This window comes from Butyrivibrio sp. AD3002 (assembly GCF_000420905.1).
Taxonomy (GTDB): Bacteria; Bacillota; Clostridia; order Lachnospirales; family Lachnospiraceae; genus Butyrivibrio.
The window spans coordinates 57,672-115,342 of record NZ_ATVV01000013.1; the positions used below are offsets into that span (position 1 = coordinate 57,672).

48 protein-coding genes (2 of these 48 cut by a window edge) are annotated in these 57,671 nt (G+C 38.5%); 26 read left to right on the forward strand and 22 right to left on the reverse strand.

The window, feature by feature from the left end; all coding sequences use genetic code 11:
• Nucleotides 1-237, forward strand: the end of a protein-coding gene (locus tag G596_RS0110310) for a hypothetical protein (RefSeq protein ID WP_022761766.1). 279 nt of this gene lie to the left of the window's left edge; only the last 237 of its 516 coding nucleotides appear in the window; its start codon lies off the left edge, out of view; its stop codon occupies nucleotides 235-237.
• A gap of 171 nt (nucleotides 238-408) precedes the next feature.
• Here the strand turns inward: G596_RS0110310 and G596_RS0110315 are convergent, their stop codons facing one another.
• From G596_RS0110315 to G596_RS0110330, 4 genes are read right to left on the reverse strand one after another with little or no spacing between them, the layout of a single operon-like run.
• On the reverse strand, nucleotides 409-1,158 hold the full coding sequence (locus G596_RS0110315; RefSeq protein ID WP_022761767.1) for an RluA family pseudouridine synthase: 750 nt from the start codon (nucleotides 1,156-1,158) through the stop codon (nucleotides 409-411).
• The gene (locus G596_RS0110320) at nucleotides 1,155-1,844 is read right to left on the reverse strand and encodes a response regulator transcription factor (protein ID WP_022761768.1); all 690 of its coding nucleotides are present in this window, start codon (nucleotides 1,842-1,844) and stop codon (nucleotides 1,155-1,157) included. Before G596_RS0110320 ends, G596_RS0110315 begins: the two co-directional genes overlap by 4 nt.
• Before the next feature lie 29 nt (nucleotides 1,845-1,873).
• Nucleotides 1,874-3,001, reverse strand: coding sequence for a sensor histidine kinase (locus G596_RS21765; protein ID WP_044928405.1), 1,128 nt, complete (start codon nucleotides 2,999-3,001; stop codon nucleotides 1,874-1,876).
• A gap of 20 nt (nucleotides 3,002-3,021) precedes the next feature.
• A complete protein-coding gene (locus G596_RS0110330; RefSeq protein WP_022761770.1) occupies nucleotides 3,022-4,899 on the reverse strand; it encodes an HD-GYP domain-containing protein in 1,878 nt (625 codons plus the stop codon).
• Between the two features lie 158 nt (nucleotides 4,900-5,057).
• Here G596_RS0110330 and G596_RS21770 point away from each other — a divergent pair, with 158 nt between their 5' ends.
• On the forward strand, nucleotides 5,058-5,981 hold the full coding sequence (locus G596_RS21770) for an alpha/beta hydrolase (protein ID WP_022761771.1): 924 nt from the start codon (nucleotides 5,058-5,060) through the stop codon (nucleotides 5,979-5,981).
• Here the strand turns inward: G596_RS21770 and G596_RS0110340 are convergent.
• Entirely contained in the window at nucleotides 5,978-7,519 is a 1,542-nt protein-coding gene (locus G596_RS0110340; RefSeq protein ID WP_022761772.1) for a glucosyltransferase domain-containing protein, read from the reverse strand. The two genes, G596_RS21770 and G596_RS0110340, sit on opposite strands and share 4 nt — an antisense overlap.
• Nucleotides 7,520-7,625: 106 nt before the next feature.
• Here G596_RS0110340 and G596_RS0110345 point away from each other — a divergent pair, with 106 nt between their 5' ends.
• Nucleotides 7,626-9,299 carry a hypothetical protein gene (locus tag G596_RS0110345; RefSeq protein WP_022761773.1) on the forward strand — a complete coding sequence of 558 codons (1,674 nt, stop codon included), beginning with the start codon at nucleotides 7,626-7,628 and terminating at the stop codon, nucleotides 9,297-9,299.
• A gap of 83 nt (nucleotides 9,300-9,382) precedes the next feature.
• A complete protein-coding gene (locus G596_RS0110350) occupies nucleotides 9,383-10,453 on the forward strand; it encodes an undecaprenyldiphospho-muramoylpentapeptide beta-N-acetylglucosaminyltransferase (protein ID WP_022761774.1) in 1,071 nt (356 codons plus the stop codon).
• A 161-nt stretch (nucleotides 10,454-10,614) separates the two neighbouring features.
• Here G596_RS0110350 and G596_RS0110355 read toward each other — a convergent pair whose 3' ends face one another.
• Nucleotides 10,615-12,195: a glucose-6-phosphate isomerase gene (locus tag G596_RS0110355; RefSeq protein ID WP_022761775.1), complete on the reverse strand. Its 1,581-nt coding sequence runs from the start codon at nucleotides 12,193-12,195 to the stop codon at nucleotides 10,615-10,617.
• Nucleotides 12,196-12,507: 312 nt separating this feature from the next.
• Here G596_RS0110355 and G596_RS25215 point away from each other — a divergent pair, with 312 nt between their 5' ends.
• On the forward strand, nucleotides 12,508-14,823 hold the full coding sequence (locus G596_RS25215) for a glycoside hydrolase family 11 protein (protein WP_022761776.1): 2,316 nt from the start codon (nucleotides 12,508-12,510) through the stop codon (nucleotides 14,821-14,823).
• A gap of 150 nt (nucleotides 14,824-14,973) precedes the next feature.
• On the opposite strand, the gene arfA is transcribed toward G596_RS25215, so the two are convergent.
• The gene (gene arfA, locus G596_RS0110365) at nucleotides 14,974-16,482 is read right to left on the reverse strand and encodes an arabinosylfuranosidase ArfA (RefSeq protein WP_022761777.1); all 1,509 of its coding nucleotides are present in this window, start codon (nucleotides 16,480-16,482) and stop codon (nucleotides 14,974-14,976) included.
• Between the two features lie 176 nt (nucleotides 16,483-16,658).
• On the opposite strand from arfA, the gene G596_RS0110370 reads away from it, so the two are divergent.
• Nucleotides 16,659-17,483 (forward strand): helix-turn-helix transcriptional regulator, encoded by an 825-nt coding sequence (locus G596_RS0110370; protein WP_022761778.1) that lies wholly within the window; start codon nucleotides 16,659-16,661, stop codon nucleotides 17,481-17,483.
• Nucleotides 17,484-17,488: 5 nt separating this feature from the next.
• Here G596_RS0110370 and G596_RS0110375 read toward each other — a convergent pair whose 3' ends face one another.
• Entirely contained in the window at nucleotides 17,489-18,190 is a 702-nt protein-coding gene (locus G596_RS0110375; RefSeq protein WP_022761779.1) for a 5'-methylthioadenosine/adenosylhomocysteine nucleosidase, read from the reverse strand.
• A 179-nt stretch (nucleotides 18,191-18,369) separates the two neighbouring features.
• Nucleotides 18,370-18,909, reverse strand: coding sequence for an NADH peroxidase (locus G596_RS0110380; protein ID WP_022761780.1), 540 nt, complete (start codon nucleotides 18,907-18,909; stop codon nucleotides 18,370-18,372).
• A gap of 246 nt (nucleotides 18,910-19,155) precedes the next feature.
• On the opposite strand from G596_RS0110380, the gene G596_RS0110385 reads away from it, so the two are divergent.
• Nucleotides 19,156-20,013 (forward strand): MurR/RpiR family transcriptional regulator, encoded by an 858-nt coding sequence (locus G596_RS0110385; protein ID WP_022761781.1) that lies wholly within the window; start codon nucleotides 19,156-19,158, stop codon nucleotides 20,011-20,013.
• Here G596_RS0110385 and G596_RS0110390 read toward each other — a convergent pair.
• From G596_RS0110390 to dnaA, 13 genes are all read right to left on the reverse strand, one after another.
• Nucleotides 20,010-22,220: a hypothetical protein gene (locus tag G596_RS0110390; RefSeq protein ID WP_022761782.1), complete on the reverse strand. Its 2,211-nt coding sequence runs from the start codon at nucleotides 22,218-22,220 to the stop codon at nucleotides 20,010-20,012. The two genes, G596_RS0110385 and G596_RS0110390, sit on opposite strands and share 4 nt — an antisense overlap.
• Before the next feature lie 62 nt (nucleotides 22,221-22,282).
• Complete coding sequence (locus tag G596_RS0110395) at nucleotides 22,283-23,371, reverse strand: hypothetical protein (protein ID WP_022761783.1); 1,089 nt, start codon at nucleotides 23,369-23,371, stop codon at nucleotides 22,283-22,285.
• A gap of 28 nt (nucleotides 23,372-23,399) precedes the next feature.
• The gene (locus tag G596_RS0110400; RefSeq protein WP_026671292.1) at nucleotides 23,400-24,935 is read right to left on the reverse strand and encodes an MBOAT family O-acyltransferase; all 1,536 of its coding nucleotides are present in this window, start codon (nucleotides 24,933-24,935) and stop codon (nucleotides 23,400-23,402) included.
• Between the two features lie 67 nt (nucleotides 24,936-25,002).
• On the reverse strand, nucleotides 25,003-25,764 hold the full coding sequence (locus G596_RS0110405; protein WP_022761785.1) for an exodeoxyribonuclease III: 762 nt from the start codon (nucleotides 25,762-25,764) through the stop codon (nucleotides 25,003-25,005).
• A 21-nt stretch (nucleotides 25,765-25,785) separates the two neighbouring features.
• On the reverse strand, nucleotides 25,786-27,057 hold the full coding sequence (locus G596_RS0110410) for a chloride channel protein (RefSeq protein ID WP_022761786.1): 1,272 nt from the start codon (nucleotides 27,055-27,057) through the stop codon (nucleotides 25,786-25,788).
• A 55-nt stretch (nucleotides 27,058-27,112) separates the two neighbouring features.
• Nucleotides 27,113-27,319, reverse strand: a complete 207-nt coding sequence (locus tag G596_RS0110415) for a hypothetical protein (RefSeq protein ID WP_022761787.1) — start codon at nucleotides 27,317-27,319, stop codon at nucleotides 27,113-27,115.
• A gap of 109 nt (nucleotides 27,320-27,428) precedes the next feature.
• Nucleotides 27,429-28,877 (reverse strand): GGDEF domain-containing protein, encoded by a 1,449-nt coding sequence (locus tag G596_RS0110420; RefSeq protein ID WP_022761788.1) that lies wholly within the window; start codon nucleotides 28,875-28,877, stop codon nucleotides 27,429-27,431.
• Nucleotides 28,878-28,882: 5 nt separating this feature from the next.
• Nucleotides 28,883-31,522: a DNA gyrase subunit A gene (gene gyrA / locus G596_RS0110425; RefSeq protein WP_022761789.1), complete on the reverse strand. Its 2,640-nt coding sequence runs from the start codon at nucleotides 31,520-31,522 to the stop codon at nucleotides 28,883-28,885.
• 11 nt (nucleotides 31,523-31,533) lie between these two features.
• Nucleotides 31,534-33,471, reverse strand: coding sequence for a DNA topoisomerase (ATP-hydrolyzing) subunit B (gene gyrB / locus G596_RS0110430; RefSeq protein ID WP_022761790.1), 1,938 nt, complete (start codon nucleotides 33,469-33,471; stop codon nucleotides 31,534-31,536).
• Nucleotides 33,472-33,481: 10 nt separating this feature from the next.
• Nucleotides 33,482-34,582 (reverse strand): DNA replication/repair protein RecF, encoded by a 1,101-nt coding sequence (recF, locus tag G596_RS0110435; protein ID WP_022761791.1) that lies wholly within the window; start codon nucleotides 34,580-34,582, stop codon nucleotides 33,482-33,484.
• Nucleotides 34,579-34,800, reverse strand: a complete 222-nt coding sequence (locus G596_RS0110440; RefSeq protein ID WP_022761792.1) for an RNA-binding S4 domain-containing protein — start codon at nucleotides 34,798-34,800, stop codon at nucleotides 34,579-34,581. The genes recF and G596_RS0110440 overlap by 4 nt, the downstream gene beginning before the upstream one ends.
• Before the next feature lie 4 nt (nucleotides 34,801-34,804).
• A complete protein-coding gene (dnaN, locus tag G596_RS0110445; protein ID WP_022761793.1) occupies nucleotides 34,805-35,914 on the reverse strand; it encodes a DNA polymerase III subunit beta in 1,110 nt (369 codons plus the stop codon).
• Nucleotides 35,915-36,217: 303 nt separating this feature from the next.
• A complete protein-coding gene (dnaA, locus tag G596_RS0110450; RefSeq protein WP_022761794.1) occupies nucleotides 36,218-37,609 on the reverse strand; it encodes a chromosomal replication initiator protein DnaA in 1,392 nt (463 codons plus the stop codon).
• 486 nt (nucleotides 37,610-38,095) lie between these two features.
• Between dnaA and rpmH the strand changes: the two genes are divergently transcribed.
• From rpmH to G596_RS0110545, 19 genes are all read left to right on the forward strand, one after another.
• Nucleotides 38,096-38,230, forward strand: coding sequence for a 50S ribosomal protein L34 (gene rpmH / locus G596_RS0110455; RefSeq protein WP_022761795.1), 135 nt, complete (start codon nucleotides 38,096-38,098; stop codon nucleotides 38,228-38,230).
• A 119-nt stretch (nucleotides 38,231-38,349) separates the two neighbouring features.
• Entirely contained in the window at nucleotides 38,350-38,727 is a 378-nt protein-coding gene (gene rnpA / locus G596_RS0110460) for a ribonuclease P protein component (RefSeq protein ID WP_022761796.1), read from the forward strand.
• Nucleotides 38,699-38,908, forward strand: a complete 210-nt coding sequence (gene yidD, locus G596_RS0110465) for a membrane protein insertion efficiency factor YidD (protein ID WP_022761797.1) — start codon at nucleotides 38,699-38,701, stop codon at nucleotides 38,906-38,908. Before rnpA ends, yidD begins: the two co-directional genes overlap by 29 nt.
• A gap of 17 nt (nucleotides 38,909-38,925) precedes the next feature.
• Nucleotides 38,926-40,218, forward strand: coding sequence for a YidC/Oxa1 family membrane protein insertase (locus G596_RS0110470; RefSeq protein ID WP_022761798.1), 1,293 nt, complete (start codon nucleotides 38,926-38,928; stop codon nucleotides 40,216-40,218).
• A 15-nt stretch (nucleotides 40,219-40,233) separates the two neighbouring features.
• On the forward strand, nucleotides 40,234-41,025 hold the full coding sequence (gene jag / locus G596_RS0110475) for an RNA-binding cell elongation regulator Jag/EloR (RefSeq protein WP_022761799.1): 792 nt from the start codon (nucleotides 40,234-40,236) through the stop codon (nucleotides 41,023-41,025).
• 76 nt (nucleotides 41,026-41,101) lie between these two features.
• Complete coding sequence (gene mnmE / locus G596_RS0110480; RefSeq protein ID WP_022761800.1) at nucleotides 41,102-42,499, forward strand: tRNA uridine-5-carboxymethylaminomethyl(34) synthesis GTPase MnmE; 1,398 nt, start codon at nucleotides 41,102-41,104, stop codon at nucleotides 42,497-42,499.
• Nucleotides 42,500-42,502: 3 nt separating this feature from the next.
• The gene (mnmG, locus tag G596_RS0110485; RefSeq protein ID WP_022761801.1) at nucleotides 42,503-44,425 is read left to right on the forward strand and encodes a tRNA uridine-5-carboxymethylaminomethyl(34) synthesis enzyme MnmG; all 1,923 of its coding nucleotides are present in this window, start codon (nucleotides 42,503-42,505) and stop codon (nucleotides 44,423-44,425) included.
• A gap of 56 nt (nucleotides 44,426-44,481) precedes the next feature.
• Nucleotides 44,482-45,219 (forward strand): 16S rRNA (guanine(527)-N(7))-methyltransferase RsmG, encoded by a 738-nt coding sequence (gene rsmG / locus G596_RS0110490; protein ID WP_022761802.1) that lies wholly within the window; start codon nucleotides 44,482-44,484, stop codon nucleotides 45,217-45,219.
• Nucleotides 45,220-45,513: 294 nt separating this feature from the next.
• Nucleotides 45,514-46,278, forward strand: coding sequence for a ParA family protein (locus G596_RS0110495; RefSeq protein WP_022761803.1), 765 nt, complete (start codon nucleotides 45,514-45,516; stop codon nucleotides 46,276-46,278).
• Between the two features lie 65 nt (nucleotides 46,279-46,343).
• Nucleotides 46,344-47,234, forward strand: a complete 891-nt coding sequence (locus tag G596_RS0110500; RefSeq protein WP_022761804.1) for a ParB/RepB/Spo0J family partition protein — start codon at nucleotides 46,344-46,346, stop codon at nucleotides 47,232-47,234.
• A 10-nt stretch (nucleotides 47,235-47,244) separates the two neighbouring features.
• Complete coding sequence (locus G596_RS0110505; protein ID WP_022761805.1) at nucleotides 47,245-47,757, forward strand: DUF4446 family protein; 513 nt, start codon at nucleotides 47,245-47,247, stop codon at nucleotides 47,755-47,757.
• A 42-nt stretch (nucleotides 47,758-47,799) separates the two neighbouring features.
• Nucleotides 47,800-49,086 (forward strand): serine--tRNA ligase, encoded by a 1,287-nt coding sequence (gene serS / locus G596_RS0110510; protein ID WP_022761806.1) that lies wholly within the window; start codon nucleotides 47,800-47,802, stop codon nucleotides 49,084-49,086.
• 62 nt (nucleotides 49,087-49,148) lie between these two features.
• The gene (locus tag G596_RS0110515) at nucleotides 49,149-50,033 is read left to right on the forward strand and encodes a DUF3881 family protein (protein ID WP_022761807.1); all 885 of its coding nucleotides are present in this window, start codon (nucleotides 49,149-49,151) and stop codon (nucleotides 50,031-50,033) included.
• Between the two features lie 84 nt (nucleotides 50,034-50,117).
• Entirely contained in the window at nucleotides 50,118-51,188 is a 1,071-nt protein-coding gene (locus G596_RS23790) for a sensor domain-containing diguanylate cyclase (RefSeq protein ID WP_022761808.1), read from the forward strand.
• A gap of 9 nt (nucleotides 51,189-51,197) precedes the next feature.
• Nucleotides 51,198-52,013, forward strand: coding sequence for an MBL fold metallo-hydrolase (locus tag G596_RS0110525; protein WP_022761809.1), 816 nt, complete (start codon nucleotides 51,198-51,200; stop codon nucleotides 52,011-52,013).
• Nucleotides 52,014-52,044: 31 nt separating this feature from the next.
• Nucleotides 52,045-54,201, forward strand: coding sequence for an InlB B-repeat-containing protein (locus tag G596_RS0110530; protein WP_022761810.1), 2,157 nt, complete (start codon nucleotides 52,045-52,047; stop codon nucleotides 54,199-54,201).
• Between the two features lie 6 nt (nucleotides 54,202-54,207).
• On the forward strand, nucleotides 54,208-55,314 hold the full coding sequence (locus tag G596_RS0110535; protein WP_022761811.1) for an NHL domain-containing protein: 1,107 nt from the start codon (nucleotides 54,208-54,210) through the stop codon (nucleotides 55,312-55,314).
• Entirely contained in the window at nucleotides 55,283-57,100 is a 1,818-nt protein-coding gene (locus G596_RS21785) for a CHASE2 domain-containing protein (protein ID WP_022761812.1), read from the forward strand. The genes G596_RS0110535 and G596_RS21785 overlap by 32 nt, the downstream gene beginning before the upstream one ends.
• A 44-nt stretch (nucleotides 57,101-57,144) precedes the next feature.
• Nucleotides 57,145-57,671 carry the 5' portion of an FRG domain-containing protein gene (locus G596_RS0110545; RefSeq protein ID WP_022761813.1) on the forward strand. It continues 277 nt past the right edge of the window, so 527 of the gene's 804 nt are visible here — the first part of the coding sequence; its start codon is at nucleotides 57,145-57,147; the stop codon falls past the right edge of the window.

Here is a 57,671-nt window from a genome sequence, read left to right on the forward strand (position 1 = left end):
CTCCGCAGAGAGATCTACAGAAACTACGAGCTGGATAAAAAGTACGTAAGTATCATCCATGCTTATGCCGGTCGTATTTCAATGTATGGCAGGGAAAATATCCCTCAGCAGTTCCTTTATGAGTTCGAAGATGCAAAGCAGGGAATCGTGCAGACACGTTCCTTCTTCCATGACATAGACGAATCCATCAAGGAAGTATCCGTTCCGGATCAAGCCAACGCTCATGTAGAAGTTTAACTGACATAAGGACGCCCCGTGAAATATATAGTTATTTCAATCTCGTTGCAAAATACGCATAATCGATTGAAATCCCTATATATCTCACGGGGCTGTTTTTTGTTTTTAACCCATCTATATCTACAAATCGATAGATAATAGCAAGGATGGTTTTAGGTTAATTCCAATGAACTAGAATTCATTGAAGATGGGGCCTTGGGGTAAGATGTCAAAGTTCATGGTTTCACCGGTGGAAGGATGCTTAAATGAAAGGGCTTTTGCACATAGTGCTACATCTTTTACCCTGAGTCTTGCTGAGACTTCATCACTCTCTTCCGACAGGTACCGCCTGTCACCTAGAAGAGGATGCCCCGCATTTGAAAACTGTGCACGAATCTGATGATATCTACCGGTTCCAAGATGAATTTCAACAAGCGAAATCTTATCATTTCTATGTTCGCTAAAATCCACCACATTATTGGCAGAAATATCATTTATTTCTTTCTCGGATATAACTTTGTAGGACAGGAAACATTCCTTCGCATTCTTATCCGATGAATCAGATATTACCGCACTCCTGCTGGCAGCGTCCCTATACATATAGTCGCGAAGCTCGCCTTCTTTTTCGTCGTCGGCAAATGCTCCGAAGACTACAGCCATATATATCTTATTCATCTCCGCGCCGGCCTGAACCTGAGCACTTAAATCTGCTGCCGCCTTCTTGGTTCTCGCAAATACTATTATTCCCTCCACAGGCTGGTCAAGTCTGTGAACAATATACAGAAGTGTCGATTTATTCTTAAATTTCCCGCTTCTTAATATCTGCGAGCGCAGCATTGTCTCCATATCCGAAGAGGTTACGCTGCTGCTCTGGACCGCTACTCCGGCAGGTTTATGACAGACCAGTATGTCATTGTCTTCATAAAGTACTTCGATGCTCATACCTTAAAGCGATATCCAACACCCCAGATTGTCTCGATGTACTGAGGATTTGAGGTATCAAACTCAATCTTTTCACGGATCTTCTTGATATGTACGGTAACGGTCGCAATATCCCCGATTGAATCCATGTTCCAGATTTTTCTGAAGAGTTCTTCCTTCGTAAATACATGGTTAGGATTCTCCGCAAGGAATGTAAGAAGATCAAACTCCTTGGTGGTGAAGCTCTTTTCTGCGCCGTCAACATAAACTCTTCTGGCTGTCTTGTCGATTCGAAGTCCTCTTATCTCAACAACATCATTAGAGTCATGTCCGCTTCCAACAAGTCTTGAGTAACGTGCCATATGAGCCTTAACTCTGGCAACCAGCTCTGAGGGACTGAAGGGCTTTGTTATATAGTCATCCGCGCCGAGTCCTAAGCCTCTTATCTTATCAATATCATCCTTCTTTGCTGATACCATAAGAACCGGAACATCTTTCTTTTCACGGATTCTCTTGCACACCTCGAATCCATCCATTCCGGGAAGCATAAGATCCAGGATAACCAGATCAAATTCCTCGCTGAGCGCTGTCTGAAGCCCCACATCTCCTGAGTTTTCAATTTTCACTTCAAAATCAGATAATTCCAAGTAGTCCTTCTCGAGGTCAGCAATCGCTTCTTCATCCTCAACAATCAGTATTCTGCTCATACCAATGGCCTCCTGTCTTTTTTATTTTGTCATATACTTTCAAAATCATGTTCAACCACTGCTTCACCTTCCGCCTTTTCATGGTACTCCATGTATTTCCTTAAAACAAAATGCATGCATGTACCCTCTCCCTCATGGCTTGTAGCCCAAATGTAGCCACCGTGGTCTTCTATGATTTTCTTTACAATTGAAAGTCCGATTCCGCTTCCGCCCTGCTTGGAATTTCTGGAGGAATCGGTCCTGTAGAATCTGTCAAAGATGTTCGGAATATCCGAAGCACCTATACCCTTTCCGTTATCCTCTATTTCAACTCTGACAGAGTCCACTTCATCAAGTATCCGGATGTCGATATTTCCCGTACCGTCATCCCTGTCAAGATATTTAACGCTGTTGCTTACTATGTTGTTAACCACTCTCTTTAGCTGCTCGGGATCAGCAACAATCTGGGTGTCGGGTGTGGTTAGATTTGCATAATTTAAATTAATATCCTTACTGTCGAGGTCCATTCCTATCTCTTCAATACAGTCCCCGAAGTAATCCCCAACATTTATTCTTGTAAAATTATACGGTATGCGGTTATTGTCTATGCTCGAATACAGCGTCAGTTCGTTAATAAGATTATTCATATCATTTGCTTTATTAAAAATGGTACGAATATACTTCATCTGCCGCTCCGGAGTATCCGCAACCCCTTCCAGTAGTCCTTGCGAATAGCCCTTAATCGCAGTTATGGGCGTCTTAAGGTCATGGGAGATATTACTTATCAGTTCTTTATTCTGCCCCTCTCTGATGACCTTTTCATCGGCCGACTCCTTTAGTCTTAGCCGCATGTCCTCATAGTTTCTGTATAGTTCTCCTATTTCACCCTTATCGCCAATATCTGTGGGCAGCATATAATCAAAATTGCCGTCCTTGATATGCTGCATCGCCACATTCAGCTCATCCACCGGCTCGAAGAAACCCTTCCTGAGCCATGCGGTCAATATCACACTGGTCACAAGCATTATCAGGAAAAAGGCCACAACCATATATGTAATAAAACTCGTATATGAATAAGCCAGCGAATTCCTTATGATAAGAAACGATGCAAAAACCAGGATAAGCGGTAAAATAACAATGGTCGCTGATGTAATCATCAGCCTGGTTCTAAATCGCATGTATGCTCCTTATATGTGTATCAAATATTGGGAAGTTCTTCCTCGGCGTTCCCCAAAATTTCCTGCATCGCACGGTAATAGATATCATATCTACCCTGTCCCGTGAGATTCCCAAGTTCCTCTCTAAGCTCCTTTGAATCTTCTATAAGCTTTACAATCTTGGGATTATACCTTGTGCCTGCTTCAGCCTTAAGCTCTGACAGCAGCTTCTCAAAATCCTTGTTCTTTGTATAGCTTCTTGTAAGAGTATCTGTTCCTGCCTCAATCGAATCCGCTATGGAAATAAGATCGATTATCACTTTTTCCTTGGATTCACTGTTATCATATCCCAAAGGATATCCGTGAAGTCCGTCGTAATGCTTGTGATGACCTATGATTATATCGGCATAGGGCCTTAATGCGGCATTATTTTGCGCTTCGCGATAACCCACCTCGGAATGTTTTCTTATGGTTGCATATTCTTTTGTATTAAGACTTCTGTTTTGCCTGTTTATCGTATCCGGGATATAGCATTTTCCTATATCATGAACAAGACCGCTCATTGTTATAAAGGATAAAATGTAAGCCTTGCTCTTTTGGATATCTTCTAATGTCTCCATCCCTCTGACACCTATCAGAAGTTCCGGCTCCTTTTCAAGGATAATCTGACCGATCATCGTGGCTATCTTTGCAACCATCTGCGAATGAATATATGTAAACGGCTGACGTCTTACTATCATTTGCATTATGAACTGAACTTTATTAAGCTCACCGGAGAGCATAGGCTCTGCTGCATGATACCACTGCTCACATACAGGCTGCATATCGCCGGTGAAAAATCTGTACGGAACTTTTGAAAGGATTTCCATCGAAGTCGGCATAAATCTGTCGAGATAGGAACTTCTTTCATTATCATCAAGCTCCATTTTTTCCAGCACCATTATTGCCGTGCAGGCGTACTTAAAATGCCTCAATACAATTTCAAAATTAACGGGATCATCATTTGAAAAAGTTGGCTTTGGCAATATCTCATTTATGCTTTTTATAAGTTTCTCCAGAACTTCTTCACTTTTAATATCTCCGCGAAGCCATTTATAGGTTATGCAGGTTCTAAAATCCGGAGTTCCTTCCTTTTCACCGTCTTTTTCTTTTGCTCTCCTATATGACTCACCCAGGAGGCTTAAATACTTTTCCCTGTCAGCTTCAGACAAAACATCTATATTTTTGGATTTTGCCATAAATGCATCATCTATTATCGAAAGGAATCCCTTTATCTGTTCGTTGTCTGAATCCCTTTGCTGTACATTCTCATTATTCCAAAGAGCCCATACCTTGTCATAGAGACGTATACTCTCATCCTTTTCGGTATAAAAACCGGAGAGGTATGTTATAAGCTGTAAATAATCCCGGAAAATAAACTCCCGAACTTCAGGAGCGGAAATCTGTGAATAGCGCTCTGCCTGCGCGATAGATCCTCTGAGATAATCAAGGGCTATACTCATGCCCTTCTTATCGCCGACAGAACGATAAAACTGAGCATACTCAGACCCCAGAACATGATAGATTGCAACCAGAAACTCCGGCTCATCCATCTCCTTAAACACAGGAAGAATGCGCTCGCAAAACTCAGTAAGCACTACAAAATCATGGTGATCGTCAAAGAAAAAACCTATAGCAAGGTCATAAAGAAGCTCTGCCTCCTCCGGAGTAATCTCCTCGGAGCAATTTTCCCACAGTTCAGCCATAAGCTCTTCGTTTTCCGCATATACTTCGCGCATAACATAAGATCTTTCGGACAAAAGCTGTATCCAGTCAAACGGATCCTCAATTAAAAAGAGCTGATCCTCGTAATTTTTCAGCTTCAAAGAGTTCTCAGTGTAAAGCCTTCTGAATTTCTCTGCAAGTTTCCTTTCTAACATGTGTACCCCTCATATACATCACGTAAAAAAATTATGCAAAATATCAGTTTGATTAATCATACCATATTTCGTTAATATGTGCTATTGAATCTCCACCAATTGCACATTTTATTAGTATTTGCTAAAATTTTTATACATTACTTGCAAAGGAGGTTCCCATGAGCAAAAAGCGAAATTTCGTATTATTTGGTCTTTTTACAGCTCTCTTCGGAGGTGGAGCCGCAGCTGCATCGATTTTCTATGATATGGCAGTTGTTCCGAAAAAGAAAACACAGAAAGAAATAGACAATAACCCCATGGATTCAAAGGCAATCAGGTGGGTAAGAAATAATCCTCTCAGAGAAGATGTCTATGTAGATTCCATTGATGAGTTAAAGCTTCACGCACATTACATCAAGGCAGAGGAAGAAAGTCACAAATACGCCATTGTTATTCACGGGGTCAGAAGCGACGGTGAATATATGGGTATCTTTGCCGAACATTACCACAAAATGGGCATAAACGTACTCCTTCCGGACAACAGAGGCTTTGGACAAAGTGAAGGTAACTACACCGGCTACGGATATTTTGACAGACTTGATATTTTAGAGTGGATTTATCACATAATTAAGAATGACAAGGATGCGCATATTCTCATACATGGTGTAAGTATGGGTGCTGCGATAACCCTTATGACCACCGGTGAAAACCTGCCGGATAACGTTATACTTGCAGTTGCAGACAGCAGCTACACCACCGTTTATGAAGAGTTTGCAGACATCTATAAACAGGGCAAGCACCTGATTCCTTTCCCGGTTTCATTTTTCATTATTCGTCTGCTGGTGCTTATCCGCTGTGGTTATGACATAAAAAAGGTGGATGTGCTTTCAGCTGTTGAAAAGTCAAAGACACCCACTCTGTTTATTCACGGCGATGAGGATAAGGTTATAGATCCTCATATGAGCGCACGCCTCTATGAAAAGTGCAGCGCGCCCAAGCAGTATTGCCTGATACTCGGCTCCGACCATGTTGAAGGAGTCGACGTAGATCCCAAGAAATATTGGAACAAAATCGAAGGCCTTATGGAAAAGACCGACTTTTAACCATCGTCCTCATTTAGCTTCACAACCCACACACCATCGATTTGTTTTACACAGCCGTCTTCAGGGTAATTAGACATTTCCTTGAATTCGGCTGTTTTCATGAGCTTTTCTTTTTTCTCAGTGGTAATGTCCCCTGTATCAATTCCAAACCATATCTGAATAAATCTGTCCCTGTGAGTCGGAAGGAATAAGTGCTCTTCGAGTGTAGCACCTTCGAAATCCGCAAGAATAGCCCCGTGCATACTGTGGGCTGCCACCGGAAGAGGATCCGGATAAAAACCTCCAAGGATTGCCATTGGCTCACCGTACTTATATCCTCCATCCTCCAACTTTGAGATTATTCTGTTGTAATACTGCATTACACGGTTCTGGGCAACATAACTTCTGTAATATGAGTTATTTATTACTCTCGCGCCGGCATAGGCTTCGAGAATAAGTCCTATGAAAATGAGTGATGCAAGAAATACCGATACTTTTTTCTTTGTACCTTCTTCCCCTCTCATTATTCTCTCCATTCCAGCTATGAGGAAGAAATAGAACACGCTGTAGGAATATATCATAACTGTGGATGCATGAGAAAGCTCGGGAGCCATCACATACACAAGTCCTAGTGCCAGAGGAAAAATTGCAAGGAGAATAAGGCATATTACTCCTCTTGAAATCTCTGAAAAGGTTTTTTTCCATATAAAAAGAAGGACCACAAGAATTATCAAAAATACAACCAGCACTCTGTTGAATAGTGTGGGAGCGCCTTTCATAAAGCTTTCCGGAGCCGTAACAAAATACTGAACGCCCCTGTGATATGCCCTAAGTATCGACAAAGCAAGGTCCGCCGGTGAGGTATGTCCTATACTGCTAAGTCCCTTATACTCGCTAAGATCAACAAACTTAAGACTAATAAGATATCCCGCCATTGCCACCGCAAGGCCAAGGAGACTTCTAAGTCCCTTCTTTATGACAAGACTCACCTTTGCTCCGTCCATCAGCATGAGGAAATAGGCAAGTACAAAAAGTGAGGCAGAAAGACCAAAGTATGCCTGATAGCAAGCCATACTAAGGAACTGCAAAACAATACCTAAAATAAAACCATAGGTGTACTTGGATGTAAGATACACATTCAGAACACTTGCAAGAATAGAAAGCGCAAAGATCGGAGCCAGATACATGTAATACATGTTACTTGCGGTGCTGGGAAGTGTCATCATCATAACACCTACAAGAACAGCGCCTGTTATACTCTCAATTTTCAAGACAGAAACTATTACGCAGGCTGCTGCCGAGAGAAAAATTATCGCCATGATGCCGTTAAGAGCCGGCGCAGACCAGGGTGAAAAAATATCGTGAATGGGATCCTGAAGCCATCTTCCCAGAACTTTTCCTCCGCCTACTCCCGGTACGCATACAATATCATCCAGATTTGTAATCTTGTTTGAAATCATGAAGAAATGAACAAGAAGTCCTGTCATAAGACTTATAAAAAAGCAGAATCTATGTGTTATGGGAAGCTTTACCCAAATCTTTTTAAGAAAATCCGGCATTTTCTTACTGTCCTCCGAAGCTTAATTCTTAGTTAGAAGTGAATTTAATTATAGCAAAAAATATGGTAGTATGAACAGACGATAAGTTTTAAGAGGGTGTGCCACAATGAGCAAATTTCAGAATACATTTTTTGGTTTTTTTCTTGTTAATCTGTTTACATTGCTGATTTTTTTAGCTGTTTTCAATTTTAAATATCCTATCAGATACGAGAACATGGGCGGAGACAATATCTGGCAGTCTGCCTCCACCGTTAAGTATGTAAATATATGGCTCGAAGAAGGTGCCGCAAAGATGCACTTTACTGCCTGCGAAAATTATCGCTCCATTGAGTTCCAGAGCTTCAATGACAGAGTCCCTTTCATAAGCTATCCCAGCGGACATATTGTTCTTGTGTGGCTGTGTGCCGTTTTGTCCGGCAGAAGCTTTATAAATATTTCTTTCGTAAAGCATCTCCAGATGATTCTTTTCGCAATTGAATCCCTACTTTTTTCAAGTTTTATTTTTGTTCTTTTTTGGAAGCACCGCATAGGCTCAAACCTTTCAAGAATTCTTATCTCCGTATCCACAGTGGCTTTATGGATGCTCCTCCCGGTAAACGCCTGGTATCTTCCAAATGTATTTTTCACTGATCAGAGCGTCTTATTGTATGTCATGCTGTTCCTGTTTCTGGAAGAGCTTTTATACATGCCGGAACTCCGGGCGAAAAAACCTCTGATGATTTTCATAAGAGTATTTCATTTTGTGACAATATATCTCGGAATCCTCACGGACTACTATTTCTGGATCCTTGCATTTTTTGTATTTGTGATGAGGATAATCGGTCTTATTCTTGATAAAAAATCCCTGCGGGATACTGTGATCTGCGGTCTTTCATATGCCGTTCCTGTAGTGCTTGCACTCATCACTTTCCTTGTTCAGTTGAGTTTTGTCGATGGCTGGCTCGATACCTTAAAGTACAAGCTCAAATTCAGAACCGGTGGTGACGACAGTCTTTCCGCGATTGTTTCAAGACTTATTGAAAACTTTACCTCCGCCTTTACTCAGGAACAGCGAAGCTTCATGTTTTATCTTTTCCTGTTCCAGTTTGTAACCGTAGTTATTGCATTCCTTACATTGAAAAAGGGTGCTCGCATAAAAGCACTTTTCACAAATACCGATATTTCACTTGTAATAGCAAGCTATATCGCTGTAGCCTTTCAGATACTTTTGCTTAAGAATCACTCCGCCGTCCATGAGTTTTCCATGATGAAAGCCGGATGGTGCGTTGCAATGACAGCTCCAATTGCTGCAGTTGCGTACGAAAGAGCCGTTACGGCTGGAAAGGATGCGGAAGGCGGCACCTTTTTTCTCGGAAGAAGGATTGCTCCTCTCATACCTGCTTTTGCTATCGCCCTCTTTATCATGATACTTATAACGGGTGTTCCCACATCTACTTCGAAGTACATAGTATCAAGAGACGGTGATGCGGATTATACCCTTGATGAATTCCTCTACAGGAATACTGATTATAATGATGTGTGCTTTTCATTTACAAACGAAATACATTACGAGCCGCCTATGGATCTTACAATCTCTCACGAGAGAGTTTACCTTGTTGATAGCGCAGATGAGATTGATACTAAGTTCCCTGATCTTGACAGTAATGCAGTAAAACTGCTTCTTATTGATACAGCTGCTATGGATAAAAATCCCGAGTTAAAGGACATTGTCATGCCCCTTATCGGAGAATCCAAAATCAGGGCCAAACAGGATAATTACGTACTGTACGAATTGCCCTGACTAATTCAGTAATTCTATGTTTTCTTAAGAGTGCGGGCTTATTAAAACTGTGGTACTCTTATATTTAAGGAGGCTTTTTGTAAATGTCTAAGAAAATTGTTTTAACCGGTGGCGGCACTGCCGGCCACGTTACACCGAATATGGCTCTTATTCCCGAGCTTAAGGAAAGAGGCTACGAGATCAGCTATATCGGTTCACATACAGGAATTGAAAAAAAGCTTATTGCAGATTTTCATATTCCATATTATTCAATTTCTACAGGTAAACTTAGAAGATATTTCGATCCCAAGAATTTCTCTGATCCTTTCAGAGTTATGAAGGGCTTTGTTGAAGCGAGACAGCTATTAAAGAAGCTTAACCCTGATGTTGTTTTTTCCAAGGGAGGCTTTGTTTCAGTGCCTGTAATACGGGCAGCTTCAACGCTTGGCATTCCCTGCATTCTTCATGAATCCGATATGACACCCGGGCTTGCCAATAAGCTCAGCTTTTCATCAGCAAAGACCATTTGCTGTAACTTCCCTGAGACCCTTGAACTCCTTCCCGCGAACAAGGCGGTTTTGACCGGAACTCCGATAAGAAAAGAGCTCATGAAGGGTTCCCGTGAAATGGGTAAAAAGATATGCGGCTTTAAGGACGACAAGCCTGTTATCATGGTTACCGGAGGAAGCCTCGGTGCCCAGAGCATAAATGAAACCATACGCTATGCACTTCCAAGACTTCTGCCCCATTTCAATATCGTGCACCTGTGCGGTAAGGATAAAATGGATAACCTTAAGCTCAATATGGAAGGCTACAAGCAGTTCGAATATGTCAAAAACGAGATGAAGGACATCTTTGCCATGGCAGATGTAGTGGTATCAAGAGCAGGTGCCAACGCTATCTGTGAGCTTGCAGCTCTGCGTAAGCCCAATGTTCTCGTTCCTCTTTCTGCCAAGAGCAGCAGAGGCGATCAGATAATAAATGCCCGCTCCTTTGAAAAGCAGGGTTTTTCCGTTGTTATAGACAATGAGGAACTTGATGAGGACATTCTAGTAGAGAGCATCTTTGATGTTTATGAACACCGTGAAAAATATATCGAAAAGATGAAAGAATCAAACCAGTCCGGCGCCACAGAGACAATTTTAAATATTATCGAGGATGCAGTAGCACAATAACAATATCACTCCTCGCCTAATATTCTGCTTGTATAATTTTTTAAATTTTTGAAAAAACTAAGCCCCCACGCATACTACATTTGAGTTCATTCGATTATGCGTTTTTTGCAACGAGATTGAAATCAAATATAGTATACGTGGGGGCATATTATTCTAATATGTTAAATATTCAACAGATCGCTGTATACTGCAAGGGCTCCATCTGTCTCGTGTGCAAGAACCTTCTTTGCAAGTACTTTTCCGAGCTGTACACCTTCCTGATCGAAGCTGTTTAAGTTCCATACAAAGCCCTGGAACATAACCTTGTTCTCGAAGTGAGAAAGAAGTGCACCGAGGGACTTGGGATTAAGCTCGTCACCGATGATAATACTTGAAGGACGTCCACCCTTGAAGTTCTTGTTAAGGTTCTCATCCTTCTTACCACAGGCAAATGCTACAATCTGAGCTGCCACGTTAGCGCAGAGCTTCTGCTGGCTTGTGCTGCCCTGAATATCAACATCGTTTCGGAGCTGACTGTTCTTAAAGCCAATAAACTGCATCGGAATAACATCGGTACCCTGGTGGAGAAGCTGGTAGAAAGAGTGCTGTCCATTTGTGCCGGGCTCGCCGAAGATTACGGGACCTGTAACATAATCGATGGGCTCTCCGAAGCGGTTAACGCTCTTACCGTTTGACTCCATATCAAGCTGCTGCAAGTGTGCAGGGAATCTGCTAAGTCCCTGTGAATAAGGAAGAACTGCTGTTGAAGGATATCCAAGTACATTTCTCTCATAGAATCCGATCATTGCATCAAGCATTGCGGGATTCTTCATCATATCCTTATTAGCTGCAAGCTTATCCTCTGCTGCCGCACCGTCAAGGAACTCTGCAAATACATCAGGGCCGAAAGCAAGTGAAAGAACTGCTCCGCCTACTCCTGAGGTTGAAGAATATCGTCCTCCGATATAGTCATCCATATAGAAAGCTTCAATGAAATCGTCGCTCTTTGCAAGAGGAGATGTCTCTGAAGTAACAGCAATCATGTGCTTTGATGAATCAAGCCCTGCTTTCTTAAGAGCATCCATTACAAAGCTCTGATTTGTAAGAGTCTCAAGTGTTGTACCTGATTTTGATACGAGGATAAAAATTGAATGAGCAACATCTACAGAATTAAGAACTGCAGATGCATCATCAGGATCTACGTTACTGATGAACTTAGCTTCCATCTTAAAGTTGCCTGTTCTGTGTGCCCAGTTTTCAAGAGCAAGATACATAGCTCTGGGGCCAAGATCCGATCCGCCGATACCGATCTGAACTACTGTTGTGAATTTCTCACCCTTCTCGTTTACAATCTCACCTGAGTGAACCTTGTTTGCGAAATCAGCAATTCTCTTCTGCTCCTTCACATAGAACTCACGCTTATTAACACCGTCAGCCATAACATCATTTCCAAGCTGTCCTCTTGTGAGCTGGTGAAGAACCATTCTCTTCTCACCGGTATTTATTACTTCGCCGTTATAGAGGGCTTCAAATTTCTCAGAAAGCTGTGCTTCCTTAGAGAGCTTATCAAGTGCTGCAAGAACGTCATCATCGATTTCCTTAGCGGCATAATTGTAGGTAAGGCCCTCAGCCATATCTACGGAATATTCCTTAACTCTCTTAGCGCCGTTCTCACCTGTCATAGCAGATACGAGATCAACACGTTTTACCTTCTTAAGCTCATCGAATGAACTTAACTTATCAAGGTTTTTCCATTCAACCATTTTGTAGAATCCTCCTAAAATTTGATACGGTAATAAACCGCCATATAAAACTCAAAAAAATGGTAAAAAAATAGTATTACTTTCGCGTTAAAGTTTAGCAAAACTTGAGAAGTGGCGCAATATCTAAGTGCTTAAATATATATAAAATTGTATACTCAAAACTATATTCATTATTTTGCATAAATATGATTGATTTTTTGACATATTGAACAATTTTACGCACTAAATTCTGTAATACATGTTTTTTTATCTTCGTATATAATACAGCCATGTTATATAGCAGACAATATAAAAATAGGAGGAAAGAAGAAAGTGTTGAAGAAAGTTTTGACATCTGCGCTCGTGACTACTCTCATGTGCGCGCAGCTCTTAGTACCTTCCTTGCAGGCCAAGGCAGCTACAACGCTGTACGATAATAAGACCGGCAATCAGGACGGCTACGATTATGAGCTGTGGAAAGATTACGGAACTACCAGTATGACACTGGATGCAGGGGGGGCATTCACTTGTCAATGGAGCAACATCGGAAACGCTCTTTTCAGAAAGGGCAGAAAATTCGATCAGACTAAGACCTATCAGCAGATCGGAAATATATCATTCGATTATGGTGTTGATTACAGACCGAATGGAAATTCATATCTGTGTGTATATGGTTGGACTCTTGATCCACTTATTGAGTATTACATTGTAGACAGTTGGGGTTCATGGCGTCCGCCGGGGGGATCTCCGAGAGGTCAGATCCAGGTAGATGGCGGTACATATGACGTATATGTAACAAATCGTTATAACGCGCCTTCAATCATTGGAGATACAAACTTTACCCAGATTTTCAGCGTACGTACCAGTAAGAAGGAAAGCGGTACCATCAGCGTAACCGAGCATTTCAAGGCTTGGGAGAGAATGGGTATCAGACTCGGAAGACTTACCGAGGCAGCTCTTAACATCGAAGGTTACCAGAGTAGCGGCTACGCTAACGTTTATAAGAACGTTATGACAATCGGTGGTTCCTCTTCAGGTAATCAGGGTGGAAACCAAGGCGGAAACCAGGGTGGAAACCAGGGTGGCAATCAGGGCAGCACTACTGTTCAGACCGGAACTTCCATGCAGTGCGAGCAGATGACCAAGTCCGGTCAGTACACAGGCAATATCAACAGTCCGTTCAGCGGTGTAGCATTATACGCTAATAATGACAGTGTAAGCTTTACTCAGAACTTCACTTCCGGAACTCACGATTTCACTCTTCGCGGTGCTTCAAACAACGATAACATGGCAAGAGTTGATCTCAAGATTGGCGGCGAGTACAAGGGAACTTTCTACTATGGTGGTTCTTATCCCGCTGAGTACACGATCGAAAATGTAAATCATAAGACCGGCAATCAGAAGGTTGAGCTCATTGTTACAGCAGATGACGGTAACTGGGATGCATTCATAGATTCACTTAAGTGGAGTGGTGGTTCAGGTCAGTCTACAACACCTTCCACCGGTAACCAGGGCGGAAATCAGAGCCAGGGCGGTAACCAGGGTGGAAATCAGGGTGGAAACCAGAGCCAGGGCGGTAACCAGAGCAGCACACCTGCTCAGGGCAACACTTCCAAACAGTGTGAGGACATGACAAAGTCAGGTCAGTATACAGGAAGCATCAGCAGTCCTTTCAATGGCGTAGCATTATATGCTAACAACGACAGCGTAAGCTTCACTCAGTATTTTGCATACGGCACTCATGATTTCACTCTTCGCGGCGCTTCAAACAATAACAACATGGCAAGAGTTGATCTTAAGATCGGTGGCGAATACAAGGGTACTTTCTACTACGGCGATGCTAATACTGCTGAATACACTATCAAGAATGTAAATCACGGTACAGGCAATCAGAAGATTGAACTTGTTGTTACAGCAGATGACGGCAACTGGGATGCTTATCTTGATTCCCTCAGATGGGGTGAAGAGAGTGGACAGGCTACCGGAGCAACTGAGACACCTGCACCTGCTCAGACAGGAAACCAGACACAGAAGGATACAGGCAAGTATATCGCCCTTACCTTCGATGACGGTCCTTCAAGCACAACAAACGGTGTACTTGATGCGCTGGAGAAATACGGTGCAAAGGCTACATTCTTCCTTATCGGACAGAATATCAGCATGGATACTCTCAGCATCATGCAGAGACAGGTAAAAATGGGATGTGAACTTGCAAGCCACTCATATACTCATCAGGACATGTCCAGAATGAGCGCTCAGGATTGCCGCAATCAGCAGGAGTGGACTGCTTCAGCAATCAAGAATGCTGTAGGTGTTGACGTTAAGTTCTTCAGAGCACCTTACCTTTCAACAAGCAACACAATGCATGAGAACATCAATGCAACCTTCATTCAGGGTTCTACACATAATGACTGGGAAAACAGCACCTCTGTACAACAGAGAGTAAATTCTGTACTCAGCGGCGCAAGAGACGGACAGATCATCCTTCTCCATGATTTCCAGGGCAATAACCAGACTGTACAGGCTCTTCCTCAGATCATCGAGGGTCTTCAGAAACAGGGTTACACACTTGTAACATTAAGTGAACTGTTCCAGAAGAAGGGAGTAAATCCCAATCAGAGATATAAGATCTGGTCAAACGTAAACTAATAAAAAACAGAACCTGCAATTACCGCTAAGTAATTCTCTACAGGTTCCATCTCTGCTATATAGCTTCTATGGCCGGCTCAGTAATGAGCCGGCTTTTTTGTATATCTCTTTTAGGGAAGGTTAAAGAGATTACAATCTTGAATAATAGGATTATTTAGCCAGTCTGATAACGTTCCAGCTCTTTGAAGGAAGAACCGTTGTAAGGATACCCTTCTCAACCTTAGTGTTCTTACCCTCTGTGGGAGCAACGGCATTGGGCTTCTTTTCAGTATTTACAGCCTTGAGATCATCATTTGTAAGTACGATATGATCAACTAACTTGTAGCCTGCATACTGTCTGAGATCACATGTAAGCTCGAAATCTTCTCCAAGATTCTTGTTTACTGCAAAAATTGTGATTGTCTCATTTTCATCATCAGCAGTAACAACACTATCGATATAAGGAGCATCGCCGTGCTTACTCTCGTAGGAAGGAGACTTAACAACTGTGTTGAGAACCGTTCCTCTTCCGTAGAGGCTTGCGTGCATATATGGATAGAAAATGGTCTGTCTCCATGCGCCTGTATCACTTGTCATAATGGGTGCAATAACATTTACAAGCTGTGCAAGACATGCAATCTTTACTCTGTCCGCATGACGAAGAAGTGTTATGAGCATTGAGCCCACAAGGAGGGCATCCTCAAAGTTGTATACATCCTCAAGCTGATGCGGATGCTCAACCCATTTCTCAAGCTTCTTATCCTGCTCGTTGCTGTGATACCATACATTCCACTCATCGAAGGAAAGATTGATAGTCTTGTTCTTTCTCTTAACTGCCTTTACATAATCACAAATAGAGATTACCTGTGAAATAAATTTATCCATTGCCACATTACTTGCAAGGAAGTTTGGTGTATCATCCTCGGGATTACCATAATAGGTATGAAGTGATAAATAATCAGCAGAATCATAGCTGCATTCAAGCACTGTCTTTTCCCACTCTCCAAAGGTATCCATGTAAAGTGATGAAGATCCGCAAACAACAGTCTCTATTGAAGGATCAACAAGCTTCATTATGTGGCCTGCTCTTCCTGCCTTCATGCCGTATTCCTGTGCCGTCATATGGCCGATTTGCCAGGGGCCGTCCATCTCATTTCCGAGGCACCAAAGCTTAATGTCGTGCGGATTTTTCACACCATGCTTAATACGAAGATCACTGTAATATGTGCCGCTCTTGATGTTGCAGTACTCTACAATATTCTTTGCCGCATCTATATCTCTTGTTCCGAGGTTAACTGCCATCATGGGCTTTGTATTTGCCTTTTTACACCACTCCATGAACTCGTTGAGTCCGAACTGGTTGGTCTCCACAACGTTCCATGCGAGCTCTATTCTGCGGGGACGATCCTTTTTGGGACCTACGCTGTCCTCCCAGTTAAAGCCGGATACGAAGTTACCTCCCGGATATCTTACTATCGGTACATGTATCTCATTTATGAGCTTAAGTACATCTTTGCGATATCCGTCCTTGTCCGCATTCTTATTTCCGGGCTGATAAATACCCTCATAAACCGCTCTTCCGAGATGCTCAAGGAAGGAACCGAAAATTCTCTCATCTATCTTGCTGATCTCAAAGTCTCTGTCTATGCAAAGCTGAGCCTTCTGTAATTTCTTAGCCATTTTATATCCTCCAAAATACAATCTATTGATTTTTTGTTCTTGGTAATTTTCATTATTACAGACACTAAGCCATATTTAAATGTTATTTAATCCATTTTTATTGACTTTTTGTCCGGTGTAAATTTAGAATTATTGATATAGATTTTAATACTTTCTATTCGTGAGGCATTGGATTTATGTTTAGAACTGATTACTGCGGTTATAATTACCGCAATCCCGACAAAGATATAATATACAGGCCTGACGGCAGCGGCGATTATTTGTTTTTACATCTGACTTCGCCTATGACCTTTTATTTTCCTGCAGGCTCAGAAAATAGGCATAATGCAGGATATGAAACAGTTGAAAGAGACGGTCTAAGGCTTGTCCAGAAGTCTGCGGTATCAGGTGATTGTATATTATTTACTCCGGGACATCCGCAGTACTATCAGGCCGTGTCTTCTTTTTCGAACTCCTTTGTCCACTTTACCTGTGATCCAGAAGAAATCCGCGGTCTTCAGATACCGATGAACACACTTTTCCACCCGAATGATGACGAAGCTATCATCGACTGCCTGCGGCGTATCCAATTTGAATACCTTTCAAAGCAGTCGAGAAAAGAACGTATGATAGATCTTCTTATCATGGAACTACTAATATCTGCGGAGCGAAGTATATTTAGTCCCGCACCTCTAGAGGAAGGTGGCGGAATATACTCATTTCTCTCAGCCTTCAGAATCAATATGCTTCAAAGATGTTCAGAGGAATGGAATATAGAAAAAATCTGCAAAGAGACACACCTTGGGAGAAGTCAGCTCTATCATTATTACAAGACCTTTTTCTTCACAAGTCCCAAGGATGATCTCATCACAGCCAGAATTGATAAGGCCAAGCATCTCCTTACCAACAAAGAACTTCGTGTGTCGGATGTCGCCGAGCAATGCGGCTTTACCAACATATATCACTTCAATCGATATTTCAAAAGAGAACTGGGCTGTACTCCCAGTCAGTACAGAATGTAAAATATTTAGATAGCTTTGATGAAAGCTTCAGTAAGTGCAGCGCAGTCCTTTGCAGCCTTCTTCTCAAACTCCGGATAATCCATTATGTCGCTGCCATCTGCCTTATCCGAAATAGCACGAAGGATAACAAAAGGAATGTTGTTAAGGAAGCATGCCTGGGCGATTCCGCAGCCCTCCATCTCGCAGCAAAGACCATCAAATTCCTTCTTGATTGAATCCTTAACAGAATTATCCGAAATGAACTGATCTCCGGAGCATACTCTTCCGTCCCACAGTTTTCCTGTAATGCCGGCAGTTTCTGCTGCCTTCTTGATATTTTCCACCATCCAGGAATCAGCGGTGAACTCACGGCATCCTGTCTGAGGAATCTCACCCTTCTTATATCCGAAAATTGTGGCATCTACATCATGGTATACAGCATCAGTTGATACAACAAAGTCACCGATATCGATTTTTGCATCAAGTGAGCCTGCTGCCCCGGTATTTATTACATGGGTTACCTTGAAGTCATCCACAAGAATCTGCACACAGAGAGCTGCATTTACCTTGCAGATTCCGCTTTTTACAACAACCACTTCGGTGTTTCCGAGCTTTCCTTCATTAAACTCCATGTTTGCCTTTGTAAGAGTTCTTGTAACCGTCATTTCCTTTTTGAGGCTTTCAACCTCTATTTCCATTGCACCGATTATTCCGATCTTATAACTCATAATTCTGCCCTCTTTCTGCGCTGCTTCTATGTTTTGTCATATTAATGTTTATATAAAAGCGCTAATCTAAATTTATCATCTTCCGGCATTTGTGACAACGCAAACAAAAAGAGAGAACCGGCATCCATTGACATCGGTTCTCTCTCATATCATTTTTACTTATAAGCTCTGCTCTATATTTATTTGAAATATCTGTCAAGGAGTCCCTGGAATGCCTTGCCGTGTCTTGCCTCATCACGTCCGATTTCATGCACAATGTCATGGATAGCGTCAAGGTCAAGCGCTTTTGCTTTCTTGGCAAGATCTGCTCTGCCTTGTGTAGCTCCATATTCAGCATCAGCACGAAGCTCGAGGTTTTTCTTTGTGGAATCTGTGATGACTTCTCCAAGGAGCTCAGCAAAATGAGCAGCATGCTCAGCTTCTTCCCAGGCAGCTTTCTCAAAGAATGCGCCAATTTCAGGATATCCTTCACGAGTAGCTACTCTGCCCATAGCAAGGTACATACCTACCTCAGAGCACTCACCATTGAACATTTCACGAAGACCATTCTTGATTTCTTCAGGAGCACTGGAAGCAACACCTACAACGTGTTCGCATGCCCAAACCTTCTCACCTTCCTGCTTTTTGAACTTCTCTGCGGGAGCATGGCATACAGGACACTCTGCCGGGGGCTGATCTCCCTCATGAACATAACCACATACTGCACATACCCATTTCATAGTATAAAATCTCCTTTCTTTTAGCATAGGATATTAAATCCATCCGCTTAATTAACCCTGTAATCAAAAAATTTATCCTTACTGATATTTAGTATAGCAAATAAATCTTATACATTTTATCGTTTATAAAATTTTAATAAATGCATAAATATATTATTGTTATTTAATAATGTAATTACTGATTTTGCGATATACTATAAATGGTTAATTATGTTAGTCTCACGTTTACAGGAATGGAGATCAACTATGTCATTATTGGAAGAAAGAATTAAAAGTGTTTATGCAAATCTAACCAGAGAAGAAAGAAAAGCAGCTGATTACTGTTTAAAGAATGATTCAAGCATATACAACAATACCGTTGCAGAGCTTGCCGAAGCATCAGGTACAACACAGGCGACCTGGAGCAGATTTTCCAAGTCCCTTGGATATTCAGGACTAAAGGGCCTTAAAAGAGAAATTTTCTCAGATGCCAAAAAGGCTGAAAAAGCGGGTCCTCATATTGAATTCAAGGATATCAATCAATATACCTCAATGCAGGCTATAGCTGATAATATCTGTGCTACAAGCTCTCAGGCTATTCAGACAACCTACAGGCTCTTTGATACTCAATCCTTCGAAGGCGCCGTAGATGCTATTGTCGGTGCCAGAATGATCAGAATATTCGGAGTTGGAAGCAGTTCTCTGGCAGCCTCCGATCTTTTCACCAAATTTCAGAGACTTTCCTACAATGTGACCTACAACGAGGATTTTCATAACAGCCTTATGAACGCAGCCCAGCTTCAGGAGAATGATGTTGCTATCTTCTTCTGCGACTCCGGAAAAAGCGATGAAATTATGCAGCTTCTTAAAATCGCAAATGACAAACATTCCGAGACAGTAGCAATTACAAAGCTCGGAAACAGCCCTCTGGCTCAGGGATGTAACCATGTTCTCTTTACAACATCTCCTGAAATCGATAAAAAAAGCGGTGTAACAAGTTCAAGATTTGCGCAGCTTTTCCTTGTTGATACTCTTTATACAGCTGTTGCAAACAAAGATTTTACCAATATAAGACAGCTTCTTCAGGATTCCTACGATTTGTTCCATGATATGGGATCTTATTAAGAATTATTATCTTTTAAGTATTTTTCTATTCTGTGCTGAACAAGTGAAGATGCTTTTTCTGCGGTTATGTCCCCGATGTAGTAAGGCTTTACGGATTCTGAGATAAGGCTTACTATCTCGGGGTCTCTATATTGCAGCTTATTCAAAGAACAAATGAATTCTTTCATATATGATGCTTCACTCGTCGTCAGCGGTGTGATCACAAATTCTCTTTTTCCTATAGTTATTGTACTGTTTGTATCTACCCTTTTTCCTGAATCGTCTATGTAATACCGTGCTCTGGTCGATTTATCCATAAGGAGATCCAGAGCATTTTCATATACCGGAAAGCCCCATTCTATGCTGTACTGATACTCATCAAGAAGAAAATATCTTATAAATTCATATGCTTTTTCTTTGTACTCGCTTCTGCTGTTAATTGAAAGCATCATCCCGGGTTCAATATATGATATTCCTCCACCTATGGAAGGATAACCGTTGAAAAAGATATCCGATTTAAAATATCCGTCACGAATTATACGATAATCCTCAAAACTTGAAATGACATAGGGAAGAAGCATCGATTTGTTTTCAATATAGCAGTTTGAATCAAGAGGTTTGTAAATATCGCTATCTTCCGCTCTTTTTACTTCTCTGATTAAACTTATCAGATTGATAAAATTGTAATTCTGAAAATCGCAGGTTTTTTCTTTTATGTCAATAAAGTCAAAGCCTGATGTCTCATACAATATGTCAGCTCCTGCAAAATTCATTGTTCCCATTACATTCTGAATTTTGACATTATGCTTATTACACAGATTCCTGTAATTAGACAGACTGACCGCCTCGTCTCCAAGAAATTCACTTGAAGCAGCGCAGGTATTTATAGAAAAATACGGCATTATTGCAAACTGCTTTCCGTTTTCTTTAATTGCCCCTGCAATATTCTCAATATACTTATTTGATGAAATTTCAACATCATTTCTAAGATATGAATCAATCGGTTCAAGGAATCCCTTTGAACGAAGATCGCACATGTCCGAATAAGAACTGAGGATCAGAATATCAGGACCTTTTCCTTTTTGCATATCCTCCAGTAATCTTCCGTATGCCGAATGATAACCGAGGAGACTGTTCTCTGTATAATCCGTCAGTATTATGTTATATTCCCTGTTTTCCTGATTGAATATATTTACCTGTTGTCTCACATAAGAATCACTGGTGGTAATTCCGATGGTGATGGACTTTTTTTCATCACTTTGGCTGTCTTTTTTTCTCATGGAAAAAGCACGACTGCTTGCCGTGTTATAATCAGCTATTATTTCATACTCATCTTCGGATTTTTCAAACAAGAGAACTATATTATCCGCATAAAAAGCAGAATCAATCAGGTCGCATATTTTTCTTGTCTTTTCATCACCCTTATTGAAGGCATATATACAGTTTTTATCAATGTAATAAAAATCATTATCTGTACCTGTGAAAAACTTGGCTCCCATCGGAACTTCCTTGGGAATATTATACTTTTTCCCAAGATTCATTTTCTTTGTATCAAATTCATAAACTATATACTTCCAACTACTGTCAGTCTCAGCTGCATATACTGTCCCGTCCGGAGATACAAGTAGTTCGCGGTCACCATGTATGTCCCCTTTATCTTTGGAGACAATAGCCTTTCCTTCTCCTGTCAACTCATCATACAAAGATAAACCTTCTGTGGAACAGGTAAGTATTCCTATTTCTTTGACATAAGCCATATCTCTGATGTAACCCGCAGCATCCTGAGTAGTTAACGCTGCTGCCCAGATTTGATCACCTGAAGGAGAATACTTTACAAGCTTCTTCTCTCCTTTTCCGCTATACTCATAGTCATCATTAATATTATCAACGCCCTTTTTATCGGGATAAATTGTCCTTAAAACATAAAAATTATCATTATTATCTGTGCAAAGATAATCAAATCTGGTATTACCCGAGCCTATAAGAATTTCTTCCGCTCTTGTCTGTCCATTCTTTATACGGGAAAAACTGTAATTAATGTGACCGTCATTGTTGCTTTTCTTTAACCCGTAAATCCCGCTGCTGTCGTAATTCAGGGATATATACTCATTGTTTTTTAAAAGTTCTATTCCCAGATCCTCAAAATCATAGACATAAACATCCGCACCGGTTTTCTGTGCTCTGTCATCATCATCGCCAAAATTTGCGCAAGAGCACAGAAAAGCCATAGTGCATAATAACACTACAGCTTTCCCCCATTTTATTAAATTCGATAATTTAGTCTCTGCTATCATTGCTCGTAAGTAATCTGGCCGTTTTCCTCATAAGGTACTATGAGTTCATTAACTATTCTGTCTGACAGGTTTTTCATATTATCAAGTATATCTTCATAATTTGCCTCTGTCATCCTATTTTCATCCCCTACCATCTTATCCATCATATATTTATTTATTTCCGGTGAAAAGTGGATGGAATCCATATAATTATCCAGATTTGTTATTATCTCTTCCTCATCCTGAAAACAGAAAACTCTTACATTTTCATATTTTAAAAGAGCTTTAACCATCTCCTTTTCACAGTGGATAAACGCATCTCTTTCTCCGGTTCTGTATATTCCGTCCCACCAGAGCATAGAGTAAGCAGGGAAAAAGAAATAAAACTCCGTATCAGGATGATTTTCTACTTCGGTTGTAAGTAGTTCGATATTGCCCAAAAGTTTATCATCATAAACTGTTTCATCCATCATGGACTTTTTTGTCTTTGGCCTGAAATATAAACCAAGGGCACTCTCACTTCCAAAGTTTTTCCACTTAGCCCAGTTATATGAGAGATTTTCATCGTAGTCCACAAGATATGAATTAACCAGCATATATGGTATCTTCTCAAAAATGACACCCTTGTTATATAAATATCTGATGTCATTTAAGGGATTTTTATCATATAGATACATCGGACATCCCGTCGATTCAAAGGTAGGAGCCACATCCGCATTAAGTGATGAAGGGTCTATATTATAAAATATTTTCTTTATGTCATTGCCTGATGAAAATGCTTCATCCAAAAGATAGCACAGATCCGCCGTCGCACCGTACGAACGGATTGCCTTTATGGATTTACAATTAAAAGCTTCATCATACCAGCTGTTGTCATTGTTCTCGGCAACCGAAGATCCCACAATAAGCGCATCGTAATCAAAATGTCTCAGCGTTCCGATGCACTGATATTCCTTATCATTGAGAACAGCCTTCAAGCCAAACCACGGCTTATGATAATGGAAAAAGGGATCGATAAGAAAAACCATTACTCCTATCAATAAGACAATAATGATAACAGCTCTTATAAAATTTTTTATGAAGTTTACATCTTTGTTTTTATTCATGTTATTACTCAATAAATTCAGCTCGCACTCAGAACTGGAAGTATATAAAGGTACTAACCTGTGATAATGAAATAAAGGACCAGACAAAAAGTATCACAAGAAACGCTGTAAATCTCTTTGATGTTGCTCCGCTATCCACAATTTCTTTTGCATTTTTGCTTCTTATAACGATAAATGAAATTATAAGAAGGATGATCCAGCTCACCAGATAAACCATATTTGTCATGTTTTTTGCACACAGGTTCGTCGCAGTTGTCGCAAGATAATTCTCAGGTATATCAAGCACTGCCGAAGTCTTATACATAAATCCCGGCCAGGTAGGTATAAACAACTGCTTAAAATATTGCAGGGCATAAGTCATATTCTGAGATCTGAAAAATACCAGCGATACAAGGAATATAATATAAGTTAATATCTGTCCTATTTTCTGAGGTATTATAAACATTGGCTTTTCTCGTAAAAGATAATGCTTTTTTATATCTCCTTTTGTGGCAATTATTCCAAGATCATCAAAGACGACCATAATTCCCATTACAAGTCCCCAGCATATATAAGTCCATCCAGCTCCGTGCCAGAACCCGCTTAAAACGAATACTATCAGGACGTTAAGAGCTGTTCTTAGCTTTCCTTTTTTTGAACCACCAAGCGGTATATAAACATATCTAACAAAAAATCTTGTAAGTGTCATATGCCATCTCTGCCAGAGATTTCTTACACTTATTGCTTTATAGGGTGAGTTGAAATTTCTTGGAAGTTCTATTCCAAGCATCATACTGACACCCTCTGCCATGTCGCAGTATCCCGAAAAGTCAAAGTACAACTGCAATGAATAAGATATAAGAACCAGAAGTCCCGTCAGTGTATCCATGTAGTAGGTATACTGAAATCCATAATCCGCTATCTTAGAAAGATTATCTCCAAGCAGTACCTTTTTTGAAAGACCTATAGTAAAAAGTTCTATTCCTTTTCTAAAATTTTTAGCTGAGGGTTTTCTCTTTTCGGCGCTTCTGAACTGGGATATCATTTCTCCCGGAAGGGCAATAGGTCCCTGAATTATTTTGGGAAAATAAGTGATGTAAAGAATGTATTCGGATAGTGATACAGATTCCATGTCAAAAGACTCTCTGTTGTCAGTTCCTTTACTATATCTATATAAATCTATCAAAAATGCTATCTGAGAAAAGACATAAAAGCTTATTCCAATTGGTAAAATAATCTTCAGTTCGGACAATTCTTTTCCTAATACTGCAAAAATGTTTGTAAGAAAAAAGTTTGTATACTTAAAATATCCGAGAAGTAACAGGTTTCCGATTATTCCCGTAGCTAAAAAAGCCTTGGAAGCTCCTTCATATTTTATCATCAGCTTTGTAATACCAAATGTACCGATGCAGGATATTAAAAGAATAATGACAAAATTAGTCGAAAAAATTCCATACAAAATTAAAGAAGCCGCAATAAGGGATAAATCCGCCAGCTTCCGTTTCTCAAAATAGTTTAATCCGTACCAAATAATAAGGACTACGGGTAAAAATATTAAAATAAATGAAAATGAATTAAATGACATGTTCTAATTATAGGGTGTTTTAGGTTTAAGGTCAAAAACTCCGCGGATTTCTCCGCAGAGTTTATAATTACTTCAGTAATAATCCCACAGGACAATGATCCGATCCCATCTGATTTTTATAGATAATTGCATCTTCAAGCTTGTTTTCGAGCGACTTGGATGTCACAAAATAGTCTATACGCCATCCCGCATTCTTAGCTCTTGCCTGAAATCTGTAAGACCACCAGGAATAAGCTCCCTCCAGATCCGGATAAAAATATCTGAAAGTATCAATTAAATCAGAAGCTACAACGTTATCAAATTTCTCGCGCTCCTCATCAGTAAATCCGGCATGTCCTCTATTGGGTTTGGGATTCTTAAGGTCTATCTCCTTATGAGCAACATTAAGGTCACCGCAGTATATTACCGGCTTTTTTTCCTCAAGAGTTTTTATATATTTAAGGAAATCATCCTCCCAAGCACATCTGTATTCGAGTCTTGAGAGATCATCCTTGGCATTTGGAACATAGACTGTTATAAAATAGTAGTCCGGATATTCGGCAGTAATTACTCTGCCCTCATGGTCATGTTCTTCTATTCGTATTCCGTAGGTTACGTTTATCGGCTCTTCCTTTGTGAAGAGAGCTGTTCCGGAATATCCTTTTTTCTCGGCATAATTCCAGTACTGGTGATAGCCGGGAAGATCAAGCTCTATCTGTCCCTCCTGAAGTTTTGTCTCCTGAAGACCTATTACATCAGGCTTTTCCTCTTCCATAAACTTTTGAAATTCTCCCTTGGATACGCAGGCGCGAAGTCCGTTTACATTCCAGGACACTAACTTTTTTGACATACTCATACCCCTATTATTTTTTTATTTGGTCTTGTGATTAATATACTTGTTATGGAACTTAGAATACATAATTTTCTGTGATCCGTAAACTCCGTAATAGCCTGAAAAGGTATAGCTTAGAGCTATTGTTAGAAGGAAATATGGCATTCCGTTATATCCAAACATTTCAAAGCACAAAAGAAGAGATGAAATAGGGCAATTTGTAATTCCGCAGAAAAGTGCTCCCATTCCTATTGCTGAGCAAAGTGCAGAATTAAATCCGAATATCTGAGAATACAGGCATCCGAAGGTTGCACCTATATAAAGTGCCGGAATTATCTCACCACCCTTATATCCGGCTCCCATAGTGACTGCCGTAAATAGCATCTTAAGCGCAAATGCCGGATATGGCGCTTCTCCCTTGGTTGCAAGCTCTATAACATCCATTCCCGCACCGTTATAGTTATTATTTCCTACAAGGAGTGTTAATAATACTACGAGACATCCACCTACAAAAATTCTAAGATATGGATTCTTAAAGTATTTTTTGTAGAGATCTCCGCTCTTTTTCATAACTATACAAAACAGAATACTTATAAGTGCACATAGAACTGCAAGTACAGATCCCTTTACAGCATTACCCACAGTAAACTCCGGAACTATGCTCACAGTAAAAACATCCGGTACTGTACCAAGATATGAAGCAAGACTACTGGAAACAAGAGCAGATAATACACATGGTATAAGAGCTGCATAATACATTACTCCAACAGCCTCAATTTCCATAGCAAGAAATGCTGCCGCCATTGGTGTCCCGAAAAGTGCTGCAAAAGCCGCACTCATTCCGCACATTGTAATTATTTTACAGTCATCCTCATCAAGTCCGATAAGCTCACCAAAATTGTGACCTATACTTCCTCCAAGCTGCAAGGCAGCGCTTTCTCTTCCGGCACTACCACCGCACAGATGAGTCAGTATAGTTGCAATAAAAATAAGAGGTATCTTTCTTTTCGGAAGATGGTCTCCCGCTGAGATAGTAGTTATAACAAGATTTGTACCTGTGTCCTCATACTCTTTTGACAGTCTGTATAGGAAAACAATTATAAGACCTGCCAGAGGCAAGAGAAAAATCATAAAGCTATGTGCTTTTCTGAACTGCGTAACAATCCTTATTCCATGGAAAAAGGCAGCCCCGACTGCCCCTATAATAATTCCCACTATAACACCAAGCACCAGCCATTTAATTGTGCCGGTGAATCTTCGTATCTGGTGCTTATAATGAGGTTCTTCTGTATTTGGTATTTGGTTAGACATTTTAATACTCCACTATATCTAATAAGCCTCTCTAAAAAGAGAGGCTTAACCTGTATTATTTATTCATTGACGCAATAAGTGCATCTATCTCTGACTGACTAAGCATTTTACTGCTGTTTGCAGGATCCGGAGGAGCTGCTGCCGCTGCAGGAGTAGCTGCAGGCATACTAAAATTCCCCGCACCTTGCTGTGAAGATTTTCCCATTATGCTTGCTAATAATGCCTGCTGTTCAGGATCTAATCCATTTGCATCTGTTCCCATAGTTTATCCTCGTAAATAATTGTCCGTAGTACTCCAATTAAGCACATTTTATCTTGTTTTTGTTATTTTCACAACCTTGTAAATTCTAAAAATATACTTAACTGTTTTTTTATTTTCCTATGGTCTCCATACGGCGCATATTCTTTAAATTGTCATCCGTTTCCTTCAGCATTTCTCTAAGAGACAGGCTTTCCTCATAATCGAATTCGCAGATTGAATAAATCAGATGATTCAGATATTTAGTATTATCCATAAGAAGCTTGTTATTCTGTCTGGCCATCTCTGTACGAAGTTCTTCAGCTTTGTCTTCCTCTGTCGTAACTTCTATTACAGCGAATTCATCTCCTCTTATTCTTCCGCAAACACTGTTTTCACCGAACACTTCCTTAAGGATTTCGGCAACCCTTTTAACAGCATTGTCTCCCTCATCATGCCCGTGAATAGTGTTGATATTTTTAAGTGAATCCATATCAATATATGCAACAACGGCATAGGTTCCTTCTTTGAAATCGGATTTAAGAAGATCATAAGCCTTTGCAAAAAATCCTCTTCTGTTCGGAAGATCTGTAAGATAATCTTCATCGCCGATATGATCGAGGACCGATCCGTCCCTTGCAAGTTCTTCCTGACACTGTGTGAGCTCTTTCTCTGTGTCATATAGGAATTTTTTAAGGAAATTTATTCTTATCGAGCTAAGAATAATTCCGGTAATAAGATCATCGTAATTCTCTATTCTGAAAGAGTCATCAAATCCCATAATAAAGAATCCGTACTGCTTATCTTTTCTGAATATGTTTCTAATGACCTTAGTGCCTTTTATTTCCGATAGATCAAAAATATCAGATGTCTCCATATCCTTGATTTTCTCTTTTTTTCCGGCCTTTCCGTCTTTGATAATTATTATTCTTTTACAGTGCTTAGGCACATTCCATCCCTTTTTTAAGGAACATATCTGAGGATTTTCAAGGAAAAATACTTCTATGTTATCAAAGCACTTTTCCATTTTCTTTACAGATTCATCATAATTCTCTTTAGAGTAATTAGCCTGTGATGCAATCTCTGAGAAACGTGCCGTTTTTCCTATAATATTAATTATGGATTCCTTTGAAAGGCTGCTTATTTTCTGCCTTTTTGCTTTTACTTCATTACCGGATATTTTCCTGATAATCTGTTCAATTGCAAGAAAACCCTTTTCATAGGAATCTGTATCCTTTGCATAGGATACGCACTCGAAGCCTTCCATATTCGAAAAAGTAAGAAGCGGTTTTTTACCGAATTGCTTCAAAAATGCTTCTTTTTTGAGAATAGGAGCTTTATTTCCGATATGCTCTATATCCACAATAAGTCCGTCAAAACCGGCTTCATAGATATAGTCATAAACTGCCTGATACTGATAATCATAAGCTCTTTCTTCGCTATAATTCTTATCAGTAATCATTACTTTACCGGGAAAAATGACAAGCTCTACCCCTAAGTCCCTGGCAGCCGCATCTGCTCCAAGACAAATATCACATGTATTATTGTCTTTAAATTCGGATATTAAAAGTCCAACTCTCATAAGATTTACTCTTCATCTGTATCTTCAGCACTATCTTCGGATTCTTCTATCTCTTCATCATCAAAATCATCATCCGGGACTATTTCTTCGCCTTCGGGTATCTCTTCCATGGCGTCTTCGATATTTTCAAATTCTTCGTCACCGTTTGATACCTTTTCACGTACCTTCGCAATTGCTACTACACTGACACCCTTATCTAGATTTATCATCTTAACACCGGAGGTCACTCTTCCGTGAATGGTTATTTCCTCCATTCGAAGCTGAATAAGTATTCCGCTGTCAGTTATCATCATGATCTCATGTTCATCCTTAACAGCCTTTACACCTATTACATTACCGGTCTTCTCAGTAATCTTGTAGCACTTTACACCTTTTCCACCGCGAAGCTGGATGTGGAATTCTGAAAGCTCGGTTCTCTTTCCAAATCCTTTTTCAGAAACTATAAGAAGTGAATCACCCTGGGAATTAAGCTGCATTCCAACAACCTCATCCTGGTCGCCGAGCATAATTCCTCTTACACCCATTGATGTTCTTCCGGTAGGTCTAACATCTGTCTCCTTAAATCTAATGCACATTCCGTTTCTGGTAATAAGGAATATCTCAGAATCGGACTTTGTGGTCTTAACCTCTATAAGTTCGTCATCATCATCGAGATTAATTGCTGTAAGGCCGTTCTTTCTTACATTTGCAAATTCCATTATAGGAGTCTTTTTTACAGTTCCCTTTTTGGTAACCATAAACAGATTCTTTTCTTCTGTATACTCTTTTATCGGAATAGTCGCAGTTATCTTTTCTTCGGGAGAAAGCTGGAGTAAATTAACAATAGCTGTTCCCCTTGATGTTCTTGATGCTTCTGGAATCTGATAAGCCTTAAGTCTGTATGCACGACCCTTGTTAGTAAAGAACATAATGTAATTGTGGGTTGTAGTCATAAGAAGGTCTTCCACATAATCGTTCTCAATTGTGGATATTCCCTTTATTCCCTTACCTCCGCGGTTTTGCGCACGGAAGTTATCAATAGACATACGTTTGATATATCCTACGTTTGTCATAGCAATAACCGTATTAACATTTGGAATCATGTCCTCAATGTTGATATCGGAATCATCATGTCCGATCTGTGTCTTACGATCATCACCGTATTTATCGGAAATTTCTGTGATTTCTTTTCTTATTACTCCAAGGAGAACCTTTTTATCTGAAAGAATAAGCTTCAATTCTTCGATTCTCTTTAAGAGTTCTGCGTGCTCCTGCTCAAGCTTGTCTCTCTCCAAGCCGGTGAGAGTACGAAGACGCATATCAACGATAGCCTGTGCCTGAGCATCAGATAATCCAAAGCGTTCCATCAACTGTTCTTTTGCTATCTGAACAGTCTTGCTTCCGCGAATAATCTTGATTACTTCATCGATATTATCAAGGGCTATGAGCAATCCCTCAACAATATGATTTCTTTCCTCAGCCTTGTTTAGATCATATCTGGTTCTTCTTGTCACTACTTCTTCCTGATGGACGATATAGTGATGAAGCATATCAACAAGTCCAAGTATCTTGGGCTCATTATTTACAAGTGAAAGCATAATGATTCCAAAGGAATCCTGAAGCTGTGTATGCTTAAACAGTCTGTTGAGCATAACGTTTGCATTTACGTCATGTCGCAGTTCAATAACAACTCTCATACCCTCACGGTCTGATTCATCGCGAAGAGCTGTTATACCATCTAGCTTTTTAAGTTTTACAAGCTCGGCTATTTTTGCTATAAGATTGGCCTTATTAACAAGATAAGGCAGCTCAGTAACAATGATTCTGCTCTTACCATTGGGCATTGCCTCAATATCTGTAACCGCACGAACAACTACTTTTCCTCTTCCTGTTCTATAAGCCTCCTCTGCACCTCTGGTGCCGAGAATTATACCACCTGTAGGAAAATCGGGTGCTTTAACAATCGGAAGAAGCTCCTCTATATCTGTAGCTCTATCCTCATTTACTCTGTTGTCGATCATCTTTACAACAGCAGCAATAACCTCACGAAGATTGTGAGGTGGAATATTTGTTGCCATACCAACGGCGATACCTGTAGTTCCGTTTACAAGAAGATTCGGAAATCTTGCGGGAAGTACAGCAGGCTCTTTTTCTGTCTCATCAAAGTTAGGTGTAAAATCGACCGTATCTTTATTGATATCAGCCGTCATCTCCATTGATATCTTGGTAAGTCTTGCCTCTGTATATCGCATGGCAGCTGCACCATCACCATCTACAGATCCGAAGTTACCGTGTCCGTCGACCAGGCAGTATCTCATTGACCAGGGCTGAGCCATATTTACCAAAGATCCATAAATAGAGCTGTCACCATGGGGGTGGAATTTACCCATTGTATCACCGACAATACGTGCACATTTACGATGAGGCTTATCGGGACCGTTATTAAGTTCGATCATGGAGTAGAGAATTCTTCTCTGAACAGGCTTAAGTCCGTCTCTTACATCCGGAAGTGCACGGGATGCGATAACACTCATGGCATAGTCGATATAGTCCGACTCCATGGTTTTCTGAAGATCTACTTCCTTTATTCTGTCGGTGGTCACCTGATCGAATACATCATCCGAAAGGTTTTCACCATTATTATTGTTGTTATTGTTATCAGCCATTTTTTATCCTCTTAAATATCAAGGTTTTTAACAAATTTCGCGTTTTTCTCAATAAATTCACGCCTGGGTTCTACTTTGTCACCCATAAGTGTTGTAAACGTAACATCAATATCAGATTCAGCTTCCTCATCAATATTTACACGAAGAAGTACTCGTCTGTCGGGATCCATGGTTGTCTCCCAAAGCTGTTCGGGATCCATCTCTCCAAGTCCCTTATATCTCTGAATCTTATTATTCTGATCTCGTCCTACATCGTTGAGGATTTTATTTAATTCTTCATCACTGTATGCATACCAGATCTTTTTGTTCTTCTCAAGCTTGTAAAGCGGAGGCTGAGCAAGATAAACATGGCCTGTTTTAATAAGCTCAGGCATAAATCTGTAAAGGAAAGTGAGCATAAGTGTTGCAATATGAGCACCGTCAACATCGGCATCAGTCATAATAATGATTTTGTTGTAACGAAGCTTTTCGATATCAAAATCATCATGAATACCTGTACCAAAGGCAGTAATCATTGCCTTAATTTCAGCATTTCCGTATATTTTGTCTATTCTTGCTTTTTCAACGTTCAGAATTTTACCTCTAAGCGGAAGAATAGCCTGTGTTGCTCTTGATCTTGCAGTCTTTGCGGATCCGCCCGCGGAATCTCCCTCAACTATGAAAATCTCACAATTTTTGGGATCCTTATCGGAACAATCCGCAAGCTTTCCGGGAAGTCCAAGTCCATCAAGGGCTGATTTTCTTCTTGTAAGATCTCTTGCCTTTCTTGCAGCATCTCTTGCATGCTGAGCAAGAATAGCTTTCTCGAGTATAACCTTGGCAACCTGAGGATTCTGTTCAAGGAAATACGTAAGCTGTTCAGAAACAATACTGTTAACTGCACCTCTTGCCTCAGAATTTCCAAGCTTTTGTTTGGTCTGTCCCTCAAACTGAGGATCTTCAATTTTTACGCTGATAATTGAGGTAAGACCCTCACGGATATCATCACCTGTGAGATTTTCCTCATTATCCTTGAGCATCTTCTTTTCTCTTGCATAATCATTAAAGGTCTTCGTAAGTGCAACCTTGAAGCCCTCAAGATGAGTTCCTCCCTCAGGAGTATTTATATTATTAACGAATGTATATGTGCTCTCATTAAATGAATCATTATGCTGGAGAGAAACTTCCACCTGAACATTGTTTTTATTTCCCTCAAAATACATAATCTGATCATAAAGAACAGTCTTACTCTTATTGAGATACTGCACAAATTCCTTGATACCGCCTTCGTAGCAGAAGTTCTGCTCGATAATTTCTTCTCCTTCAGCTACGCGATAATCTCTTAAAGTAATACTGAGTCCCTTTGTAAGAAACGCCATTTCTCTAAGCCTTTGTTTTAATACATTAAAATCAAAGACAGTTGTCTCTTTGAAAATGAGGGCATCAGGTTTAAAAGATACCTTTGTTCCTGACTTTTCTGCTTCTGTGGTTCCGATCTCTTTAAGAGGAAAACAAACTTTTCCTCTCTCATATCGCTGCTGATATATTTTTCCGCCTCTCATTACCTCAACTTCAAGCCACTCGGAGAGGGCATTAACTACAGAAGCTCCAACTCCATGAAGTCCTCCGGATACTTTATAACCGCCACCGCCGAACTTACCGCCGGCATGAAGAATTGTAAATACTACTTCAACTCCGGTAAGTCCTGATTTATGGTTAACATCAACAGGAATACCACGTCCGTTATCCATGACAGTGATAGTATTATCTGCATTTATATTAACTTCAATATGATCACAGAATCCGGCAAGTGCCTCATCTACTGAGTTATCAACAATCTCATATACCAGATGATGAAGTCCTCTTGCTGCAGTTGTACCAATGTACATTCCGGGTCTTTTTCTTACTGCCTCAAGTCCTTCAAGTATCTGTATTTGATCCGCACCGTAATTGTTTCCTTCGTTACTCATTTTTATCCTCTTATTCTTCAGGTATACTTCCGTTCACAACTCTGAATACCTTATCTATTTCAAAACGGTTGTTAACAAATTCATCTAATCCTGTACAAGTAATGATTGTCTGAATATCTCCAATTGTGTTTAAAAGATAATTTTGTCTGTTGCTGTCAAGCTCCGATAAAACATCATCAAGTAAGAGAACAGGATTTTCTTTTTTTGATTTTTTTACAATTTCAATTTCCGAAAGCTTAAGCGACAACGAGGCTGTCCTCTGTTGTCCCTGTGATCCGTATTTTCTGATATCTATTTCTTCGGGAACATTTTCTGTAATTACATTAAATGAAAAATCATCTTTATGAGGTCCTACTGTCGTCTGCTTCAGATAAATATCTTTTTGTCTCGATGAAGCCAGTTTATTTTCATATTCCGAAGCAGTTACATTGGGTTCATAGTAAATTTTCAGTTTTTCTCTTCCACCGGTAAGCTTATTGTGAATTGGATCTATTATTTCGCATAAATCCTTTATGAATTTTTCCCTGGATTTAATTATTACAGATCCGTATTCAAGAAGCTGCTTATCCTGAACATCTAGTAAAACACTGTTTTCAGGATGTTCAAACATATCTTTTAATACTTTATTTCTTTCTGTTATAAGCTTATTGTATTTTGCAAGATTCTCTAAATAAATTTGATCCAGCTGGCAAAGCTCCATATCCATAAATCTTCGCCTCTCTGCCGGACCATCTTTTATGATACTAAGATCTTCTGGAGAAAAAAATACAACATTGCATCTTCCTACCAGATCGGAAGCTTTTCTTATTTTTTGTGAATCTATAGCAATCGCTTTGGATTTACTTTTTCTAAGGTGCATATCCACACGGTACGAAGCGCCATCTCTTTCAATAATGGTTCTTATATGTCCCTCTTCCTTACCGAAGGAAATTATCTCTTTGTCTTTGCTTCCCTTATGAGACTTAGTAGTAGCAGCAAGAAAAATTGCTTCAAGAATATTTGTTTTTCCCTGAGCATTATCACCATAAAGAATGTTGGTTCCGCTGCTGAATTCAATTTTTAAATTCTCGTAATTTCTAAAATCTGTAAGTTCTAATGATTTTATTATCATTTCTCAATTTGTACCTGAACACCTTCGTACTCAACAGTGTCCCCGCTATAAAGCTTACGTCCACGTCTTGTTTCAACTTCACCGTTTACTTTCACAAGACCGTTTTGAATATCAATTTTTGCATCAACACCGGATTCCTCAAGACCGGCCTTTTTCATAGCCTGTCCAAGCTTTATAAATTCGTCTCCATCTCTTAAATTAACTGTTATCTTTTCCATTTTCTTAGCTCACTGTTGTAAAGTTAATAGGAAGTACAAGATAAATATAATTTGAATCCTTATCCCTTATGAAGCAGGGAGCTTTGGGATTAACCATATAAATATCAATACTTTCGTCATCAATTGCTCTGAGGGCATCAATCAAAAACTTAGGATTAAAGCCTATAATAAGATCTTTACCCTGCTTTTCTATATCAATCTCTTCATCCATACTTCCAATGGTTGAATTTATCTTCAATTCCATTTTTTCGTCAGTAATAGAGATGATAACCGGCTTTTTATCACCTTCTTTTACGAGAAGAGTAGCTCTGTCGATGCAATCAAGCATTTCTTTTCTTGATATTGTCATCTTGGTCTCATAATCACTTGAAAGCATCTGATCAATATTGAAATACTCACCCTCAAGAAGTCTTGAAACCACAATAGTTCTGTCAAACTCAAACAAAATGTGCTTATCTGTAAAGAAGATATCAACATTGTTCTCTGTGCTATCAGATATAATCTTGCTTATATCAGACAAAGTTTTACCGGGAACTACTACTTTCTTTGATTCATAACTGTTTTGAAGTTTAATTTTTCGGATAGAAATACGATGTCCGTCAAGAGAAACCAGTTTGAGTGTATCCTGATTTATCTCAAAAAGCTCTCCGCTCATCATTTTATTGGCATCGTTTTCCGCAATAGAAAATATAGTCTGTTGAATAATATTTTTCAGAGTATATTGAGATACTGATATTCCGTCTATTCTCTCTATATTGGGAAGATAGGTGAAATCATCGGCATTTCTTCCTACAATACTGAATTTTGCCTTTTCACAGCTTATGGTAACCTTACCGTTTGCATCAGCTTCTATGGTAACATCACTGTCAGGAAGCTTCCTGATGATATCAAAGAATATCTTTGCATCAATAGCGATATAACCTCTCTCGATAATATTACCATCAAGCTCTGTCTGAATTCCAAGATCAATATCATTAGCGATGAACTTAATTACTCCCTCTGTTGCATCTACAAGAATGCACTCCAAAATTGACATTGTTGTCTTATTGGGAACAGCCTTGGATACAATCTGCAATCCTGCAATAAGATTTGATTTGGAACAAACGAACTTCATGAATTAAAAACTCCCTTCAACGAGATAAAATTATGCACATATCTCCATATATATAATAAATTAATAATATTTAATAATATAAATAATAATAGGTGTTGATATGTGGAAATCCTTATCTATTATACAATTTATCTGGCTTATTTACAAATTTTTAATAGTTGATAAATAAAAATTTAATGTTGAAAAGTAAATTGTTGTACACAAGCCAAATTTTGCGATTTGAGACTATAAAATAGTTTTCCACTCCTATCCCCAGTTTATAAACAATTTATAAAGTATTTATAAACTGAGTTATCCACTTTATCACACTGAAGGGTTTAGTTTCTTATTAATAATATCAAGGTTTCTTCTTAGATCTTCATCCACGGATAAAAGATCCTTTATCTTATTAATACCGCTCATTACAGTAGTATGATCTTTTTTGCCCAAGGATTTTCCTATCTCTTCAAGCGGAGAATCTGTAAGTTCTCTGGCAAGATACATAGCAATCTGTCTTGGAAGAACTATTTCTTTATTTCTTTTCTTTGAAGCGATATCTTCCTGCTTAACTCCGTATTGTTCGCAAACAGTACTTATAATAAGAGGAATTGTTATAACCTTGGATACATCTGGATAAATAATATCCTTAAGAGCTTCTTTTGCATTGTCTAAAGTAATCTCTACATTATTTAAACGTGAAAAGGCGATTATTTTGTTATAAGCACCTTCAAGTTCTCTGATGTTAGATTTGATATTGGTAGCAATGTATTCAAATATCTCATCGTCTATGTGTTTTGAATAGCTTTCAGCATTCTTTTTAAGGATTGCCATTCTTGTTTCATAATCGGGAGCCTGAATATCTGAAATGAGTCCCATCTCGAATCTGGATCTGAATCTTTCTTCAAGAGTCTCCATTTCCTTCGGAGGTTTATCTGATGAAATAATGATCTGCTTACCGGACTGATGGAGTACATTGAAGGTGTGAAAAAATTCTTCCTGAGTACTTTCTTTTCCTATAATAAACTGAACATCATCAACCATCAGAACATCCACTGTGCGATATTTATCACGAAGTCTGCTCATTGCTTCAGCTTTACCACTTCTGATAGATTCAATAACTTCATTTGTAAATTGCTCTGAAGTAACATATAAAACCTTAAAATTAGGATGGTTTTCAATAATGAAATGTCCGATTGCATGCATAAGGTGAGTCTTACCAAGACCGGGTCCTCCGTAAAGGAAAAGAGGATTATAAGCTTCTCCCGGTGATTCAGCTACTGCAAGAGATGCATTGTAAGCAAATCTGTTATTTCCACCTACTACATATGTATCAAAAATGTATTTTGAATTAAGTCCTGAAAATTCGTAGTTGTTCTGATTTATTTTAGTCTCATTTTCATTTTTTGAAGTAGTTTCTTCATTATTAATATGAGCATCTTTTTCCAAAAGAAATTCTATCTCAACATTTTCATTTAGAAACTCAGAGAGAGTTACCTTAAAGAATTTCTGATATTTTCTCTCTATATAACTTAAAAAGTTGGTATCATCAAAGGGGATTAGAATAATAACAGTACCGTTATCATATTTATAAAATGACAGGGGCTTGATCCAGGTATCAAAAGAAATAGCTGTCATACCAAGCTCCACTCTGATTTCTTCTTTCAGGCTTTCAAAATTATCAGCCAGTTTTTGTGTTATTTCTGTAGCTTTTTCCATAACTTTCTCCCATAGTAAGTTTAGAGTTTATTTTATCCTATGGAAAAATAAATATCAAACAGGCAGAAATTGTGGATAACTTTTTATAAAAAAATTTTTCATGATAATAATAATCATGCATAGAGTGGAAAAGTGGAAAAGTAGCTATTAATTATTCACTTCCTTTAAGGCGCATTATTACTGACTTTTTTAAAATTGTGATTTTTTTATCGGAAATGTTTTCCACATCTAATCCACATTTTGTGGATAAAAAAAATAAATTTACAGATAATAACAATTTATCCACAAAATCAACATTTAGATGTGGATAACTTTTTTTTACACCATATGTTGATTCATTTTTTTTAAAACTTTTTTATAAGTTATCCACAATATTTTTTTTACTTGACGGAAATGCTTAATTTTATTATAATAACAACGATTTTTTCTGATTCAGACAATTATTTTATTTGCTAAATAGATAGTAAAAGGAGGTGTATTTCGACTATGAAGAGAACTTATCAGCCGCATAAGCTTCAGAGAGCTCGTGTTCACGGCTTTAGAGCAAGAATGGCAACTAAGGGAGGCAGAAAGGTACTTGCTGCCAGAAGACTTAAGGGTAGAAAGAAAATATCTGCATAATAAGGACCACATAATGTTGTGGTCTTGTTACGCGAATGTGCATAGATGCATATTCGCGTATTTTCATATTTCTACGAATTATGTTGCTCATAGAAGAGCACATTAAATGGATTGATTAAATGCAAAAAACAGAAAGTTTAAAAAAGACTGCTGATTTTCAGCTTGTTTATAAAACCGGTAAAAGCTACGCAGATAAGAATATTGTTGTTTATCTCAGAGAGAATCAAACCGATATGAACAGACTCGGAATTTCAGTTAGCAAGAAAGTTGGGAACAGTATTGTAAGGCACAGGTTTGCAAGACTAGTTCGAGAAGTTTACCGACTACACGAAAATATATTTAATAGTGGTTTAGATATAGTAGTCGTGGCCAGATCCCGTGCAAAGGATGCAAGTTATTTTGATATTGAAAAATCCTTTTTATATTTGGCCGGAAAGTCTCATCTAAGAAAAAACGATGAGGTGCAAGATGAAGAAAATACTGATATTACTGATTAAACTATATCAAAAGTATGTTTCTCCAATGAAGAGAACAAAATGTCCGTATATTCCGACTTGTTCGCAGTACGGATTAGAAGCAATAGAAAAATACGGTGCTATTAAAGGAAGTTTGCTTGCTGCCTGGAGAATTATAAGATGTAATCCTTTTTCCAACGGTGGTTATGATCCTGTACCGTAAGTATCGGAGGGTTGGTTTTGAACATTGTTGCGTTAACACAGTACCAGGGAAAAATTGTCGGTCCTATCGCATGGGTCCTTGGTCACATAATGAATTGGATTTTCATAGTTCTTGATAAGATTGGTATTCCAAGTACCGGTCTTGCTATTATTTTATTTACTATTATAATGTATCTTTTTCTTATGCCGCTTACCTATAAGCAGCAGAAGTTTTCTAAGCTTCAGGCCAGAATGAATCCTGAGCTTCAGGCTATTCAGGCTAAGTACAAAGGAAAAAAAGATAATGATTCCATGCTTGCTCAGCAGGAAGAGATAAAAGCTCTTTATGCTAAGTATGGTGTTTCACAGACAGGTAGCTGTGTTCAGCTTGTTATTCAGCTTCCTATAATGGTTGCTCTTTATCGTGTAATTTATTCAATGCCTGCTTATGTTGGTCAGATTAAGAATTCTTTCTATCCTTTAGTAGAGCAGCTCAGAAATACTGCAGGTGCAAGCGATTTCCTGCAGACTCTTTCAAGTGCTTCACAGTACTCAAAGCAGTTTAAGGCAGATGCATTTTTATCAGGTGATGTATCTCACATTGAGAATACATTTATTGATGTCCTTTATAAAGCATCTTCTGCTGATTGGGCTTCACTTACTGAAAAATTTGGCAATCTTTCTGATTCAATAACAAGTACTCATACATTACTTAATAAGTACAATAGCTTTTTAGGTCTTAATATAGGTGATTCACCTACTTTCATGGTTCAGAATGCATGGCATAATAAGTCATTTGGGTTATTTATTGTTGCTCTTATTATTCCTGTTCTTTCTTGTCTTACACAGTGGATAAGCATTAAACTTATGCCTCAGCCTGCACAGCAGTCTAATGACCCTAATGATCAGGCAGCTCAGATGGCAAATTCCATGAAGACAATGAACATGATGATGCCTTTGATGTCTCTGTTCTTTACATTTTCATTCCCTGCAGGTCTTGGTATTTACTGGATTGCAGGTGCTGTAGTACGTACAATTCAGCAGATATTCATTAACAAGCATATTGATAAGATGGACATAGATGCTGAGATTGCAAAGAATACGGAAAAGTATAATAAAAAACTTGAGGAAATGAAATCTACTCCTCAGATGAATCGCTTTGCAAATGTAAATACAAGAACAATGAATTCTTATACTTCAACTCGTTCTGAACAGGAGAAGGAAGAGGGTTTGAAAAAAGCTGACGAGATTTATAAGTCCGGCAAGGCTAACAAAAAAAGTCTTCTTGCCAGAGCAAATATGGTTAAAGAATTTGATCAGAAAAATAATTGATAGGGGATAAAAAAAATGGAATATATCGAGATTTCAAAAAAGACTGTTGATGAATGCATAACTGAAGCATGCGCACAGCTTATGGTAACAAGCGACAATCTTGAATATGAAGTAATTTCTACAGGATCCACAGGATTTCTTGGTTTAAATGTTAAACCTGCTGTAATAAGAGCAAGAGTAAAGAGTGCTTCTGAAGAAAAAACGCAGGAAGTAAAAGAAACAGTAGAAGAGAAGAAAGTAGAAGTTAAAAAAGAAGAAAAGCCTAAGAAAAAAGAAGTTAAGGAAGAAAAAGCTCCTGAAGTTAAGAAGGAAGAAAAAACAGAAGAAAAACAGATTTCTTATGTTTATGATCATGAATTTATTAACAGAGCTAAGGAATTCCTTGCAAATGTTTTTGGCGCAATGAACATGAAGGTTACTGTTGATGCCAAGTATAATGAGACAGATAAAGTTCTTGAAGTTGAACTTTCCGGAGATGAGATGGGTGTTCTTATCGGTAAGAGAGGACAGACACTCGATTCTCTTCAGTATCTTATTTCTCTTGTTGTAAACAGAGGCAGTGAAGATTATATTCATGTTAAGGTAGATACAGAAAATTACAGAAGCAGAAGAAAAGCAACTCTTGAGAATCTTGCTAAGAACATTGCTTACAAGGTTCGTAAAAACAGACAGTCAGTTTCACTTGAGCCTATGAATCCTTATGAAAGAAGAATTATTCATTCGGCTCTTCAGGCTGATAAGTATGTAACAACTCACAGTGAAGGTGAGGAACCTTTTAGAAGAGTTGTTGTAACTCTTAAGAAATAATTTGTATGCTTAGAGCTGCCATTGAATTTAAAATAATTTCAATTGGCAGCTCTTGTTACTTTTTGAGGATAATAATATGTTCTTCAAGGAAGATACTATTTGTGCAATAGCCACTGCTATGATAGATGCAGGTATAGGTATTATAAGAATTAGTGGTGAAAAGGCACTTAGCATAGCAAGTAAATTGTATGTTGATGCAAAGGGAAATCATTCATTATTAAATAAAGATTCTCATACTATAAGCTATGGTTTTATTGTAGATGAGAATGAAAATAAAGTTGATGAAGTAATGGTTTCATTAATGAAAGCACCCAAAAGCTATACCAAAGAGGATGTGGTTGAAATCAATTCTCATGGTGGACGACTTATTATGGAATCCATTTTGAATCTTCTTATAAAAAATGGATGTAGACTTGCCGAACCCGGTGAGTTTACAAAGCGAGCTTTTTTGAATGGTAGAATTGATCTTACAAGAGCAGAGGCTGTAATGGATCTCATCCATGCTCAAAATGAATTTTCAATGAAAAATTCAGAGAGGCAGCTTGGTGGAATTCTTTTTAATAAAATAGAAGAAATAAGAAAAGAAATTCTTTATGAAATGGCATACATTGAATCTGCAATAGATGACCCTGAAAATTATGATCTGACTGGATATGATGAAAGATTAAAAGAAAAGAATGAAGACTGGATTAGTCGCCTTAATTATCTGATAGGTACTTCCGAAGAAGGCATTATTAGAAAAGAAGGAATTAAAACAGTTATTATAGGAAAGCCAAATGCCGGAAAATCATCTCTTTTAAATAAACTCGCCGGAGAAGAGAAAGCAATTGTAACTGATATAGAAGGAACAACCAGAGATATTATAGAAGAAACTATTAGACTCGATGATATTATTTTAAGAGTTCTTGACACAGCCGGCATAAGAGACACAGATGACAAAGTAGAAAAGATTGGTGTTGAGAGGGCGGTACAGTCGGCACAAAGTGCAGATCTTATTTTGTATATCATTGATTCTACAGATGATGAGATATCAAACGATGAGAGAATATCAGAAATTATAAGCAATAATCATGCAATTGTATTACTTAATAAAAATGATATCAGTGACAGAATATCTATACTCGAAAATGATATACATAAAATATACGGCAATGATATTCCTGTAATCAAAACTTCAATGGTGGATGATACAGGAATAGAAGATTTAAAGAAAATAATTACTGATATGTTTTTTAATGGGAACATTGCTCCCAAAGAAGAAATATATATTACAAATATTAGACAAAAAGAAGCATTATTAAATACATGTGACAGTTTGAAAAAAGTTCAGTCAAGTATCGAAGCAGCAATGTCAGAAGACTTTTATTCAATTGACCTTATGAATGCTTATTCTTTCTTAGGGGAAATAATCGGACAGGAAGTTGATGATGATCTTGTTGAAGAAATTTTTTCAAAATTCTGTATGGGTAAATAAAAAATGATAGTTGATAATTATGATGTGATAGTAATAGGTGGAGGACATGCCGGATGTGAGGCAGGACTTGCAGCTGCAAGACTGGGATTAAAGACAATTATCTTCACTTTAAGTGTTGATAATATTGCTTTCATGCCCTGTAATCCTCATATAGGTGGTTCTTCGAAAGGACATCTTGTTCGTGAGATTGATGCTCTTGGTGGTGAGATGGGAAAAAACATTGATAAGACCTATCTTCAATCCAAAATGCTTAATAAATCCAAGGGTCCAGCAATACATTCATTACGTGCTCAGGCAGATAAGCTTGAATACTCAAAATCTATGAGAATGATTTTGCAGGCTCAGAAAAATCTTACTGTAAAGCAGGCTGAGATAAAGGAAATCCTTTATGATGACATTTCTACTGATAAAGACTTAATTGAAGAAGGTTACGAAAAAAAGATTTCCGGAGTAAAAACTGTAACAGGTCTTACTTATAAAAGTAAGGCAGTAGTATTATGCACTGGAACATATCTTAAAAGCAGATGTCTTTGCGGTGAGTCTATTTCATATACAGGTCCTAATGGATTACAGCCTTCTAATCTTTTATCACAATCACTTATTGATGGTGGTGTTGAACTCAGAAGATTTAAAACAGGTACTCCTGCAAGAATGGATGGAAATACAATAGATTATTCCAAAATGGAAATTCAGACAGGTGATACACCGGTTGTTCCTTTTTCGTTTGATACAAATCCTGATGATATACAGAAGCAGCAACATAATTGTTATCTCACATATACAAATGAAAAAACACATGAAATTATACGAAATAACATAGATAGATCACCTATTTATGCTGGCATTATAGAGGGCATAGGTCCTAGGTATTGCCCTTCAATAGAAGACAAAGTTGTAAAATTTCCAGACAAGATAAGACATCAAGTTTTTATAGAACCGGAAGGAACACATACAAATGAGATGTATGTTGATGGTATGTCTTCTTCTATGCCGGAAGATGTTCAGATACAAATGTATAGATCTGTTCCGGGACTTGAAAATTGTGTAATTGTAAAAAACGCTTATGCCATCGAATATGATTGTTTATGTTCGGGACAACTTTATCCTACTCTTGAAATAAAGAAAATAAGAGGTCTTTTTAGTGCTGGTCAGTTTAACGGAAGTAGTGGCTATGAAGAAGCTGCGGCTCAAGGTTTGTATGCAGGTATAAATGCATGTATGCAAATCTTAGGAAAGCCATACCTTTCCATAGACAGATCAGAAGGTTATATCGGAGTTCTTGTTGATGACATTGTTACAAAGGATAATCTCGAACCTTACAGGATGATGACTTCAAGAGCTGAATATAGATTACTTCTGCGTCAGGACAATGCAGATATCAGACTTAGGAAAAAAGGCTATGAAGTTGGTCTTATTCCAGAAGATAAATATAAAGCACTTTTATTAAAAGAGGAACTTATTGAAAAAGAAACAGCAAGATTAAAAGAGCTCAAGGTTGGTGCTTCAAAGGATGTTCAAGATTTTATGGACAGACATGATTCACCAAGACTTAAGACTGCAGCATCTATAGCTGAACTTATATGCAGACCGGAGCTGAATTATTACAATATTGCAGAACTTGATCCGGAAAGGCCCGAACTTAGTAAGGATGTTATAGAACAAGTTGAAATAAATATTAAGTATGAAGGTTATATTGAGAGACAGCAGAGGCAGGTAGATAAATTCAAGAAAATGGAAGATAAAAAGATTCCTGCTGACATCGATTATGACGATGTAATAAGTCTACGTCTTGAAGCACGTGCTAACCTTAAAAAATTCAAACCTGTTAATGTGGGTCAGGCATCAAGAATTAGTGGAGTAAATCCTGCGGATATTTCTGTATTATTAGTTTACCTTGAAAACTACAGAAAAAATTCAAACCACTAATTCTGCTAATTGTTTCACGTGAAACACAATATATGGTTATTTGAAAGGATTATTTTATGAATCACAATTTTGATTCTATGATAAAAGACTTTAATAGTTTAAATATTAAATTATCTGATAAGCAGATAAAACAATTTGAAGATTATTATGAACTTCTTATTGATTGGAATAATAAAATTAATCTTACTGCAATAACCGAATTTGATGATGTCTGTAAGTTACACTTTGTTGACTCTATAGCATCATCAAAATATTTTGATTTTTCGAAAGAAGCTTTATCTTTAATTGATGTTGGTACCGGAGCTGGATTTCCCGGTATTGTTTTAAAGATAGTGTTTCCTAAATTGAATGTTACATTACTAGATTCACTTCAAAAGCGAATTACATTTCTTGATACAGTAATAGATAGTTTAAACTTAAATGAATCAGGATCTATTAAAACTGTTCATGGCAGGGCAGAAGATTATTCGGATTCAAAAAATGGAGAGCTAAGAGAAAAATTTGATATTGCAGTTTCAAGAGCAGTAGCTGGATTATCAACGCTTTGCGAATATGATCTTCCATATGTGAAAGTTGGAGGATCTTTCATTGCATACAAAGGTGATAAAGGTGTAGAGGAAGTAGCTGATGCAAAAAATGCTATTTTTCTTTTAGGGGGCAAGACAAAACTTGTAGAAGAATTTTGTCTTCCTGATACAGATATTAAGAGAACGATATGTATTATAGATAAAGTTCAAAAGACTTCTTCAAAGTATCCAAGAAAAGCAGGTACCCCTCAAAAGAAACCTTTATAAGCATTAGAAACATAAATATATTTTATAATACAATATATTGTATTACAGATTTGGAAGACAACTATTTGTTTCACGTGAAACATTTTTATATGAAAATTTATTCCCACAATAAATAGTTTCACGTGAAACATAGAGACCCAATATATAGTAAAAAAATCTCGTGAAACATTAATTAGATGAATATTGTATAAAAAATAAAGATAATTTACATTATAATTTTGAAACTGTGTCTATAAAACTGTGCTATAATTTAAAAGTTGATTAAGAAAGAAAACTGAAGAGGGAGAGAAAAGTATGGGACGTGCGATTGCGATTGCAAACCAAAAAGGTGGCGTGGGTAAGACAACAACATCAATTAATCTGTCGGCAACTCTTGCTGAAAAAGGAAAGAAAGTACTAGTCATCGATACAGATCCCCAGGGTAATACTACAAGTGGATTTGGCCTTAACAAAAATCAATTAGAGAATACAATATATGAATTACTTATTGGTGATTGCAAGGTAGATGATGCACTATATATAAATGTTGTAGATGGCGTAGATATAATTCCTTCCAATGTAAATCTTGCAGCTGTTGAGATTGAACTGATAGATATGGAAGAAAAGGAATTTATTTTGAGAAAAGCAATTGAGAAAATAAGAGATCATTACGACTTTATTATTATTGATTGCCCTCCTTCACTTAGCATGCTCACAATCAATGCAATGACAACAGCAGATACAGTACTTGTTCCCATTCAATGTGAGTATTATGCTCTTGAAGGATTAAGCCAGTTAGTTCACACAGTTAATCTGGTGAAAGAGAGATTGAACAATTCATTGCAGATGGAGGGAGTTATATTTACAATGTATGATTCCAGAACTAATCTCTCAATGCAGGTAGTTGAAAATGTTAAGGATCATATTTCAGAAAATGTTTATAAAACAATTATTCCGAGAAATATTCGCTTAGCAGAAGCACCCAGCTATGGACTTCCGATTAATCTATATGATACAAAGTCTGCAGGAGCAGAAGCATACAGACTTCTTGCAGATGAAGTAATAGGAAGAAAATTTTAATGTAACTACAATATGATGTATCACGTGAAACATAAGATACATTATATATAGAAAGAGGTAAATAAATGGCACCGAAAAATACCAAGAGAGGTTTAGGTAAAGGTCTTGATGCACTGATTGCTCCGGCACCTGCATCTAAGAAAAAAGTTGAAGCTGATAATGAAGAAGGACAGGTAGTAATTGTAAATATTACTAAAGTTGAACCAAATAGAGATCAGCCCAGAAAAACATTCGATGAAGATAAATTATTAGAGCTTTCAGATTCTATTAAACAACATGGAATTATAAATCCTCTGATAGTTCAGGATAGAAAAGATCATTATGAAATAATCGGTGGTGAGAGAAGATGGCGCGCAGCTAAGAAGGCAGGACTTAAAGAAGTTCCGGTAATTATTAAAAATCTCACAGAGCAAGAAATTGCCGAATATGCTCTTATCGATAATATTCAAAGAGATGATCTTAATCCTATCGATGAAGCTTTTGCATATAAAAAGCTTATAGATGACTTTGGCTATACACAGGATGTTGTTGCTGAAAAAGTATCTAAGAGCAGAGTTGCCATTACTAACTCACTTAGACTTTTGAAACTCTGTGAAGAAGTTCGTCAGATGGTAATAGACGGTAAACTTTCAACCGGTCATGCCAGAGCACTTATTTCAATAGAAAATAAGGAAGAACAATTAAAAATCGCCGAGCAAATCTTTGATCAAAAGATGAGTGTAAGAGACACAGAAAAGCTTGTTAAGAATCTTGGTAAAGAACCTAAGAAAAAGAAAGAACTAAATAAGCTTAATTCAAGTGTCGAATCTGCATACAGAGAACTTGAAGAAAAATGTACACAGGCTATCGGAACAAAGGTATCAATATCACCTAAGGGAGATGGAACCGGTAAAATTGAAATCGAGTTTTACAGTACAGATGATCTTGAAAAAATAACAGAAAAACTTTACAGGTAGGAGTGGCAATATGAACAGTAATCTTTTTGACCAGTTAGGACTAAACATAGATATTGCTTATATACTTTTGGCACTGCTTGTGATTATAATAGTGCTGCTAATAATTGTTATAATTCAGGGTAATAAGATAAAAGCAATTAAGAATCAAATTTCAAGATTCATGAAGGGAAAGGAAGCAGCTTCCCTTGAAGATGAAATAGTAGCTTTATTTGAAGAAAATCAAGTTATCAGAAAAACGACAGAAAAGAATCAAAAAGACATAAATAGATTATATGATCGCCTGGCTTCATGTTTCCAAAAGGTCGGAATAATCAAGTATGATGCTTTCAACCAAATGGGTGGACAGCTTTCATATTCAATAGCTCTTCTGGATGAAGATAACAATGGTTTCTTATTAAATTCAGTACACAGTACAGATGGTTGCTACTCATACTCCAAGGAAATAGTAAACGGAAAATGTAAACTGGAACTTGGAGATGAAGAACAGATTGCTTTGAATGAAGCGATGGAATATGGAAAATAATAATCTGCGATTAACTGCAGAATAATAAAAGGGGAAAATAAAATGATAGATATTAAATTCTTAAGAGAAAATCCTGATGTAGTTAAAGAAAACATAAAAAAGAAATTCCAGGATGAAAAACTCCCGCTTGTTGATGAAGTTATAGAACTCGACAATGAGAGAAGAAAAAATCAGCAGGAAGCAGATGATCTTCGTGCAAGCAGAAACAAGATTTCCAAAGAAATCGGAGCATTGATGGCTCAGGGCAAGAAAGAGGAAGCTGAAGCGAAAAAGGCAGAGGTTGCTGCTAATGCAAAGAGACTTGCAGACCTTGAAGAAAATCAGAAAATTGTTGATGATAAAGTTCTTAAAATCATGATGGTCATTCCTCAGATCATTGATGAGAGTGTTCCGATTGGTAAGGATGATTCCGAAAATGTTGAGATTGAAAAATTCGGAGAGCCTGTGGTGCCGGATTTTGAAATTCCTTATCACACAGACATTATGGAGAGATTTAACGGAATCGATTTTGATGCTGCAAGAAGAGTTGCAGGAAACGGTTTCTATTACCTCATGGGAGATATAGCAAGACTTCACTCAGCTGTTATTTCTTATGCAAGAGACTTCATGATTGACAGAGGATTTACTTATTGCATTCCTCCTTTCATGATTCATGGAAATGTTGTTGAAGGTGTTATGAGTTTCCCTGAGATGGAAGCTATGATGTATAAGATTGAAGGAGAAGATCTTTACCTTATTGGAACAAGTGAACACTCAATGATCGGAAAATTCAAGGAACAGCAGATTGAAGAGGCAGACCTTCCTCAGACCCTTACAAGCTATTCACCTTGCTTCAGAAAAGAAAAAGGTGCTCATGGTATAGAGGAGAGAGGCGTATATAGAATTCATCAGTTTGAGAAACAGGAGATGATCGTTGTATGTAAGCCTGAAGAATCAAAAATGTGGTATGACAAGCTTTGGCAGAACACAGTTGATCTTTTCCGCTCCATGGATATTCCGGTTCGTACACTTGAGTGCTGTTCAGGTGATCTTGCGGATCTTAAATGTAAGTCCTGTGACGTAGAGGCATGGTCTCCGAGACAGAAGAAGTACTTCGAAGTTGGAAGCTGCTCTAACCTTGGAGATGCTCAGGCTAGAAGACTGAAAATCAGAATCAAGGGTAAGGATGGAAATTATCTTGCTCATACACTTAACAATACAGTAGTGGCACCTCCGCGTATGCTTATTGCATTTCTTGAGAACAATCTCAATGCAGATGGATCTGTTAATGTGCCTGTAGCACTCAGACCTTATATGGGCGGCAAGGAAAAACTTATACCTGTAAAATAATAAATAAAAATATAGCCTTCATAAATGAGAAAAAATGAAGGAATGGAAAGGAGGTGAAATCCATGCATAATTACCTAAGAGCAATCGGTTTTGAAAATTTCAAAAGCAGAGATGATATTCAGCAGCTTATAGCTATGACTGTTCAGCAGGCAGATTCAAGATCCTATGTTACTAAGGATGGTGAAAAATTATTGGGGGAATTCTGCAAGGATTTCGCCGACGGAATCGGAATTTGCGTCTGCGGAGAATTTAATGAGCAGGACAAATTCCTTTATGACTATTACTATCCATATATCAGAGGAACCCGTATCACTACGGAGGAAGATATAACAGTATCCAGACACGCAAGTAGAGAATCCTATGCCGGAGTTTGTGATGACCTTCGAGTAGGAGTAACTGTAATTTTTTATTTACAGAACATGATTCCTTATATCAAGGTTCAGAATGAAAACAGATTCCCCATAAGAGGAACTACGCTTACGATGTCAGCCCTTTCTCTTAAAGGAACTATAATGATGCCTATCGCCAAAACCGATAGTGATAAAAGTTTTGCAAAAAAGAGAACCAGGGAAAGAGAAAAGCTGATGCATAAAGCCAGAAAAGGCGATGAAACAGCTATGGAGACTCTTTCCATAGATGATATGGATACATATAGTGCTCTTTCCAAGCAGATAAAGACAACTGACATCTATACGCTTGTTGATAACTACTTCATGCCCCACGGTGTTGAATGTGATCAGTACAATGTTATGGGAGAAATCATGGAATGCCATGAAGAAACCAATTCCCTGACAGGACAGACACTTGAGATTATGACTATCAACTGCAATGAGCTTATATTTGATGTTTGTATAAATAAAAAGGATCTTCTGGGCGAACCAATGCCGGGAAGAAGATTCAAAGGAACTATATGGATGCAGGGATTTGTCAATTATCCTGATGCATGAAAAACTAATGTCATGTATTGCCTCATAAAAATATGGTAAAATATTCCTGTAACATCGTTTTGTTGCATTATGAGGGATAATAATATGAATAGTGATAAAAGTGATCAAAGTGCACTTTTTAACAGAACTCTCGATATTACACAGGATTTGTATAATAAGATGAGTACGGCAGAAGCAGAAGGAGGATGGAACGATCATTTCGGACTGTTCTCTATTTTTGCTGAGCTTGGAAGAACACTTGTAGAAGCAGACAGATGCAGCTTTTGGAAATGGGATAAGATAAATCATAAGCTGATAACCAATGCTGCTGTTGGCACAGATCAGATCATCATCGATGAGAACACAGGTCTTGTGGGACGTGCCATCAGAGAGAAAAAACCAATCGTAACAAATGATCCGTACAATTGTCCGGATTTCAATTCTTCAGTGGATAAATCCACAGGATATACCACAAAATCAATTCTAGTAATTCCATGTTTTAATTGCAAAGGAGAAATGATAGGCGCTTATCAGGCTATAAATAAGCTTGATGACAAGGGCTTTGATCTTGAACATGATGTCAGAAGACTATCTCTGGCAGCAGTTGTTTGTGGGATTACTCTTGAGGCGGATACCTTCCTCGATGACTCGCAGACAGATAAGCTGACAAAGCTTAGAAATCGTATGGGTCTTCATAGCGATTATAAATCTAAATATCTCAAACTCATGCAGAGGTCTGACGATGATAAAGTAACTGTTTCAGTAATTATGTGTGACATCGACCACTTCAAAAGGGTAAATGATACTTACGGACATAATGCGGGAGATGCCGTACTGGAGCACGTTGCGAAGAATTTAAGAGAAAGTGTCAGAGAATCAGATACTGTTTACAGATGGGGAGGAGAGGAATTCATCATTTTCCTTGCTAAGGCAGATCTTGATCAGAGTGCATTTGTAGCAGAGAGAATCAGGAAAAGAATCGAAGCTTCAGTATGTACCTTTGAAGGAACTGATATCAAAATTACCATGAGTTTTGGCTGTGCTGAAATGGATCCGGCAGTACCTGTAGAAGATAATATCAAGGTTGCAGATACCAGATTGTATATTGCCAAGGAAACAGGTCGAAATCAGGTTATCAAGGAAACGATAGAAGGCTATGAGAAGGTAGACTCATAAGGGGAAAATATGGGGGAAAAAATTTTTTCAGTTACTATTCTTGGTGCAAGGGGTTCTATTCCTGTAAGTGGAAAGGAATATAACTTGTACGGTGGTGAAACTTCATGTTATATGGTTGAACTTGGAAAACAGGTTATTTTTCTGGATGCCGGAACCGGAATAATTAATGCGCCTGATTTAAAGGATAAGGATAATGTTTATATTATTCTTTCTCATCCACATCTTGACCACATAATTGGACTTCCCTTTTTTCCGGAACTATCTAAAAAGGATAAGACAATAACACTATTCGGAAAAAGATTAAAAGAAAAATCAATTGAACATCAAATAGAAAAGGCATTTTCAAAACCCTACTGGCCACTTACCATTGCGGAATATCCTTCCAATATAATTTATAAGGATCTTGAAATTCCTCTTGAATTGCAAAACGGAGAAGAAAAGATACTTGTAGAAGCAGCTGAAGTAAATCATCCGGGGGGATGTCTTTCATTCAAGATTACCTATTTGGGGAAAAAGCTTGTTTATATGACTGACTGCGAGCTGCAATCAAAGCCGGAAAGTAATTTGACGGGCTTTGCAAAAGACGCAGATCTAATTCTTTTTGATGCACAGTATACGGAAAAAGAGTATGAAACAAAAAAAGGATTCGGTCATTCGACTTTAAAGATGGCTAAAGAGTTTAAAGAACTTACGAACTCTAAGAAAATGATTCTTATTCACCACGATCCGAAGCATAATGACAGTGATCTCAAAAAAATGGAGGACAGTTTAAAAGAAACTGACATTAGCTACGCAAAAAAAGGAATGAAAATAGATATTTTATGAAAGAAGTTTTTGGGGAGGTAAAAATTTCACTATGAAATCTACCGGAGAAAGAATATTAGTTTTTGCAATGTGCTTGAGCATAACCATGACAGCCATTTTTGCAGGGCATAAAGTTATGGCTGAGGAAGCGGTTGCATCCACAATCAGAATGACAAAAACTGAGGGAGAAGTAAAAGTAACCGATAGTTCGGGGACAGAGCTCAAGACCACCGATAACATGAGACTATTTAACGGTAATCATGTTGGCACTGATAAGGCAAGCTATGCCTATTTTAATCTTGATGATAAAAAGGCTGTAAAGCTTGATGCCATAAGCGAAACGGAAATACATAAAAAGGGTGATAATCTTGAGGTCCTTGTATTATCGGGAAACATGTATTTTAATGTCTCTGAAAAACTGAAAAGCGGACAAAACGTGAATGTTCGCACCTCAAACATGGTGATGGGTATCAGAGGAACCATCATTCAAACCAGGCAAAACGGTGATACAACAGAAATTGTCTTCATCGATGGAAATGGAGAGGGTGAAACCAGCGATGGACAGCATATAGAGGCAGGACCCGGTGAAAAGGTTACTGTACAAGGCGACCAGGACGGAAGTGTGAAAATTAATACTGATAAAGCCACTATCGAAGATTTAGGAGGTTTTGTCTGGATTGAGATTGCAAATGATCCTGATGCCAGAGATAAAGCGGAAGGTGCCGGTTTTGACACAGAAGGAGTAACTCCTGAGTCCGCAAAAGATAGACAAAATAAGGAAGAACAAGCGAATTCAGATTTACAGGACAAAGTAAATAAGAATAAAGAAGACCAGGATAATAATTCAAATAATGATGCATATTGGGGCGGAAATTCTACACAGGCACAAACTGTTACTAATACAAACACACCTCCCCAGGCAGTAACACCTCAGGGACAGGGGAATACTGTACAACCTGAAACCCCGCAGGAGCCGGCAACACCAGAAAATACTAACCCGGTTGTTGAGCAGCCTTCCGAAGAAGATCCTCCTGCTGAAAATAATGATGGAGGAAGTCAGCAGAAAAAGAAGTATAAGATTACGCTAAATTTCGATAGTGATGACGGAAAAGTAAAGTCAACGGTATCTGAGGCAGAAGAGGGAAAGAGTGTAACAATAAAAGTTAGTCCTAAGGATGGATATAAGGTTAAGAGCGTATCTTCTAAGCAGGTGGACTTAGAAGAAGATGATGGAAAATATACGTTTGATATGCCTGCTAAGGATGTAACAATAACGGTTAAATTTGAAAAGGTGGAGGAGGATACACCTCAGCCTGAACCTGAACCAGAGCCGACTAAGTACACAGTTACAACAGAATGTGATACCAGCCAGGGAAGCATTAGTATCAGTCCTTCAGGGGAACTTACAGCAGGAACTTCGGTTACAGCAACGGCCGTTCCGAATGAAGGATACTCTTTTGATTCGATGACTATTACAAACACTTCAGATAACAGTGCAGTCACAGCATCCGGAGATGGAAATACAAAATCATTCACGATGCCGGAAGGTAATGTAAAGGTTAGCGCTATATTTAAACTTAATACCTATGATATTGCAACATCTGTGAGCGGTGCAGATGCTTCGTTTGTGAGTGTACTGGTAAACGGAGAGGCAGCAACCAGTGCAGCCTACGGACAGAAAGTTACAGTCAGAGTAAAGATGGATGATAATTATTATCCTAAAACAATAAGTGTTAACGGCAATTCAGAAACAGCAACCTATGTCAGTGCAAATACGGGAGAAGAACCTTGGACTCTTGATTATGAATTTACTATGGGTACTGCTAATGCTCAGGTGGATGTAACATATGTTACTCCTACAGCAATTACAGGCTATGACAGTGACGGATGGATGATGAGTGTAACTTCAATAAAGGGTGATGTGAAATTTAGTACGAATGATCATGAAGGAAGCATTTTTGTAGGCACCACAATGGATGAAGAATTAGATCCTATGACTGATACTATGCTAATTATTTTTCCTGGAGCTACTCTAACGATCGGAGAACGCACTAAGATAAAAGTCGGTTCTAATGCAAGTATTATCAATTATGGAACAATAAAATGCATAGTAAGTATGGAAACTGAAGAATGGAATGGTTCTATTGTTGAAGCAGGGGGACAAATTATAAATCGTGGAAATGGAGCTATAGTTAACGCAGAGGAGTAAAGATGTATGAAAAAAGTAAATTCATTACGAAGAAAAATGAGCATACTATGTAGCATTTTCATCACTGTGCTCACTATAGGAGGCTGTGGAACAAAGAGCAGTGACGTCACAACTGACACTGCGCAGGAAGGCGCCGTAGATGCAAGGGGAGAAGTTGAAGCAAAAGAAAAAACTCCTGAGCAGAATCTGGAGAAATCATCAGAGACTGTTGATGAGAAGAGTGTAGATAAGGATGAAAAAGGCTATCTTGAAAATGAGAAATTTAAGCCCTGCACAATTTTCTTGGATGGTGATGACTTTATCATATCCGATACATATTATGATGCAGTCTGGAAATATGATGGGGAAGAATTCACAAAGATCGCAGGAGCTGACAGCGTAGAGGATATCTATGGTGTGCCACTTGGCGGATACAATGACGGAAAAACTGAGGAAGCTCTGTTCACGGATCCTTTTGAGATTACCAAATTCCAGAATGGTTATGCAGTTTCCGATACAAAAAACGATGTTGTAAGGTACATACATGATGGAATAGTAGAGACACTAAATGCAGCTATTTCCTCAGGTGGCAAGGAAAAGCCTTGTGAGTTTAATAATCCTACAGGACTTGCAACTGATAATGATGGAAACCTTTATGTATCAAATACCGGAGAAGGAGAAATTATTAGAATTACAGGTGACGGAAAAGCGGATAAGGTTCTTGTTAATCTGAATGAACCCATGGGATTGTACATTTTTGATGGATTTCTTTACATAGCTGAGACAGGAGCAAACCGCATAGTGAAGGCTTCCATGAAGGAAGATAAGGCGGGAGTAATCGAAGAGGTTGCAGGAAGCGGAGAAGAAGGAATGAAGGACGGCGATGCAAAAGAGGCACTTTTCTCATCTCCGAAAACACTTTTTGTAACAGAGGATGGATCAGTTTATGTGGCAGATACAGTTAATTCCGCAATCAGATGTATAAAAGACGGAGAGGTTTCAACTGTTGTAGAAGGAAATACCGGAGAGATCAATGCTTACCCTGTAACACCTACAGGTCTTTGCATAAAAGATAATGTGCTTTACGTTTGCGACAATTTCAATGGTAAAATCTATGAATTTGAAATGGAATAAGTATGGCAAATATTTTATAGCATTACTAATTTCAATTATCTTTGTTTTAATCTCCATAAGCGGGATTACAGATTCCGCAGACGGAGTTGTTTCTGATGCAATCTACCAGAAAAGGATAGCAACCGACGGACAAATAGTTGTTGTCGGAATTGATCAGAAAGCACTTGATGCTTTGGGCCCTTTTCCCTGGTCCAGGAGTGTAATTGCAGATTGTGTCAGTTACTTAAACAGTGCGCAGGAAAAACCTGCCGTAATCGGACTTGACATTTTGTATGTCGGAGAAAGTGCAGACCCTGACGCTGATGACTATCTGGCAGCAGTTTGTGAAAATGGACAAAATGTGGTTGTAGCTTCTGCGGCAACCTTCGGGAGCGAACTTCAGATTGAAGACGCCGGCTTCTATATGGATGAGAGAGCTGTGCTCGCTTTTGATGAACCCTATGATCAGTTAAAGGCAGCAGCGGGCTATGGCCACATAAACACCATGGCTGACAGCGACGGTATCATCCGTCATGGAATCTTATATGTGGATGTTCCGGGAGAAGGAAAGGTATATTCTTTTTCCAGAACAATCTATGAAAAATTCTGTGAAAACAATGGAATAGAGAAAAATCCTCTTCCAAAGGAAAATGACGGATTTTTCTATATATCCTATTTTACAAATGCTGGGGGATACTATGATTTTATCTCTGTAGCGGATCTGTATTATGGTGAAGTTGATCCTGAGTTTTTCTCCGGAAAGGCTGTTCTTATAGGACCTTACGCAGCAGGACTTCAGGATGAATACAGAACAGCCATTGATCATGCTGCTCCTACCTATGGAGTGGAAATACAGGCCAATCTTGTGGATTTTTTCAGAAGAGGTTTTTATCCGTCAGAGGCATCACGAAATGTTCAGCTGATAATTCTATTTATCATATGCATAGTCATGTGTCTGTTTTTCTATGATAGAAATGTAATCCCATCTATTATCGGAGAAGTACTGGTATGCGGCGGGTATATCTTGCTTTGCCTTCTTCTTTATAAGACATCGGGTATTGTTCTGCACGTTTTGTGGATACCGCTTTTTGTATCAATATTATTCATTGGTTCAGTTGCTATGAACTATATTAAGGCTGCAAGAGAAAGAAAAAAGGTCACCAATACTTTCGGAAAATATGTAGACCCGGCGGTTATGAAGCAGCTTCTTGAACAGGGTGAGAGTGCCCTGGAGCTTGGAGGAAAGACTTACGACATAGCGGTTCTTTTTGTGGATGTAAGAGGCTTTACTACTATGAGTGAGGCGCTGGATCCGCCAACAGTCGTAGAAATAATAAATCAGTACCTGACGCTGACAACAGAGTGCATAATGAAAAACCACGGAACGCTGGACAAGTTTGTCGGAGATTGTACCATGGCCTTCTGGAATGCTCCGGTTGCACAGGACGACGCAGTTTATATGGCATGTCGTGCGGCAATGGACATGGTTGAAGAATCAATAGCTCTTGGTGAAAAATTGAATGAGAGATTTGGAAGAAGTGTATCCTTCGGAATAGGAGTTAATTACGGACCTGCGGTTGTAGGTAATATCGGAGCACCACTCAGAATGGACTACACTGCCATAGGCGATACCGTTAATACGGCAGCGAGACTTGAAGCCAACGCTCCGGGAGGTAAGATCCTGATATCAAGAGCAGTTGCCGACATACTTGGAGACAGGGCGGAGGTAACATCTCTTGGAGACAGTATTAAATTAAAAGGAAAAGCTGAAGGGTTTGAGATACTTACCCTGGATGTGCTGAAATAATTTTTTTGGAAAAAAGAGCTGGCATAAAACTTGTGAGGTGACAGATGATCAATACCGTAAGAATTGATAACATGGATTCACTTTTCCGAATGATATCAGAGCAGGAGTACAGGGATGACCTTGGAAGACACAGGAATCTCTTTGTGTACAGAGGACAGCCCGATGCGGATTTTGAACTGGTAACAAGTCTTATGAGAAACTGCAAGGACAAGAGAAGAGAGCTCGAGCCTTGTATATTAAGGAATTTTACTAAGTATGCTGCTATAGAGGAACCATCGATAGAAAGATCCATATGGAGACAGATGATATTCGGGCAGCATCACGGACTTCCCACAAGGCTCCTTGACTGGTCGTTCTCACCTCTGATCGCACTTCATTTTTCCACAGCTGAAGGGGACATGGATCAGATGGATATGCATGACAGTGCAGTTTGGAGAATAGATATCCATGAGCTTCATGATCTTCTTCCCGAAAAATACAGGCAGGAATCCAAGCGAGTTAACAATACTGTTTTCTCAGTTGATATGATGCAGGATGTATGCGACAGCCTGGATCAGTATGATAAGGATAT

Coding starts and splice junctions, on each gene's coding strand:
- G596_RS0110315 (WP_022761767.1), bottom strand. CDS start 1,158: ATGAGCATCGAAGTACTTTATGAAGACAATGACATACTGGTCTGTCAT.
- G596_RS0110320 (WP_022761768.1), bottom strand. CDS start 1,844: ATGAGCAGAATACTGATTGTTGAGGATGAAGAAGCGATTGCTGACCTC.
- G596_RS21765 (WP_044928405.1), bottom strand. CDS start 3,001: ATGCGATTTAGAACCAGGCTGATGATTACATCAGCGACCATTGTTATT.
- G596_RS0110330 (WP_022761770.1), bottom strand. CDS start 4,899: ATGTTAGAAAGGAAACTTGCAGAGAAATTCAGAAGGCTTTACACTGAG.
- G596_RS21770 (WP_022761771.1), top strand. CDS start 5,058: ATGAGCAAAAAGCGAAATTTCGTATTATTTGGTCTTTTTACAGCTCTC.
- G596_RS0110340 (WP_022761772.1), bottom strand. CDS start 7,519: ATGCCGGATTTTCTTAAAAAGATTTGGGTAAAGCTTCCCATAACACAT.
- G596_RS0110345 (WP_022761773.1), top strand. CDS start 7,626: ATGAGCAAATTTCAGAATACATTTTTTGGTTTTTTTCTTGTTAATCTG.
- G596_RS0110350 (WP_022761774.1), top strand. CDS start 9,383: ATGTCTAAGAAAATTGTTTTAACCGGTGGCGGCACTGCCGGCCACGTT.
- G596_RS0110355 (WP_022761775.1), bottom strand. CDS start 12,195: ATGGTTGAATGGAAAAACCTTGATAAGTTAAGTTCATTCGATGAGCTT.
- arfA (WP_022761777.1), bottom strand. CDS start 16,482: ATGGCTAAGAAATTACAGAAGGCTCAGCTTTGCATAGACAGAGACTTT.
- G596_RS0110370 (WP_022761778.1), top strand. CDS start 16,659: ATGTTTAGAACTGATTACTGCGGTTATAATTACCGCAATCCCGACAAA.
- G596_RS0110375 (WP_022761779.1), bottom strand. CDS start 18,190: ATGAGTTATAAGATCGGAATAATCGGTGCAATGGAAATAGAGGTTGAA.
- G596_RS0110380 (WP_022761780.1), bottom strand. CDS start 18,909: ATGAAATGGGTATGTGCAGTATGTGGTTATGTTCATGAGGGAGATCAG.
- G596_RS0110385 (WP_022761781.1), top strand. CDS start 19,156: ATGTCATTATTGGAAGAAAGAATTAAAAGTGTTTATGCAAATCTAACC.
- G596_RS0110390 (WP_022761782.1), bottom strand. CDS start 22,220: ATGGCTTTTCTGTGCTCTTGCGCAAATTTTGGCGATGATGATGACAGA.
- G596_RS0110395 (WP_022761783.1), bottom strand. CDS start 23,371: ATGAATAAAAACAAAGATGTAAACTTCATAAAAAATTTTATAAGAGCT.
- G596_RS0110400 (WP_026671292.1), bottom strand. CDS start 24,935: ATGTCATTTAATTCATTTTCATTTATTTTAATATTTTTACCCGTAGTC.
- G596_RS0110405 (WP_022761785.1), bottom strand. CDS start 25,764: ATGTCAAAAAAGTTAGTGTCCTGGAATGTAAACGGACTTCGCGCCTGC.
- G596_RS0110410 (WP_022761786.1), bottom strand. CDS start 27,057: ATGTCTAACCAAATACCAAATACAGAAGAACCTCATTATAAGCACCAG.
- G596_RS0110415 (WP_022761787.1), bottom strand. CDS start 27,319: ATGGGAACAGATGCAAATGGATTAGATCCTGAACAGCAGGCATTATTA.
- G596_RS0110420 (WP_022761788.1), bottom strand. CDS start 28,877: ATGAGAGTTGGACTTTTAATATCCGAATTTAAAGACAATAATACATGT.
- gyrA (WP_022761789.1), bottom strand. CDS start 31,522: ATGGCTGATAACAATAACAACAATAATAATGGTGAAAACCTTTCGGAT.
- gyrB (WP_022761790.1), bottom strand. CDS start 33,471: ATGAGTAACGAAGGAAACAATTACGGTGCGGATCAAATACAGATACTT.
- recF (WP_022761791.1), bottom strand. CDS start 34,582: ATGATAATAAAATCATTAGAACTTACAGATTTTAGAAATTACGAGAAT.
- G596_RS0110440 (WP_022761792.1), bottom strand. CDS start 34,800: ATGGAAAAGATAACAGTTAATTTAAGAGATGGAGACGAATTTATAAAG.
- dnaN (WP_022761793.1), bottom strand. CDS start 35,914: ATGAAGTTCGTTTGTTCCAAATCAAATCTTATTGCAGGATTGCAGATT.
- dnaA (WP_022761794.1), bottom strand. CDS start 37,609: ATGGAAAAAGCTACAGAAATAACACAAAAACTGGCTGATAATTTTGAA.
- rpmH (WP_022761795.1), top strand. CDS start 38,096: ATGAAGAGAACTTATCAGCCGCATAAGCTTCAGAGAGCTCGTGTTCAC.
- rnpA (WP_022761796.1), top strand. CDS start 38,350: ATGCAAAAAACAGAAAGTTTAAAAAAGACTGCTGATTTTCAGCTTGTT.
- yidD (WP_022761797.1), top strand. CDS start 38,699: ATGAAGAAAATACTGATATTACTGATTAAACTATATCAAAAGTATGTT.
- jag (WP_022761799.1), top strand. CDS start 40,234: ATGGAATATATCGAGATTTCAAAAAAGACTGTTGATGAATGCATAACT.
- mnmE (WP_022761800.1), top strand. CDS start 41,102: ATGTTCTTCAAGGAAGATACTATTTGTGCAATAGCCACTGCTATGATA.
- mnmG (WP_022761801.1), top strand. CDS start 42,503: ATGATAGTTGATAATTATGATGTGATAGTAATAGGTGGAGGACATGCC.
- rsmG (WP_022761802.1), top strand. CDS start 44,482: ATGAATCACAATTTTGATTCTATGATAAAAGACTTTAATAGTTTAAAT.
- G596_RS0110495 (WP_022761803.1), top strand. CDS start 45,514: ATGGGACGTGCGATTGCGATTGCAAACCAAAAAGGTGGCGTGGGTAAG.
- G596_RS0110500 (WP_022761804.1), top strand. CDS start 46,344: ATGGCACCGAAAAATACCAAGAGAGGTTTAGGTAAAGGTCTTGATGCA.
- G596_RS0110505 (WP_022761805.1), top strand. CDS start 47,245: ATGAACAGTAATCTTTTTGACCAGTTAGGACTAAACATAGATATTGCT.
- serS (WP_022761806.1), top strand. CDS start 47,800: ATGATAGATATTAAATTCTTAAGAGAAAATCCTGATGTAGTTAAAGAA.
- G596_RS0110515 (WP_022761807.1), top strand. CDS start 49,149: ATGCATAATTACCTAAGAGCAATCGGTTTTGAAAATTTCAAAAGCAGA.
- G596_RS23790 (WP_022761808.1), top strand. CDS start 50,118: ATGAATAGTGATAAAAGTGATCAAAGTGCACTTTTTAACAGAACTCTC.
- G596_RS0110525 (WP_022761809.1), top strand. CDS start 51,198: ATGGGGGAAAAAATTTTTTCAGTTACTATTCTTGGTGCAAGGGGTTCT.
- G596_RS0110530 (WP_022761810.1), top strand. CDS start 52,045: ATGAAATCTACCGGAGAAAGAATATTAGTTTTTGCAATGTGCTTGAGC.
- G596_RS0110535 (WP_022761811.1), top strand. CDS start 54,208: ATGAAAAAAGTAAATTCATTACGAAGAAAAATGAGCATACTATGTAGC.
- G596_RS21785 (WP_022761812.1), top strand. CDS start 55,283: ATGGTAAAATCTATGAATTTGAAATGGAATAAGTATGGCAAATATTTT.